The 55,138-nt window shown below is 71.9% G+C and carries 54 protein-coding genes and 4 pseudogenes (1 of these 58 cut by a window edge); 21 read left to right on the forward strand and 37 right to left on the reverse strand.

Annotated elements, in window-relative coordinates; genetic code table 11:
• Nucleotides 1–11: 11 nt before the first annotated feature.
• The gene (locus tag M8C17_RS24750; protein ID WP_252418957.1) at nt 12–881 is read right to left on the reverse strand and encodes an MBL fold metallo-hydrolase; all 870 of its coding nucleotides are present in this window, start codon (nt 879–881) and stop codon (nt 12–14) included.
• Nucleotides 882–1,023: 142 nt separating this feature from the next.
• Here M8C17_RS24750 and M8C17_RS24755 point away from each other — a divergent pair, with 142 nt between their 5' ends.
• A complete protein-coding gene (locus tag M8C17_RS24755) occupies nt 1,024–2,241 on the forward strand; it encodes an NADP-dependent isocitrate dehydrogenase (RefSeq protein WP_252418958.1) in 1,218 nt (405 codons plus the stop codon).
• A gap of 271 nt (nt 2,242–2,512) precedes the next feature.
• Here the strand turns inward: M8C17_RS24755 and galT are convergent, their stop codons facing one another.
• The 4 genes from galT to M8C17_RS24775 form a co-directional block, all read right to left on the reverse strand.
• Nucleotides 2,513–3,589, reverse strand: a complete 1,077-nt coding sequence (gene galT, locus M8C17_RS24760; protein WP_252418959.1) for a galactose-1-phosphate uridylyltransferase — start codon at nt 3,587–3,589, stop codon at nt 2,513–2,515.
• A 12-nt stretch (nt 3,590–3,601) separates the two neighbouring features.
• Complete coding sequence (locus M8C17_RS24765; RefSeq protein WP_252418960.1) at nt 3,602–4,411, reverse strand: DeoR/GlpR family DNA-binding transcription regulator; 810 nt, start codon at nt 4,409–4,411, stop codon at nt 3,602–3,604.
• A 113-nt stretch (nt 4,412–4,524) separates the two neighbouring features.
• Complete coding sequence (cysC, locus tag M8C17_RS24770; RefSeq protein WP_252418961.1) at nt 4,525–6,054, reverse strand: adenylyl-sulfate kinase; 1,530 nt, start codon at nt 6,052–6,054, stop codon at nt 4,525–4,527.
• 88 nt (nt 6,055–6,142) lie between these two features.
• Entirely contained in the window at nt 6,143–7,657 is a 1,515-nt protein-coding gene (locus M8C17_RS24775; protein WP_252419086.1) for a glycosyltransferase family 2 protein, read from the reverse strand.
• A gap of 228 nt (nt 7,658–7,885) precedes the next feature.
• Here M8C17_RS24775 and M8C17_RS24780 point away from each other — a divergent pair, with 228 nt between their 5' ends.
• The 5 genes from M8C17_RS24780 to M8C17_RS24800 all read left to right on the forward strand — a co-directional run bounded on the left by M8C17_RS24780 (nt 7,886) and on the right by M8C17_RS24800 (nt 12,059).
• Nucleotides 7,886–8,800: an ABC transporter ATP-binding protein gene (locus M8C17_RS24780; RefSeq protein WP_252418962.1), complete on the forward strand. Its 915-nt coding sequence runs from the start codon at nt 7,886–7,888 to the stop codon at nt 8,798–8,800.
• Nucleotides 8,793–9,698 carry an ABC transporter permease gene (locus M8C17_RS24785; RefSeq protein WP_252418963.1) on the forward strand — a complete coding sequence of 302 codons (906 nt, stop codon included), beginning with the start codon at nt 8,793–8,795 and terminating at the stop codon, nt 9,696–9,698. Before M8C17_RS24780 ends, M8C17_RS24785 begins: the two co-directional genes overlap by 8 nt.
• Nucleotides 9,698–10,609, forward strand: coding sequence for an ABC transporter ATP-binding protein (locus M8C17_RS24790; RefSeq protein WP_252418964.1), 912 nt, complete (start codon nt 9,698–9,700; stop codon nt 10,607–10,609). Before M8C17_RS24785 ends, M8C17_RS24790 begins: the two co-directional genes overlap by 1 nt.
• Before the next feature lies 1 nt (nt 10,610).
• Nucleotides 10,611–11,321, forward strand: a complete 711-nt coding sequence (locus M8C17_RS24795) for an ABC transporter permease subunit (RefSeq protein ID WP_252418965.1) — start codon at nt 10,611–10,613, stop codon at nt 11,319–11,321.
• 93 nt (nt 11,322–11,414) lie between these two features.
• On the forward strand, nt 11,415–12,059 hold the full coding sequence (locus M8C17_RS24800; RefSeq protein WP_252418966.1) for a hypothetical protein: 645 nt from the start codon (nt 11,415–11,417) through the stop codon (nt 12,057–12,059).
• Between the two features lie 48 nt (nt 12,060–12,107).
• Here M8C17_RS24800 and valS read toward each other — a convergent pair whose 3' ends face one another.
• Entirely contained in the window at nt 12,108–14,672 is a 2,565-nt protein-coding gene (valS, locus tag M8C17_RS24805) for a valine--tRNA ligase (RefSeq protein WP_252418967.1), read from the reverse strand.
• 82 nt (nt 14,673–14,754) lie between these two features.
• The gene (locus M8C17_RS24810) at nt 14,755–15,648 is read right to left on the reverse strand and encodes a LysR substrate-binding domain-containing protein (RefSeq protein WP_308209588.1); all 894 of its coding nucleotides are present in this window, start codon (nt 15,646–15,648) and stop codon (nt 14,755–14,757) included.
• A gap of 105 nt (nt 15,649–15,753) precedes the next feature.
• On the opposite strand from M8C17_RS24810, the gene M8C17_RS24820 reads away from it, so the two are divergent.
• Nucleotides 15,754–16,500, forward strand: coding sequence for an SDR family oxidoreductase (locus M8C17_RS24820; RefSeq protein ID WP_252418968.1), 747 nt, complete (start codon nt 15,754–15,756; stop codon nt 16,498–16,500).
• Here the strand turns inward: M8C17_RS24820 and M8C17_RS24825 are convergent.
• The 9 genes and pseudogenes from M8C17_RS24825 to M8C17_RS24855 form a co-directional block, all read right to left on the reverse strand.
• A complete protein-coding gene (locus M8C17_RS24825) occupies nt 16,497–18,377 on the reverse strand; it encodes an ABC transporter ATP-binding protein (protein ID WP_252418969.1) in 1,881 nt (626 codons plus the stop codon). The two genes, M8C17_RS24820 and M8C17_RS24825, sit on opposite strands and share 4 nt — an antisense overlap.
• The gene (locus M8C17_RS24830; RefSeq protein WP_252418970.1) at nt 18,374–20,230 is read right to left on the reverse strand and encodes an ABC transporter ATP-binding protein; all 1,857 of its coding nucleotides are present in this window, start codon (nt 20,228–20,230) and stop codon (nt 18,374–18,376) included. The genes M8C17_RS24825 and M8C17_RS24830 overlap by 4 nt, the downstream gene beginning before the upstream one ends.
• A gap of 37 nt (nt 20,231–20,267) precedes the next feature.
• On the reverse strand, nt 20,268–20,777 hold the full coding sequence (locus tag M8C17_RS24835; RefSeq protein ID WP_252418971.1) for a methylated-DNA--[protein]-cysteine S-methyltransferase: 510 nt from the start codon (nt 20,775–20,777) through the stop codon (nt 20,268–20,270).
• Nucleotides 20,774–21,154, reverse strand: a pseudogene (locus M8C17_RS32360) (DNA-3-methyladenine glycosylase); the annotation flags it as partial. The pseudogene M8C17_RS32360 and the gene M8C17_RS24835, both read right to left, overlap by 4 nt.
• Nucleotides 21,155–21,237: 83 nt before the next feature.
• Nucleotides 21,238–22,261: pseudogene (locus M8C17_RS24840) on the reverse strand (bifunctional transcriptional activator/DNA repair enzyme AdaA); the annotation flags it as partial.
• A 90-nt stretch (nt 22,262–22,351) separates the two neighbouring features.
• Complete coding sequence (locus tag M8C17_RS24845; protein ID WP_252418973.1) at nt 22,352–23,776, reverse strand: FAD-binding oxidoreductase; 1,425 nt, start codon at nt 23,774–23,776, stop codon at nt 22,352–22,354.
• Nucleotides 23,773–23,898 carry a hypothetical protein gene (locus tag M8C17_RS31970; protein ID WP_256483271.1) on the reverse strand — a complete coding sequence of 42 codons (126 nt, stop codon included), beginning with the start codon at nt 23,896–23,898 and terminating at the stop codon, nt 23,773–23,775. The genes M8C17_RS24845 and M8C17_RS31970 overlap by 4 nt, the downstream gene beginning before the upstream one ends.
• Nucleotides 23,899–24,053: 155 nt before the next feature.
• Entirely contained in the window at nt 24,054–24,581 is a 528-nt protein-coding gene (locus tag M8C17_RS24850; protein ID WP_252418974.1) for a hypothetical protein, read from the reverse strand.
• On the reverse strand, nt 24,578–25,087 hold the full coding sequence (locus tag M8C17_RS24855) for a SigE family RNA polymerase sigma factor (RefSeq protein ID WP_252418975.1): 510 nt from the start codon (nt 25,085–25,087) through the stop codon (nt 24,578–24,580). The genes M8C17_RS24850 and M8C17_RS24855 overlap by 4 nt, the downstream gene beginning before the upstream one ends.
• A 138-nt stretch (nt 25,088–25,225) precedes the next feature.
• Between M8C17_RS24855 and M8C17_RS24860 the strand changes: the two are divergent.
• Together M8C17_RS24860 and M8C17_RS24865 are read left to right on the forward strand one after the other, a co-directional pair.
• Nucleotides 25,226–25,657: pseudogene (locus M8C17_RS24860) on the forward strand (hypothetical protein); the annotation flags it as partial.
• Nucleotides 25,658–25,931: 274 nt separating this feature from the next.
• On the forward strand, nt 25,932–26,666 hold the full coding sequence (locus M8C17_RS24865; RefSeq protein WP_252418976.1) for a peptidase E: 735 nt from the start codon (nt 25,932–25,934) through the stop codon (nt 26,664–26,666).
• A gap of 12 nt (nt 26,667–26,678) precedes the next feature.
• Here the strand turns inward: M8C17_RS24865 and M8C17_RS24870 are convergent, their stop codons facing one another.
• The 6 genes from M8C17_RS24870 to M8C17_RS24895 are packed head-to-tail and all read right to left on the reverse strand — an operon-like array spanning nt 26,679 to nt 29,420.
• Nucleotides 26,679–27,026 (reverse strand): hypothetical protein, encoded by a 348-nt coding sequence (locus tag M8C17_RS24870; protein WP_252418977.1) that lies wholly within the window; start codon nt 27,024–27,026, stop codon nt 26,679–26,681.
• 29 nt (nt 27,027–27,055) lie between these two features.
• Nucleotides 27,056–27,607, reverse strand: coding sequence for a nucleotidyltransferase domain-containing protein (locus tag M8C17_RS24875; protein WP_252418978.1), 552 nt, complete (start codon nt 27,605–27,607; stop codon nt 27,056–27,058).
• On the reverse strand, nt 27,604–28,173 hold the full coding sequence (locus M8C17_RS24880) for an exonuclease (protein WP_252418979.1): 570 nt from the start codon (nt 28,171–28,173) through the stop codon (nt 27,604–27,606). The genes M8C17_RS24875 and M8C17_RS24880 overlap by 4 nt, the downstream gene beginning before the upstream one ends.
• Nucleotides 28,170–28,661, reverse strand: coding sequence for a hypothetical protein (locus M8C17_RS24885; RefSeq protein ID WP_252418980.1), 492 nt, complete (start codon nt 28,659–28,661; stop codon nt 28,170–28,172). The genes M8C17_RS24880 and M8C17_RS24885 overlap by 4 nt, the downstream gene beginning before the upstream one ends.
• A gap of 8 nt (nt 28,662–28,669) precedes the next feature.
• Nucleotides 28,670–28,987 carry a type VII secretion target gene (locus tag M8C17_RS24890; protein WP_252418981.1) on the reverse strand — a complete coding sequence of 106 codons (318 nt, stop codon included), beginning with the start codon at nt 28,985–28,987 and terminating at the stop codon, nt 28,670–28,672.
• 4 nt (nt 28,988–28,991) lie between these two features.
• Nucleotides 28,992–29,420 carry a YbaB/EbfC family nucleoid-associated protein gene (locus tag M8C17_RS24895; protein WP_252418982.1) on the reverse strand — a complete coding sequence of 143 codons (429 nt, stop codon included), beginning with the start codon at nt 29,418–29,420 and terminating at the stop codon, nt 28,992–28,994.
• 139 nt (nt 29,421–29,559) lie between these two features.
• Here M8C17_RS24895 and ychF point away from each other — a divergent pair, with 139 nt between their 5' ends.
• On the forward strand, nt 29,560–30,645 hold the full coding sequence (gene ychF / locus M8C17_RS24900) for a redox-regulated ATPase YchF (RefSeq protein WP_252418983.1): 1,086 nt from the start codon (nt 29,560–29,562) through the stop codon (nt 30,643–30,645).
• Nucleotides 30,646–30,761: 116 nt separating this feature from the next.
• Here ychF and M8C17_RS24905 read toward each other — a convergent pair whose 3' ends face one another.
• Entirely contained in the window at nt 30,762–31,460 is a 699-nt protein-coding gene (locus tag M8C17_RS24905) for a GAF and ANTAR domain-containing protein (protein WP_252418984.1), read from the reverse strand.
• Between the two features lie 346 nt (nt 31,461–31,806).
• Here M8C17_RS24905 and M8C17_RS24910 point away from each other — a divergent pair, with 346 nt between their 5' ends.
• Entirely contained in the window at nt 31,807–32,484 is a 678-nt protein-coding gene (locus M8C17_RS24910; RefSeq protein ID WP_252418985.1) for a DUF1028 domain-containing protein, read from the forward strand.
• 44 nt (nt 32,485–32,528) lie between these two features.
• On the opposite strand, the gene M8C17_RS24915 is transcribed toward M8C17_RS24910, so the two are convergent.
• Nucleotides 32,529–32,903, reverse strand: a complete 375-nt coding sequence (locus M8C17_RS24915; protein ID WP_252418986.1) for a VOC family protein — start codon at nt 32,901–32,903, stop codon at nt 32,529–32,531.
• A 131-nt stretch (nt 32,904–33,034) separates the two neighbouring features.
• Here M8C17_RS24915 and M8C17_RS24920 point away from each other — a divergent pair, with 131 nt between their 5' ends.
• The gene (locus M8C17_RS24920) at nt 33,035–33,478 is read left to right on the forward strand and encodes an SRPBCC domain-containing protein (protein WP_252418987.1); all 444 of its coding nucleotides are present in this window, start codon (nt 33,035–33,037) and stop codon (nt 33,476–33,478) included.
• On the opposite strand, the pseudogene M8C17_RS24925 reads toward M8C17_RS24920, so the two are convergent.
• From M8C17_RS24925 to M8C17_RS24945, 5 genes and pseudogenes are all read right to left on the reverse strand, one after another.
• Nucleotides 33,462–34,741, reverse strand: a pseudogene (locus M8C17_RS24925) (MFS transporter). The gene M8C17_RS24920 and the pseudogene M8C17_RS24925 overlap by 17 nt on opposite strands.
• A gap of 146 nt (nt 34,742–34,887) precedes the next feature.
• Nucleotides 34,888–35,619 carry a class I SAM-dependent methyltransferase gene (locus M8C17_RS24930; RefSeq protein WP_252418989.1) on the reverse strand — a complete coding sequence of 244 codons (732 nt, stop codon included), beginning with the start codon at nt 35,617–35,619 and terminating at the stop codon, nt 34,888–34,890.
• A gap of 231 nt (nt 35,620–35,850) precedes the next feature.
• Nucleotides 35,851–36,213, reverse strand: a complete 363-nt coding sequence (locus M8C17_RS24935; RefSeq protein WP_007464929.1) for a PH domain-containing protein — start codon at nt 36,211–36,213, stop codon at nt 35,851–35,853.
• A 10-nt stretch (nt 36,214–36,223) separates the two neighbouring features.
• Nucleotides 36,224–36,979 carry a class I SAM-dependent methyltransferase gene (locus tag M8C17_RS24940; protein ID WP_252418990.1) on the reverse strand — a complete coding sequence of 252 codons (756 nt, stop codon included), beginning with the start codon at nt 36,977–36,979 and terminating at the stop codon, nt 36,224–36,226.
• Nucleotides 36,976–37,860 carry a LysR family transcriptional regulator gene (locus tag M8C17_RS24945; RefSeq protein ID WP_252418991.1) on the reverse strand — a complete coding sequence of 295 codons (885 nt, stop codon included), beginning with the start codon at nt 37,858–37,860 and terminating at the stop codon, nt 36,976–36,978. Before M8C17_RS24945 ends, M8C17_RS24940 begins: the two co-directional genes overlap by 4 nt.
• Before the next feature lie 120 nt (nt 37,861–37,980).
• Between M8C17_RS24945 and M8C17_RS24950 the strand changes: the two genes are divergently transcribed.
• Complete coding sequence (locus M8C17_RS24950) at nt 37,981–38,334, forward strand: DUF1801 domain-containing protein (RefSeq protein WP_252418992.1); 354 nt, start codon at nt 37,981–37,983, stop codon at nt 38,332–38,334.
• On the forward strand, nt 38,331–38,732 hold the full coding sequence (locus M8C17_RS24955; protein ID WP_252418993.1) for a VOC family protein: 402 nt from the start codon (nt 38,331–38,333) through the stop codon (nt 38,730–38,732). Before M8C17_RS24950 ends, M8C17_RS24955 begins: the two co-directional genes overlap by 4 nt.
• A 75-nt stretch (nt 38,733–38,807) precedes the next feature.
• Here the strand turns inward: M8C17_RS24955 and M8C17_RS24960 are convergent, their stop codons facing one another.
• On the reverse strand, nt 38,808–39,131 hold the full coding sequence (locus tag M8C17_RS24960) for a hypothetical protein (RefSeq protein WP_252418994.1): 324 nt from the start codon (nt 39,129–39,131) through the stop codon (nt 38,808–38,810).
• Nucleotides 39,132–39,259: 128 nt separating this feature from the next.
• The gene (locus M8C17_RS24965) at nt 39,260–39,568 is read right to left on the reverse strand and encodes a 4a-hydroxytetrahydrobiopterin dehydratase (protein WP_252418995.1); all 309 of its coding nucleotides are present in this window, start codon (nt 39,566–39,568) and stop codon (nt 39,260–39,262) included.
• Nucleotides 39,569–39,751: 183 nt separating this feature from the next.
• Here M8C17_RS24965 and M8C17_RS24970 point away from each other — a divergent pair, with 183 nt between their 5' ends.
• Nucleotides 39,752–40,222, forward strand: coding sequence for a (deoxy)nucleoside triphosphate pyrophosphohydrolase (locus tag M8C17_RS24970; protein ID WP_252418996.1), 471 nt, complete (start codon nt 39,752–39,754; stop codon nt 40,220–40,222).
• A 116-nt stretch (nt 40,223–40,338) separates the two neighbouring features.
• Here the strand turns inward: M8C17_RS24970 and M8C17_RS24975 are convergent, their stop codons facing one another.
• The 6 genes from M8C17_RS24975 to M8C17_RS25000 form a co-directional block, all read right to left on the reverse strand.
• Nucleotides 40,339–41,403, reverse strand: a complete 1,065-nt coding sequence (locus M8C17_RS24975; protein ID WP_252418997.1) for a succinate dehydrogenase/fumarate reductase iron-sulfur subunit — start codon at nt 41,401–41,403, stop codon at nt 40,339–40,341.
• Nucleotides 41,400–43,328, reverse strand: a complete 1,929-nt coding sequence (locus M8C17_RS24980; protein ID WP_252418998.1) for a fumarate reductase/succinate dehydrogenase flavoprotein subunit — start codon at nt 43,326–43,328, stop codon at nt 41,400–41,402. Before M8C17_RS24980 ends, M8C17_RS24975 begins: the two co-directional genes overlap by 4 nt.
• A gap of 12 nt (nt 43,329–43,340) precedes the next feature.
• On the reverse strand, nt 43,341–44,147 hold the full coding sequence (locus tag M8C17_RS24985; protein WP_252418999.1) for a hypothetical protein: 807 nt from the start codon (nt 44,145–44,147) through the stop codon (nt 43,341–43,343).
• A 255-nt stretch (nt 44,148–44,402) separates the two neighbouring features.
• Nucleotides 44,403–45,809 (reverse strand): TldD/PmbA family protein, encoded by a 1,407-nt coding sequence (locus tag M8C17_RS24990; RefSeq protein ID WP_252419000.1) that lies wholly within the window; start codon nt 45,807–45,809, stop codon nt 44,403–44,405.
• The gene (locus M8C17_RS24995) at nt 45,806–47,242 is read right to left on the reverse strand and encodes a TldD/PmbA family protein (protein WP_252419001.1); all 1,437 of its coding nucleotides are present in this window, start codon (nt 47,240–47,242) and stop codon (nt 45,806–45,808) included. Before M8C17_RS24995 ends, M8C17_RS24990 begins: the two co-directional genes overlap by 4 nt.
• Nucleotides 47,243–47,275: 33 nt before the next feature.
• Nucleotides 47,276–47,827 carry a Uma2 family endonuclease gene (locus tag M8C17_RS25000; RefSeq protein ID WP_252419002.1) on the reverse strand — a complete coding sequence of 184 codons (552 nt, stop codon included), beginning with the start codon at nt 47,825–47,827 and terminating at the stop codon, nt 47,276–47,278.
• A 506-nt stretch (nt 47,828–48,333) separates the two neighbouring features.
• On the opposite strand from M8C17_RS25000, the gene M8C17_RS25005 reads away from it, so the two are divergent.
• The 6 genes from M8C17_RS25005 to M8C17_RS25030 form a co-directional block, all read left to right on the forward strand.
• Nucleotides 48,334–49,398, forward strand: coding sequence for an ABC transporter ATP-binding protein (locus tag M8C17_RS25005; protein WP_252419088.1), 1,065 nt, complete (start codon nt 48,334–48,336; stop codon nt 49,396–49,398).
• Nucleotides 49,395–50,456, forward strand: coding sequence for an ABC transporter ATP-binding protein (locus M8C17_RS25010; protein WP_252419003.1), 1,062 nt, complete (start codon nt 49,395–49,397; stop codon nt 50,454–50,456). The genes M8C17_RS25005 and M8C17_RS25010 overlap by 4 nt, the downstream gene beginning before the upstream one ends.
• On the forward strand, nt 50,453–51,454 hold the full coding sequence (locus M8C17_RS25015; RefSeq protein ID WP_252419004.1) for an ABC transporter permease: 1,002 nt from the start codon (nt 50,453–50,455) through the stop codon (nt 51,452–51,454). The genes M8C17_RS25010 and M8C17_RS25015 overlap by 4 nt, the downstream gene beginning before the upstream one ends.
• A gap of 73 nt (nt 51,455–51,527) precedes the next feature.
• On the forward strand, nt 51,528–52,514 hold the full coding sequence (locus M8C17_RS25020; RefSeq protein WP_252419005.1) for an ABC transporter permease: 987 nt from the start codon (nt 51,528–51,530) through the stop codon (nt 52,512–52,514).
• A 156-nt stretch (nt 52,515–52,670) separates the two neighbouring features.
• A complete protein-coding gene (locus M8C17_RS25025) occupies nt 52,671–54,413 on the forward strand; it encodes an ABC transporter substrate-binding protein (RefSeq protein WP_252419006.1) in 1,743 nt (580 codons plus the stop codon).
• A gap of 122 nt (nt 54,414–54,535) precedes the next feature.
• Nucleotides 54,536–55,138: the 5' portion of a tetratricopeptide repeat protein gene (locus tag M8C17_RS25030; protein ID WP_252419007.1), read on the forward strand. The gene runs 552 nt beyond the window's last position; 603 of the gene's 1,155 nt are visible here — the first part of the coding sequence; its start codon is at nt 54,536–54,538; its stop codon lies beyond the right edge, outside the window.

Consider the following 55,138-nt stretch of genomic DNA (forward strand, 5'->3'; position numbering starts at 1 on the left):
TGTTGCCGGTTTCATCGGCGGGTCGCGGCAACAACTTCATGATCAGCGGGGCCGGGGCCGGGGCCGGGGCCGGGGCTGGGGCTGGGCCAGGGGATGAAGGGGGTGCTTAGGTGGGGGGTGGCCAGGAGGGTGGGGGAGTGGGTCTGGAGGGCTTCTGTCCGCGAGAGGCGGGCGAGATTCGGGTCCACCTCGTGGGCGTAGGCCAGGTTGGGATCTATCAGTTGCACGATGTGCACCAGCAGGTCGCCGGTGAGCAGCATGCGTTCGTCTGCCGACGTCAGGAGGACCGACTGGTGGCCGGGGGTGTGCCCCGGGGTGGGCAGTAGGCGTACCGACGGGGTGAGGGTGGTCTCGCCGTCGACCAGCCGGAGCTGGCCGGTGGCGCGCAACGGCGCGACCAGGCCGGCCGGCAGCCCCGGGTTGATCGTCTCCGCCGCGTCCAGCTCGGCGCGCTGCACCAGGTAGCTCGCGTTCGGGAAGTACGGCTGCGCCGGCGTGCCGGTGACCGCCCAGCCGATGTGGTCGCTGTGCAGGTGGGTCAGGACGACCGTGTCGACGTCGTCCGGGTCGATCCCGGCGGCCGCGAGTTCGGCGGGCAGCCTGCCGGGGACGGGTGCCCAGCTCGCGGCGGGCGCGTCGGCCGGACCGATCCCGGCGTCGACCAGGGTGACCGGCCCGTCACCGGCGCGGATCGCGAAGCTGCGGAACGGCAGCCACCACTGCCCGTCGGCGGTCACCGAGGAGGGGTCGCGCCGGTCGGCCTCCCGCCAGTGCGCCGCCGTGGCGTGCGGGAACGCCTCCGTCCGGGGCTGGAAGAAGGCCCCCTCCCCGTCGGTGAGCGCGGTGACCGTGATAGACCCGAGGGTGCGGCTCAGTGGCATCGGGCGATGATGTCAGGGAACTTCTGCGCCGTGCAGCCCGGTTCCGCCGGCCGGTCGAGGCCGGCTGGGAGCTGCCGGCCCGTTTCCAGTACGCTCGTACTGCTTGGCTTGAGCACGTGTCCCCCGAGAGGAGCGCCGGCCGATGGCGAAGATCAAGGTAAACAACCCGGTCGTGGAGCTCGACGGCGACGAGATGACCCGGATCATCTGGAAGCAGATCCGGGAGCAGCTGATCCTGCCCTACCTCGACGTCGACCTGCACTACTACGACCTGTCGATCCAGCACCGCGACGAGACCGACGACCAGGTCACCGTCGACGCCGCCAACGCCATCAAGGAGCACGGCGTCGGCGTCAAGTGCGCGACCATCACCCCGGACGAGGCCCGGGTCGAGGAGTTCGGCCTGAAGAAGATGTGGCGGTCGCCCAACGGCACCATCCGCAACATCCTCGGCGGCGTCGTCTTCCGCGAGCCGATCATCATGTCCAACGTGCCGCGGCTGGTCCCCGGCTGGACCAAGCCGATCATCATCGGCCGGCACGCCCACGGTGACCAGTACAAGGCCACCGACTTCGTCGTCCCCGGCCCGGGCACGGTGACTATCACCTACACCCCCGCCGACGGCGGCGCGCCGATGGAGATGGAGGTCGCCAACTTCCCGGGCGGCGGCATCGCCATGGGCATGTACAACTACGACGAGTCGATCCGGGACTTCGCCCGGGCCTCGTTCCGGTACGGCCTGGACCGCAACTACCCGGTCTACCTGTCCACCAAGAACACCATCCTCAAGGCGTACGACGGCCGGTTCAAGGACATCTTCGCCGAGGTGTTCGAGAACGAGTTCAAGGCCGAGTTCGACGCCGCCGGCATCACCTACGAGCACCGGCTGATCGACGACATGGTCGCCGCCGCGCTCAAGTGGGAGGGCGGCTACGTCTGGGCCTGCAAGAACTACGACGGCGACGTGCAGTCCGACACCGTCGCGCAGGGCTTCGGCTCGCTGGGTCTGATGACCTCGGTCCTGCTCTCCCCGGACGGCCGTACCGTCGAGGCGGAGGCCGCGCACGGCACCGTCACCCGGCACTACCGGCAGTACCAGAAGGGCGAGAAGACCTCGACCAACCCGATCGCGTCGATCTACGCCTGGACCCGGGGCCTCGCCCACCGGGGCAAGCTGGACGGCACGCCGGCGGTGACCGAGTTCGCCAACACCCTGGAGCAGGTCATCGTCGACACCGTCGAGGGCGGCCAGATGACCAAGGACCTCGCGCTGCTCATCTCGCGCGACGCCCCGTGGCTGACCACCGACGAGTTCATGAACGCGCTCGACGAGAACCTCGCTCGCAAGATCGCCGCCTGATCCAGGCGTACCGCAGTACCGGAGCCCGTCGGCACCCGCCGGCGGGCTCCGGTGTGTCCCGGGTCGACACGCCGCCCGCGTCACCGCGACCGGCGCGCCTCGTTGACCAGGATGGACGAGATGCCAGTCGCGTCCAGGAAGGTTGACCGCGGTCGACCGCGGCATGCGTGCCGATCAGCCAGCCTTCCCGGCTGTGTCGTGCACAGCCAGCCGTCCCTTCCCTGCGGGGGGCCCTGTCCCGGGCCCCCCGCGCCCTGTCTCCCGCCCCGGCTCAGGCGGCGCGCAGGAGGTCGGCGGCCCGCTCGGGCGAGATGTCGTTGATGAAGACACCCATCCCGGACTCGGAGCCCGCCAGGTACTTCAGCTTGTCCTTGGCCCGCCGGATGCTGAACAGCTGAAGGTGCAGGTGGCCCAGCTCGCGGTCGATCCGCACCGGCGCCTGGTGCCACGCCGAGATGTACGGCATCGGCATGTCGAACAGGCCGTCGAAGCGGCGCAGCAGATCCAGGTACAGCGGCCCGAAGGCGTCCCGCTCGCTGTCGCTGAGCGCCGGAATGTCCGGCACCACGCGGTGCGGCGCCACGTGCACCTCGAACGGCCAGCGGGCCGCCGCCGGGACGAACGCCGTCCAGTGCTCGTTCTCGACGACCACCCGGTCGCCGGCGGACCGCTCGGCGGCCAGCACGTCCGCGTACAGGTTGCCGCCGCCGGTCCGCTTGGCGTGCCGGCGTGCCGCGGCCAGCAGCGCCCGGGTGCGCGGCGTCACGAAGGGGTACGCGTAGATCTGCCCGTGCGGGTGGTGCAGCGTGACGCCGATCTCGACGCCCCGGTTCTCGAAGCAGAACACCTGCTCCACGCCGGGCAGCTCACCGAGCACCTCGGTCCGGTCGGCGAGCGCGTCCAGCACGGTGCGGACCCGGCGCGGGGGGAGGCTGGCGAAGGAGGCGTTGTGGTCGGAGGTGAAGCAGACCACCTCGCAGCGGCCGAGGCCCGGCCGGACCGGCGTGAACGGCGTGATCTGCCCGGGCTCGTCGGCCACCCGGCCGCTCAGCGACGGGAACCGGTTCTCGAAGACCACCACGTCGTAGTCGGGGGCCGGTATCTCGGTCAGCCGGTCACCCACCGACGGGTCGAGGGGGCACTCGTTGGCCGGCGGGAGGAAGGTGCGGGTCTGCCGGTGCACGGCGACCGCGACCCACTCGTCGGTCAGCGGGTCGTAGCGCAGCTGGGAGGCGGGAGGCGGCGGAGGCAGGTCCCGCCGGTCGGGCTGGTCGCGGACGGCGTCGTCGCGCTCGTCGAAGTAGATCAGCTCCCGGCCGTCGGCCAGGTCGATGGCGGTGCGCTTCACGGCGCCGTCCCCTCACTCGTTCGGCGTGCCGGTCACGCGGCCCGCCCCTGTCGCCTTCACCATGATCAATTCGCCCACCTGTTCACCGAGTACCCGTCGTGCGGGCGGAGGCAACCGGTCGTCGCTGACCAGTAGGTGCGCCGCGGCCAGCTCGACGATCGACGAGATGCCGACCGTGCCCCACTTGGTGTGGTCGGCGAGCACCACCAGCCGGTCCGCCGCCGCGACCAGCGCGCGGTCGATTTCCGCCTCCATCAGGTTCGGGGTGGTGAAGCCGGCCCGCTCCGTGATGCCGTGCACGCCGAGGAAGAGCAGGTCCAGGTGCAGTGCCCGGACGGCGGCGACCGCGAGGGGGCCGACCAGCGCGTCCGACGGTGTGCGTACGCCGCCGGTGAGCACCACGGTCTGGTCCGGCCGGCCGCCGGCGTGCAGGATCTCGGCCACCGGCAGCGAGTTGGTCACCACGGTCAGGCCGGGCACGTCCACCAGCCTGCGGGCGAGTTCCGCGGTGGTGGTGCCGGCGGAGAGCGCGACCGCCGCGCCCGGCCGGACGAGCTGGGCCGCCCGGTCGGCGATGGCGGCCTTCTCCGGCAGCTGGCGGACCGACTTGGCGTGGAAGCCCGGTTCGTCGGTCGAGCTCGGGCCGGCCGCCGTGGCGCCACCGTGCACCTTGGCCAGCAGGCCGCGTTCGTGCAACGCCTCCAGGTCGCGCCGGATGGTCATGTCGGAGACGCCGAACTCGGCGGCCAGCTCGGTCACCCGGACGCCGCCGGTCGACCGGACCCGCTCCAGGATGGCCGCCTGCCGCTGCTGAGCGAGCATCGCCGTGCCTCCCCGGGGGTCCACGTACTCTCACGCGGTCAAACGTGTTCCAACAAGAATGAACACTAGCGCGTAGCCCGCAGCGGTGGAAGGAACGGGGGTACGGCGACGCCTCAGGCCGACGGGACCTTCAGCTCCACCCAGCCGGTCTCGGTCAGGTGGTGCAGCACGGCCTGCACCGCCTCCGGCACGCTCAGGTCGGTGGTGTCCACGACCAGGTCGGCGTCGGTCGGCACCTCGTACGGGTCGTCGATGCCGGTCATGCCGGTGAGCAGCCCGGCCCGGGCACGCGCGTACAGGCCCTTGCGGTCCCGCTGCTCGCACACGTCCAGCGGGGTGGCGACGTGCACCAGCACGAAACCCGCCCCGGCGGCCAGGGCCATCTCCCGCGCCGTGGCGCGGGCCGCCGCGTACGGGGCGATCGGGCAGCAGATGCCCACCCCGCGGTGCCGGGCGATCTCGGCCGCCACCCAGCCGATCCGTCGGACGTTGAGATCCCGGTCGGCCTTGCTGAAGCCCAGCCCGGCGGAGAGTTCCCGGCGCACCACGTCCCCGTCGAGCAGGGTCACCGTCCGGTCGCCGCTCTCCCGCAACGCGTCCGCCAGCCCTCGGGCGATGGTCGACTTGCCGGAGCCGGAGAGGCCGGTCAGGAAGACCACCAGACCCCGGTGCCGACGGGGCGGCCGGGCCCGCGCCAGCTCCTTCGCCACCGCCGGCGGCGTGTGCCACTCCGGCAGCGGGAAGCCCCGGTCCAGCAGGTCGTCGATCTCCTCCTGCGTCAGCGCGAGACGGCGGTTGCGCGGCGGGATGTCCTCCCGCCAGCGCCACTGCCCGTCCCGGTTGTCGTACGCCAGCTCACGCGGCACGAGCACGCGCAGCCCGGCACCGGAGAGCATCTCGCCGGTGGAGAGCAGGTGGGTCACCCCGTACGCGGCGGAGACCCGGGCGCGCAGCAGCGCGTCGCTGATCTCGTCCCGCCGGTGCGACAGCGGCACCGCCACCAGGGTGGCCGGGGGCATCCGGTCCCGGGCGGCGAAGATGCTGCGCACCAGCGCCTCCGGCGGGAGGCCGCCGGCGCCACCCTCACCCACCGGGATCATCACCAGCAGGTGCGCGGCCAGGGTGCGGGCGGCGTGGGCGATCTGGGCGAGCTGGGGCCGGTGCAGGGGCCGGTCGGCGATCACCCCGAGCACCCGGCCCGGGGGCAGCAGCGCGCGGACCTCCTCCGGGCTGCGGCGCAGCCGCTGGAACGGGCCGTGGCCGCCGTCGCCCAACCGCCGGACCTGGCCGCCCACCCCGGCCACGCCGTCGCGGACCGGCCAGACGTCGGCCACGTCGAGGGCGGCCGCCGGCGCGCCCTCGCCGTCGGTCAGCACCAGCGCCCGGCGGGCCGGGTCACGCGGATCGAAGCTCTGCGCCAGCGCGGCCGGCACCTGGAGGGTCACGGCGACCTGCCACGACGTGCCGTCGGCCAGCCGACTGCGCCGGCTGACCGACACCAGGTCGGCGCGGGTCATGAAGCCGGTCAGGGGGGCGTACGCGCCGGTCAGCAGCAGCTCCAGATCCGCGAGCTCACCGGGACGCGGCGTGTACGCCGGCGCGTCCCGGAGCACCTCGTCGGGCAGCACCCAGCCGTTGCTCATCCACACCCCCCACTCGCTGACCGGCACACAGTTTCGCAGCCGACCGCCGATCGGTCGAGGGTGCCACTCCACGACCGGGGCGGGCGGATCAGCGGCGGATCCGGCGACCCACCGCCGACCGCAGCCAGTTCCAGGGCATCCGCTCGTCACGGATCCGGGGCGGCGCACCGTCGGCCCGGCAGACGAACAGCATCGGTAGCTGGGCGTCCTCGGTCCAGCCGGCGTTGGTGACCCGTGCCTTGAGGAGCCAGCTGCCCCGGGTGCGGCCGCCGTTGAGGGCGCCGAAGTCGATCGTGGTGGTGGCCCGGTGCACCAGGTGCACGGTGTCCGCCTCGGTCGGGTCGGCGACACGTTCGGTGCTGAACTGCACAGGCAGGAAGATCTCGTCCCCGGTCTCCCGGCGGCGGGCGACCACGTCCAGCCGGGCCTTGCGCACCTGGGCGGTGGAGTCGAGCACCTCGGGGGCGATCTCGTCCACCGGCAGCACCAGCACGTCCCGGCCGTCGTCGGTACGGAACGAGATCGGCCGGTCCGCCGAGCGCAGTTCCGCGGCGACGGTCACCGTGACGGAACGGTCGGCCAGTTGGTGGTCCTCGATCCTGCCGTGCGCGGCGATGCCGGCCTCCCAACGGGCCAGCCGGCGCAGGTCCGCGACCCGGCCCCGCTCCGTCAGGTACGCCACGGCCCGTTGCATCGGCGGCAGACCCGCGGCGACGCCGGGGGCGAACCGGTCCTGGATGACCTTCTGGCTCTCCAGCGCGACCTGCTCCAGCCAGTCCTCGGGGGCGGCCAGCAGTCGCTTGCCGCGCAACCGGTTGAGCATCTCGTTACGCAGCCACCGCCGGTGCAGCCGGTCCCGCAGCGGACCGGGTTCGGTGTTGGCGTCAACGATGTCCAGCGCGTCGCGGACGCTGGCGAAGTAGCTCGAAGGGTCCAGCCGGGCCGCGGTGACGTTGCGCGCGTCGCCCCGCTGCGCGTGGTGGTAGCAGGTGTAGTCGGACAGCACGGAGGTGCGCCGGGACAGGAAGTAGGCCCGCACCACCAGGGAATGGTCCTCCAGGCGCCGCTTGCCGCCCTCCGGGAACCGCAGCCCGTGCTCGTTGAGGAACGACCGGCGGAACAGCTTGTGGCAGGTCAGGCTGTCGATCAGCGGGGCGTTCTCCAGGGTGGCGTTGAAGCGGTTCTTGCGGAACAGCTCACGGGGCACACCGCGCCCGTGCCCGGCCATCTTCCCGATCACGATGTCCGCGTCGTACGTCTTCGCGCACTCGTAGAGCCGTTCCAGTGCCTGGTCGGCGAACCAGTCGTCGTCGTCGGCGAAGAAGACGTACTCGCCGCGGGCCCGTTCGATGCCCAGGTTGCGCGGGCGCGACGGCCAGCCCGAGTTCTCGGTGTGCAGCACCGTGATGTGCGGGTGCGCGGCAGCCAGCCGGTCCAACCGTTCGCCCGTGTCGTCGGTCGAGCCGTCGTCGACGAAGATCGCCTCGAACTCGCTGGCGGGCAACGACTGGCGCAGCAGCGAGGCGACGAGCTTCTCGATGTGCCGGCCGCAGTTGTACGCCGGCACCACCACACTCACCTTGGGGACGCCCACCTCGACCATCACGATCCCTCCCGCGTCGGCGGCCGGATATCCCCGGAACACTGCCCGGTGAACGGAGAGTGAATGGTGCCATCTTCGATGGACGATTCCGGCGGCGGGGTACGGCGAAACCACCGACCGGCGCAAACGTCGTCGACGGACCCTAGGGGTTCGTCGTACACAGGATCAGGGGAGTGCCGGGGGCGCGCCGGTGTCCGCGGTGGCCATCGACTCCCTACGCTGGGCACCGTGACACTGATCGCGACCCAGTCGCTCACCAAGACGTACGGAGGTCGGGTCACCGCGCTGGCCGACCTCACCGTCGCCGTCGAGCCCGGGATCATCGGCCTGGTGGGCGCGAACGGCGCCGGCAAATCCACGTTGATCAAGATTCTGCTCGGCCTGATCGCACCAACCAGCGGTCAGGTCTCGGTGCTCGGCATCGACCCGACCGCAGACCCGGCGGCCGTCCGCAACCGGGTCGGCTACATGCCGGAGCACGACTGCCTCCCACCGGACCTGTCCGCCGCCGAGCTGGTCACCCACCTCGGCCGGATGAGCGGTCTGCCCCGCACCGCGGCCCGGGAGCGGGCCTCGGAGGCGTTGCGGCACGTCGGGCTCTACGAGGAGCGCTACCGCCCGGTCGGCGGCTACTCCACCGGCATGAAGCAACGGGTCAAGCTGGCCCAGGCGCTCGTGCACGACCCGGACCTGCTGCTGCTCGACGAGCCCACCAACGGCCTGGACCCGGCCGGCCGGGACGCCATGCTGGCGCTGGTGCACCGGATCGGCACCGAGTTCGGCATCTCCGTGCTGGTCTGCTCGCACCTGCTGGGCGAGGTCGAGCGGATCTGCGACACGCTGATCGCCATCGACGGCGGCAAGTTACTGCGCGCCGACCACATCTCCGCGATGACCTCGGCCACCGACGTGCTCGCCGTGGAGGTCAGCGAAGGCACCGAGGAACTCGCCGCCCGGCTCGCCGAACTGAAACTGCCGGTCGCCCGGGACGGGAGACTGCTCCTCGTGCCGCTCGCCGACGACGGCACCTACGACCTGATCCTCGGTGCGGTCGCCGAACTGGACCTGCCACTGCACCGACTGGACCAGCGCCGGCACCGGGTGGCCGAACTCTTCGCCACGAGGGAGCTCACTCATGCCTGAGTCGACCGCAGCCGCCGTGCGCCCCGCGCCGACCGGCGTCATCCACGACATCGGCTACCAGCGCTACCAGGGCCTGCGGCTGGGCCGCCGACAGGTCTTCGGCGCGCTGTACCTGCACGGTCTGCGCACCGCGTTCGGGTTCGGGCGCAGCGCCAAGGCCAAGATCTTCCCGTGGCTGGTGGTCGGCATCGTCTCCCTGGTCGCGGTGGCCCTGGCCGCCGTACGCAGCCAGATCGGCGAGCCGGTCGCCACGTACGCCCAGTTCGCCGACGCGATGAGCTGGCTTGTCATCTTCTTCGTCGCGGTCGTCGCTCCGGAGCTGGTCTCCCGGGACCTGCGCAGCGGTGTGCTGCCGCTGTACTTCTCCCGGCCGCTGCCGCGTGCCGACTACGCGCTGGCCAAGCTGCTGGCGCTGGTCACCGCCCTCTGGCTACTGCTCGGCGGACCGCAGTTGCTGATGTTCCTGGGTGCCGCATTCACCACCAAGCAGGGCATGCGCGGGGTGTGGAACGAGCTGCTCGACCTGCTGCCCGGGCTGCTCTACGCCGGGCTGTGGGCGGTGGTCTTCGCCTCGGTCGGGCTGCTGGTCGCCTCGCTGACCGGCAAGCGCGCCTTCGCCGCCGGTGGGGTGGTGGCGGTCTTCCTGATGACCACCCCGATCGTCGGGGTGCTGAGCATCCTGCCGTCGCGCGCCGCCAACGAGCTGGCCGGGCTCGCCTCGCCCTCCACGCTGGTGCAGGGGGTGGGCATCTGGTCGCTGGGTGACCTGCTGGTCGAGGGCGATCCGGGCGAGATGATGATCGGCGGGTTCGGCCCGGTCTACGCCCTGGCCGCGGTGCTGTTGGTCGCCGGCGCCACCGCCCTCCTGCTGGCTCGCTACCGGAAGGTCGCCTCCTGATGAGCACGCTGAGCCTGACCGGGGTGTCCCGGTGGTACGGCAACGTGGTCGCGGTCAACGACATCAGCATGGCCCTGGGGCCGGGCGTGACGGGGCTGCTCGGCCCGAACGGCGCCGGCAAGACCACGCTGCTGCACATGATGGCCGGGTTCCTCGCCCCGTCGCGCGGCACGGTCACCCTCGACGACGAGCCGACCTGGCGTAACCCCGACGTCTACCGGCGGCTGGGGCTGGTCAGTGAACGGGAGGCGGTGCAGGGTTTCCTCACCGCGTACGAGTTCGTGCTGGCCAGCGCGAAGCTGCACCGGCTGGCCGACCCGGCGGCGGCGGCCCGGCGGGCGATCGATCTGGTGGAGCTGGAGTCGGCGCAGGACCGCCGGATCGGCACGTACTCCAAGGGCATGCGGCAGCGGGCCCGGGTTGCCGCCGCGTTGGTGCACGACCCGCAGGTGCTGTTGCTCGACGAGCCGTTCAACGGGATGGACCCGCGCCAGCGGCTGCACATGATGCAGCTGCTGCACACCCTGGGTGACGCCGGTCGGACGATCCTGTTCAGCTCGCACATCCTGGAGGAGGTCGAGCAGGTCTCCGGGACGGTGCAGGTGATGGTGGCCGGGCGGTTGGCGGCCTCCGGCGACTTCCGGACCATCCGCCGGCTGATGACCAATCGCCCGCACGTGTTCGCCGTACGTTCCACCGACGACCGGGCGCTGGCCGTCGCGCTGATCGCCGAGCCGTCGGTCAGTGGGGTCGAGTTGGACCCGACCGGCCTGACCGTGCGGGCCGGTGACTACGGCGCCTTCACCCGGGCGCTACCCCGGATCGCGCTCAAGCAAGGCATCCGGGTGCGCCAGCTGGTGCCGTCCGACGAGTCCCTGGAGAGCGTCTTCTCCTACCTGGTGGAGGCCTGACATGTCGACCGTTACCTGGATCACCGCACGCGGGCTGTTCGGCCGGCGCCGGTTCCTGCTGCTGCTCCCGCTGCCGTTGGTGCTGCTCGGGCTGGCCGTGCTCTGCCGGTCGCTGGGGGTGGACCCGGGCGAGTGGGGGCCGCCGGTGCTGGTCGGCCTCGGGCTGGCCGTGGTGCTGCCGGTGGTCGCGCTGATCATCGGCACGGGCGTGCTGGGCGCCGAGATCGACGACGGCACGGTGGTGCACATCCTGACCAAGCCGCTGCCGCGCTGGCAGATCGTGCTGCCGAAGCTCGCGGTCGCCGCCGGGGTCACCGCGGTCACCGTCGCGGTGCCGCTCTACGTCGCGGGCGTGCTCGCCGATTCGGTACGCCTCGGACTGGCGCTGGCGGTCGCGGCGGCGCTCGGCGCGCTGGCGTACTCGGCGCTGTTCCTCGCGCTCAGCCTGGTCACCCGGCGGCCGGTGCTGCTCGGCCTGGTCTACGTGCTGATCTGGGAGGGGCTGCTGGGCAACTTCGTCAGCGGCACCAAGGTGCTCTCCATCCAGCAGTACGTGATCGCCCTCGCCGACCGGATCGCACCCACCGGGTTGCTGGAGACCACCGTCTCGGTGCCGGTGGCGTCGGTGATGACCGCGCTGGTCAGCATCGGCTTCACGGTGCTGGCCGTCGATCGTCTGCGCTCGTTCAGCGTGGCCGGCGAGACGAGCTGAGCCCGGTGCCAGCCGCTGATCCGGCCAGCCGCAGCCAGCCGGTAGGGCTGGCCGGATGTACCGGCGGGGGTGCCACGGGCCACGCTGGTGGGCGTGAGCGTCGAAGCGGAGCGGACGTCGTTGGCTGAGCCGTACTCCCGAAGCAGCCGGCCCTGGTTGACCAGCCTGGCGGTCGCCGGGCTGGCCTGCGCCACGGTCGCGACGGCCGCCCAGGGCAGCGGACGGTTCCACTGGTGGGCGGGGTTCGTCCTGATCCCGGGCGCGCTGATCGCGGCCAGCGGTGGGCCGCTGCTGGCCCGGCGCGGCGGTCGGGCCTTCGCCGGGTTCGTCATCGCCTCCGTCGGCACGCTCGTGTTCGCGGTGGGCGCGCTGCTGATGTTCGGCGTGATGAGCCGGGGCTGGCCGGTGCTGGTGGTGCTGCCCTGCCTGGCCGTCGCCGGCACCTACCTGTGGCGCGCGGCCCACCCGCTGGCCCGCGGCCTGCACCGGGCGGTGGCCCTGCTCGCGCTCACCGGCGCGCTGGTCGGGGTGACCCTGCAACTGATCCGGGCGGATCTGATCCACCTGAAGACCGGCTGGTGGGGCGGGTTCATGATGCTGGCCGGGGCGATCGTGCTCGGCAACGCGGTCGAGCTGACCCGGCACCGGATGCAGTACCGGCTCCAGGCGATCACCCTGCTGGTCGGGCCGGCGGTGGTCGCGATCCTGGTCGGCCTGCGCTTCCTGCGCGGTTGGTGACCGAACCGCCCGCCGCCACCCCTGCGGTGCGGATGGCGGCGGCGGGGGTCAGAAGGCGCAGGCGATGACCAGTTCCGGGGTGCGGTCGGGGAGCAGGTCGAGCTTGCCGATCCGGCCGGCCGCGCGCAGGTCGTCGGCGACCAGGGTGAGCTGCTCCAGCAGTGCCGCCGGCCCGAGTGCCTCGGCCAGCGGCACCTCCGCCTTCATCGACAGCTTCCGCTCCGACTTGGCCCGACGCACCTGGCTCAGCGCGTCGCCGGCCAGCCGCAGCAGCGTCGGGTCGCCCGTCCCCTCGATCGTCCGGGCCACCTCGTAGGTGGTGGGCCACGGCGCCTGGTGCACCGAGCCGTAGCGCCACCAGGACCAGATCTCCTCGGTGACGTACGGCAGCACCGGGGCGAACAGGCGCAACTGCACCGACAGGGCGGAGGCCAGCGCGGCCCGTGCCGAGTCGGCGGCCGCTCCGGTGCCGTACGCGCGCTCCTTGACCAACTCGATGTAGTCGTCGCAGAACCGCCAGAAGAACGCCTCGGTCACCTGCAATGCCGCCGTGTGGTCGTACGAGTCGAAGGCGGAGCCCGCCGCGGTGACGACGGTGGACAGTTCGGCGAGCATGGCCCGGTCCAGCGGGGCTGTCGCGGGGGTGCGCAGCGCGTCCGCCGCGCCCAGCCCGAGCGCGAACTTCGACGCGTTGAGCAGCTTGGTGGCCAGCCGACGACCGACCTTGATCTGCGCCGGGTCGAACGCCAGGTCCATGCCGGGCTTGCCGCTGGCCGCCCAGTAGCGCACCGCGTCCGAGCCGTGCTGCTCCAGCAACGCCAGGGGGGTCACCACGTTGCCCTTGGACTTGGCCATCTTCTTGTGGTCCGGGTCGAGGATCCAGCCGGAGAGCACGGTGTCCCGCCAGGGCAGCACGTCGTGCTCGAAGTGCGAACGGACCACGCTGTCGAAGAGCCAGGTTCGGATGATCTCCTGCCCCTGCGGGCGGAGGTCCATCGGGAAGACCCGGGCGAACAGGTCCGGGTCGGTCTCCCAGCCGCCGACGATCTGCGGGGTCAGCGACGAGGTGGCCCAGGTGTCCAGCACGTCCGGGTCGCCGACGAAGCCGCCCGGCTGGCCACGCTGCGACTCGTCGTAGCCGGGCGCCGGGTCGCTGGACGGATCGACCGGCAGCGCGGACTCGTCCGGCGTGAGAGGGTGGGACCAGTCCGGCTCGCCAGCGTTGTCGAGCCGGTACCACACCGGCACCGGCACCCCGAAGAAGCGTTGCCGGCTGACCAGCCAGTCACCGGTCAGGCCGGCCACCCAGTGGTCGTAGCGGTGCTTCATGTGTGCCGGCACCCAGTTCAGCTCCTCGCCCCGGGCCAGCAGCGTCGCCCGCAGCGCGTCGTCCCGACCGCCGTTGCGCACGTACCACTGCCGGGTCGAGACGATCTCCAGCGGCCGGTCGCCGCGCTCGTAGAACTTGACCGGGTGCGTGATCGGGCGCGGCTCGCCGATCAGGTCACCCGCGTCGGCCAGCATCCCGACGATCGTCCGGCGTGCGGCGTTGACGGTCTGCCCGGCCAGTGCCGCGTACGGCTGCGCCGGCACACCGGCCGGCGGCTCGGGGAGCAGCCGACCATCCCGGCCGATCACGACCCGGGTGTCCAGCCGCAGCTCGCGCCACCAGGTCACGTCGGCCAGGTCGCCGAACGTGCAGACCATCGCGATCCCGGTGCCCTTGCCCGGGTCGGCGAGCGGATGGGCGTGCACCGGCACCTCGACGTCGAACAGCGGGCTGCGCGCCGTGCCACCCACCAGGTCGGCGTACCGCTCGTCGTCGGGGTGGCAGACCAGTGCCACGCAGGCCGGCAGCAGCTCCGGCCGGGTGGTGTCGATGAGCACCTCGCGCCCGTTCGGCCCGGTGAACCGCAGCCGGTGGTAGGCACCGGGGCGCTCCCGGTCCTCCAGCTCCGCCTGGGCGACCGCGGTGCCGAACCCGACGTCCCACAGCGTCGGCGCCTCCGACTGGTACGCCTCACCCCGGAGCAGGTTGCGCACGAACGCCCGCTGGCTGGTCGCGCGGGCGACCCGGCCGATCGTGGTGTACGTCAGCGACCAGTCCACCGACAGCCCGAGTCGCCGCCAGAGCGCCTCGAAGACCTGCTCGTCGGCGACGGTCAGCCGCTCGCACAACTCGATGAAGTTGCGCCGCGAGATCGGGGTGGGGTTGCGCCGTGCCGCCTCGTCGACCGGCGCCGCCGGTGGCCGCCACACCGGGTCGTACGGCAGCGCCGGGTCGCAGAGCACCCCGTACACGTTCTGCACCCGGCGCTCGGTGGGCAGGCCGTTGTCGTCCCACCCCATCGGGTAGAAGACGGCCTTGCCGCGCATCCGCTGGTACCGGGCCGTGGTGTCGGTGTGCGTGTACGAGAAGACGTGTCCCATGTGCAGCTCGCCCGATACGGTCGGCGGCGGGGTGTCGATCGCGTACACGTCCGCCCGCTGCTTCGAGCGGTCGAACGCGTACGTGCCCTCCTCCTGCCAGCGGCGCGCCCAGGTCTCCTCGAGCCCGTCCAGGGTCGGACGCTCGGGGACGCCGGCGCGGGCCGTCCTCGCCGTATCGGTCATCCTGCGATCGTAGGCACCGCAGGGGTGCCGGGCCACGCAGTTGCGGCCGGGACACGACGGCCAGTCCGGGACCGACTGCCTGCTAGCGGTCGTCGGCCGGCGGCTCCGGATGAAGCCGGTGGGCGATCGCGGTCAACTGGCGGATCAGGTCGCTGCGACTGTCCGCCGCCCAGGCCACGCAGACCCGGTTGGGGCCGATGTCGGCGATCAGGGTGTGCCGCACGTCGGGACGGCTGTAGAAGAGCGCGGTGGACAGCGGCAGGACGACCACGCCGCGCCCGGCGGCGACGTACTCCAGCTTCTCCTCGACGGTCCGCACGGACCGTTCCGGCAGGCGCTCGCCGGCCCGCAGTTCGGTGGCGACGTCCCGCCACTCCGGCACCGCCCCGGGGTCCTGGAGCAGGTGCTCGTCGGCCAGGTCGTGGATGCTCACCCGCTGCTTGCCGGCCAGCCGGTGGTCGGCCGGAACGACGACGACCCGTGGCTCGTCGAAGAGCGGCTCCAGGGCGAGGTCGCGCGGGTCCAGCGGCAGCCGGACGTACCCGGCGTCGACCCGTCCGTCCCGGATCACCTCGGTCTGGTCGTCCCATCCGGTGCGGACCACCTCGACCTCCAGGCCCGGGTTGGCCTCGCGCAGCGCGCGTACCTCGGCGGTGACGATGAGGCCGGGCATGAACCCGATCCGGAAGGTGCGGGCGCCACCCCGGGCGGTGCTGAGCACCCGGCGGCGTAGCGCACCGGCCCGGGCCAGCAGCACCGACCCGTCCGCGCGTAGCTGCTCGCCGGCCGCCGTCAGCTCGGTGCGGCGCTGGTCCCGGTGCAGGAGCTGCGCGCCCAGCTCACGCTCCAACGCCCGGATCTGCCGGGACAGCACCGGTTGGGCGATGCGCAGCTCCGCGGCGGCCCGGCCGAAGTGCAGGTGCTCGGCGACCGCCAGGAAGTAGCGCAGTTTCCGCAGGTCGACATCGGCGCTCACGGCAATACCCTACGGGTATCACAGCCGACCAGGCGGGTCTTGGACGGTGCGGTGGGGGCGGACGCAGGGTTGGCGCAGGCAATCCGCGAGAGAGGCATCCACCCCATGAACACCAGTTCCCTGCGCTCCCGGCACGTCGTCGTCCTTGGGGGCACCTCCGGCATCGGCCTGGCGACGGCGCGCGCGGCCGCCGAGGCCGGTGCGGTCGTCACCGTCGTGTCCAGCAACCCGGCCAGCGTCGAGAAGGCGCTCGCCGAGCTGCCGGAGGGCGCGCACGGCCACGCCGTCGACCTGACCGACGCCGCCGCCGTGGACCGGATGTTCGCCCGGCTGGTGGCGGAGGTCGGCCCGGTCGACCACCTCGCCTACACCGCTGGCGAGCCACTGGCCCTGATGTCCCTGGACGAGCTGGACGTGGACCGGGCGCGGCAGTTCTTCGAGCTGCGTTACTTCGGCGCGCTCGGCGCTGTCCGGGCCGCCGCCCCGCACCTGAGCGACGGGGGCTCCGTCACGCTGACCACCGGCACCGCCTCCGCCCGGCCCGGTCCGGGCTGGTCGGTGGCGGCCAGCATCTGCGGCGCGACCGAGGCGCTGACCCGCGCCCTCGCCGTCGAGCTCGCACCCCGCCGGATCCGGGTCAACGCGATCGCGCCGGGCGTGGTCCGCAGCCCGCTCTGGGCCTCGATGCCCGAGGCGGACCGGGAGCAGCTCTACCGCCAGTCCGCGGCGTCCGTGCCGCTGGGCAGGGTCGGGGAGGTCGACGACGTCGCCTCGGCGTACCTGTTCACCATGGTCAACCCGTTCACCACCGGGACGGTCCTCACCGTCGACGGCGGGTCGGTGCTCGCCTAGACCAGTGAGTCGCGCCACTGCCGGTGCAGCGCCGCGTACCGGCCGTCGGCCTCGGCCAGCACGGCGGGCGGGCCGTCCTCGACGACCCGCCCACCGTCGAGGACGAGCACCCGGTCGGCGGTCTCCACGGTGGAGAGTCGGTGCGCGATCACCAGGGCGGTCCGGTCCCGCAGGATGGTGCCGAGCGCCCGCTGCACCAGCCGCTCGGTCGGCACGTCCAGCGACGACGTCGCCTCGTCCAGGATCAGCACGGTCGGGTCGGCCAGGAACGCGCGGGCGAACGCGACCAACTGCCGCTGCCCGGCGGAGAGCCGGCCGCCGCGCCGGTGCACCTGCGTGGCGTACCCGTCGGGCAGCGCGGTGATGAACTCGTGCGCGCCGATGGCCCGGGCGGCGGCCTGCACGGCGGCGTCGTCGGCGCCCGGCCGACCGAACCGGATGTTCTCCGCCACGGTGCCGCTGAACAGGTGGTTCTCCTGGGTGACCAGCACCACCGCGCGCCGCAGGTCGGCGTCGCCCACCGCACGCAGGTCGATGCCGTCCAGCCGCACGGTGCCGGTGTCGGGGTCGTGGAACCGGGCGACGAGCTTGGCGACGGTCGACTTGCCGGCGCCGGTCGGCCCGATCAACGCGACGGTCTGCCCGGCGGGCACGGTCAGCTCCAGCCCGGAGAGGATCGGGGTGTCGGCGCGGTAGCCGAAGGTGACCGCCCCGAAGGCGATCTCACCGCGGCCGACGCCGGTCGGCAGCGGCACCGGCCGGGCCGGTTCGGCGACCGCCGGCCGCTCGTCCAGCACGCCGGCCAGCTTCTCCAGAGCGGCGGTGGCCGACTGGAGGGAGTTGTAGAACTGGCTCAGCTCCTGCATCGGCTCGAAGAAGCGGCGCAGGTAGAGCAGGAACGCGGCGAGGACACCGACCTCCGTCCGCCCGCCGAGGACGCGCCAACCGCCGTAGCAGAGCACCACCGCCACCGTGACATTGCCGATCAGCTTGATCGCCGGGGAGTACGTGGCGATCAGGCGGAACGCGTGCAGGCTGGCCTGTCGGTAGTCGTCGCCGAGCGCCACGAAGATCCGCTGGTTGCGAGGCTCCCGGCGGAACGCCTGCACCGCGCGGATGCCCCGCATCGACTCGACGAAGTGGACGATGACCAGGGCGACCGCCTCGCGGGTCCGCCGGTACGCGCCGGCCGACGCCCGGGCGAACCAGCGGGAGAGCCAGAACAGGAACGGGAACGCGAACAGCGTCACCGCGGCCAGCGGCAGGTCCAGCCAGAGCAGGATGGCCGCCACCGAGAGGATCGACAGCGCGGCCAGCACCAGGCTGTCGATACCGCCGTCGACCAGCTCGGCGATCGAGTCCAGGTCACTGGTGAGCCGGGAGACCATCCGGCCGGAGGTGTACCGCTCGTGGAAGCCCACCGACAGTCGCAGGAAGTGCCCGAACACGCGCTGCCGCAGATCCAGCAGGACGGCCTGGCCGATCCGGGCGGACAGGGCGAGGAACCCGCGGCGGGCCACGTACTCGGTGGCCGAGGCGACGGCGAACGCCCCCGCCACGGCGGCCAGCGGCCCGGCGTCACCGGCCCGCAACGGCGCGATGGCCCGGTCGATGCCGACCATGACCAGGTACGGGCCGGCCATCGCGGCCGCGTTCTGGGCCAGCAGCAGGCCGACCGCGGCGGCGAGTCGACCCCGGTGCGGGCGGAGCAGGTCGGCCAGCAGCGTCCGGCTGAGCCGGCGCAGCCGGGTCACGGCCTCGGGGGTGGTGTCCTCGGCCCGGCTCCGGTCGGCCTCCGGGTCGGTGGCCGTCCCGCGCCAGCGGGAGAGTTCCGGTTCTTCCCCCGGCGGTGGGTCGGCCTCCTCCCGAACGGTCACGACCGCACCAGCCCCCACCCGTCCGACGTGGACGGGGCGGACGTGGTCGGCCCGGTCGGCGGCGGCTGCCCGGCCGGCGGCTCGGCGGCGAGCAGTGCCCGGTACGCCGGCACGGTGGCCAGCAACTCGGAGTGCCGGCCGATCGCGGCGATCCGCCCGCCGTCGAGCAGGGCGACCCGGTCGGCCAGTGCGATCGTCGACGGACGGTGCACCACCAGCAGCGCCGTGCAGTTCCGCAGCACCCGCCGCAGTGCCGCCTCGACCAGCGCCTCGGTGTGCACGTCGAGGGCGGACAGCGGGTCGTCCAGCACCAGCAGTGCCGGACGGCCGAGCACCGCCCGCGCCAGCGCCAACCGCTGCCGCTGCCCACCGGAGAGCGACAGCCCCTGCTCACCCACGCGGGTGGCCAGACCCCACGGCAGGTCGTACGCGAAGTCGGCCTGGGCGAGCGCGAGAGCGGCCCGGACCTCGTCGTCGCCGGCCTCCGGGTGCCCCAGCGTCAGGTTCTCGCGCACCGACATGGAGAAGAGCGTGGGCTCCTCGAAGGCCACCCCGACCAGCCGGCGCAGCGAGTCCAGCCGCAGGTCGCGCAGGTCGTGCCCGTCCAGGGTGATCCGACCGCCGGTCACCTCGTGCAGTCGGGGCACCAGGGAGAGCAGCGTGCTCTTGCCGCAGCCGGTCGCGCCCACCAGGGCCAGCGTCTCGCCCGGCTCGATGGTCAGGTCGATCTCGCGCAGCACCGTCTCCGTGGTGCCCGGGTACTGGAACGCCACCCGTTCGAACCGGAGCCGGCCGTGGACCGCGTCGCGCGCCATCGCGAGCGCCCCCGGCCTGTCCACGATCTGCGGTGGGGTGTCCAGCACCTCCTGGACCCGGTCGGCGGCGGTGGCCGCCTCCTGACCGTTGGCGATGATCCAGCCGAGGGTCTGCACCGGCCAGATGAGCATCAACTGGAGGCTGACGAACGCGACCACCTCACCGATGGTCAGCGCGCCCTCGGCGGCGGCGGCCGCCCCGGCGACCAGCACCACGCCCAGGGTCAGGTTGGGCACCAGGTCCAGCAGCGCCGCGGTGTTGGCCAGCAGGCGGCCCTTGCGTACGCCGGTGTCGTGCAGCCGCCGGGCGCCACCGGCGAAACGGGCGGCCAGCTCGGGCCCCCGGCCGTACGCCTTCATGGTGCGCAGGCCCTGCGCGGTCTCCTCGACCAGGGTGGCCACGTCGCCCTGCTGGTCCTGCATCCGGCGGGACGCGCTGTGGTAGTGCCGCGCGAAGCGCCGGGTGATCAGCAGCAGTGGCACCGTGCTGGCCGCCACCAGCAGCCCGAGCCTCGGGTGCAGGCGGATCAGCAGCACGACCACCACGACGTAGGTGGTCAGGTTGAGCACCAGGAAGAACACGCCGAAGGAGAGGAACCGGCGGATCACCGACAGGTCGCTGGTGATCCTCGACAGGAGCTGACCGGACTGCCAGCGGTCGTGGAAGCTGGTCGGCAGCCGCTGCAGATGGGCGTAGACGTCGGCGCGCAACGCCGCCTCCATGCCCACCGCGGAGGACGACTGCACCCACCGTCGGATGAAGATCAGCACCGCCTCGACCACGCCGAGCAGCAGCGCGAGGCCACCGAGCTGGAGCAGCCCGGCGGGCTCGTGCCGCGCCACCGGCCCGTCGACCACCCGCTGCACCACCAGCGGTACGGCGATCCCGGCCGCCGTGCCGGCGAGCCCCGCGAGCATCAACCAGGCGAACTCGGCGGCGTACGGGCGCAGGTAGCGGCGCAGCCGCCAGAGGTTGTGCACGGGGTTTGGGCCCGCGGCGACCCGGGCGGCCGGGTTGCCGACGCTGTCCGCAGGCACTACCCGACGGTAGCGTCTATGTCTGTCGATGCTTGTGTCAGCTTGTTGTCAACCGTCGCTCATGACCGAGAAGCCACTTCTTCACGTCCAGCCCCCAGCGGTAGCCACCGAGGCTGCCGTCGGTGCGCAGCACCCGGTGGCAGGGCACGAACAGCGCCGCCGCGTTGCGGGCGCAGGCGGCCGCGGCGGCCCGCACCGCCGGTGGCCGGCCGGCCAGCGCCGCGTACCCGGTGTAGGTGACCGGGGTGCCCGGTGGGACGTCGCGCAGCACCTGCCAGGCGTGCGCCATGAACTCGCCGCCGGTGCGCTGCCGCACCGGCACCGCGTCGATGGCGGTGAGGTCACCGTCCAGGTAGGAGCGGACGGCCGCGCTGACCGGGCCGAGGTCGGTCCGCCGCCGAAGCGGCGCCCGCAGGGTCGGGTGGATCAGGGGCAGCAGCGCCGCCGGGTCCGGGGTGAAGCCGGCCGCCAGGACCTCGCCGTCGGCGTCGGCGAGGACGCTCAGCGGGCCGGCGGGGGTGGTCAGTGTGGTGCTGTCGATGGTCATGCCGCTCTCCAGAGTCTGATCGTGGCGTAGGACCGCCAGGGGCGCCAGCGGTCGGCGTACGCGTCGAGGGTCTTGGGGTCGTCGGGCAGGCCGAGCGCGGCCGCGCCGCGCCGGACCGCCAGGTCGGTGGGGAGCAGGACGTCCGGGTCGCCGAAGGCGCGCATGGCCAGGTAGCCGGCCGTCCAGGGGCCGATGCCGGGCAGCGCCAGCAACCGCCGAACGCTCTCCTCCCGGTCGCCACCGGGCGCGAGGTCCAGCTCCCCGTCGGCCACCGCCCGCGCCAGCGTCCGTACGGTCTCCCGCCGCCCGACAGGCATTCCGAACCCCTCATCCGGCACCCCCAGCACCTCCTCCGCGCTGGGAAAACCCCGGAGCCCCTCGCCCCGGTGATCATGAGGTTGGTCGGGCTCCAGGTCCCCGTCCGGCCCGCCAACCTCATGATCGACGCGGTCGCGGGCGGCCAGCAGGCGGGTGAGGGTGGTGCGGGCGGAGGTGACCGAGACCTGCTGGCCGATGATGGCGCGGACCGCCAGCTCGAAGCCGTCCACCGCGCGGGGGACCCGGATACCCGGTTCGGCCGCGACGGCCGGGGCGAGCGCCGGGTCGGCGGCGAGCGTGGCGTCGACGGCGGCCGGGTCCGCGTCCAGGTCGAGCAGCCGGCGGCAGCGGGCCACCGCCGGCGCCAGGTCACGCAGGTCCGCCAGCCGCAGCGTCGCCGCCACGTGCCCGTCCGCCGGGGTCAGCGCCACCTGACCGGCGCCGTGCGGCAACCGCAACCCCCGGTGGTACGTCCCGTCACGGACCTCCTCCACGCCGGGCAGCGCCCGCACGGCGAGGAAGTCCAGCAACGCCCGGGCGTGCAGCGGCGGGCGGTACGCCAGCCGGAGCGTGATGGTCCCCGCCCCGGGCGGCGTCTGGTGCCGGCCACGTGCCGCCCGCAGCTCGGACGGGGCGGTGGCGTACACCTCGCGGACCGTGTCGTTGAACTGCCGCACGCTGCCGAACCCGGCGGCGAACGCGATCTCGGCCATCCCGAGGCCGGTCGTCTCGATCAGGATCCGGGCGGTCTGCGCCCGCTGTGCCCGGGCCAGGGCGAGCGGCCCGGCCCCCATCTCGGCGCGCAGCATCCGGTGCAGGTGCCGCTCGGTGTAGCCGAGCTTCGCGGCCAGCCCGGGAACGCCGTCCCGGTCGACCACTCCGTCGGCGATCAGCCGCATCGCCCGGCCGACCACGTCCGCGCGGACGTCCCATTGGGGGGAGCCCGGCGCGGCGTCCGGCCGGCAGCGACGGCAGGCCCGCAGCCCGGCACCCTGGGCCGCGGCGGCGGACGGGAAGAACCGGACGTTCTGTCGCTTGGGCGTGGTCGCCGGGCAGGACGGCCGGCAGTAGATCCCGGTGGACGTCACACCCGTGTAGAACCAGCCGTCGAACCGCTGGTCACGGCTGTCCACAGCCCGGTAGCACCGCTCGAAGTCCATCTCCACGCCACCGATGATGCCCCGCTCGCCGGGCTTCCGGCTGGCGGGAATCGGACCTGGGCGTGCGCCCCCTTGGTAACCGCGCCCGGGTGGCCGTCAGCGGCGACGCCGATGCGGTTGGCCGGACCGCGCGGACTGCCCGGACCGTGCGGGCTCCCCGGCCCGTGCGGGCTGGCTCGACCGTGCGGGCTGGCCGGACCGGGCGGGTCGGGCGGTCAGCAGCGCGGGCCGGAACACGCCGTCCGGGTCGTACCGTCGCCAGAGCCGCCGCACCCGGACGCCGGTCTCACCCGGGTAGATCCGGGCGAACGCGGTCGGGTCCGGCCGGCTCTCGAAGTTGACGTACGCGCCGTCCGCCCGGCCGGCGACGCCCCGCCACGCGGAGTCCAACGCCGCGCCACCCTGCGGAGGGAACACCGAGGCGACGACCAGGGTGCTCTGGTGCCGGTGTGCGTAGGCGGTCGCGTCCGGTGCCACGTCGTTGATCGCCCCGCCCACCGAGCGGAGCTGGACCACGGCCCGGCCGGGCCCGGTCACCGCCCGCATCAGCGCCCGTGCGCCGGCGTCATCCAGCCCCGTGAACAGGCCGTTGGTGGTCGTGCCCCGCTGCTGACCGACGTTCGGGCGCAGGTGCGCGGTCGGCACCAGGGCCGGGTAGGGCAGCAGGTCGGTGCGGTGTTCGAGGAGCTTCCCGAGGGCCAGCAGCGGCTCCACGGCGGGCCGGGCGCGGCGCAGGCTCTCGGCGGCGACCACGGCGGTGATGGACATGAGGGCCGACCGTCCCTCCGCGTACAGCACGGCACCGGCGGACAGCTCTCGTGGAGCCTGCGCCAGGTAGTCCGCCCACTCCCGGACGGTGCGGCCGTCCGGGTGCGCCTCGACGACCAGCTGCGCCACCCCGACGTTGCGCTGCTCGGTGGCTTCGATCTCGAACGCCACCACGATCCCCGCCCCCGCACCGGCGCCCCGGACCAGCCAGAACAGCTCCGGCTCGTGCTCGGCGTCCGCGCGCACCTGCGTGCCGTCCGCGAGCACCACCTCCACCGCCCGGACGCGGTCGATGGTGAGGCCGGACGAGCGGACCAGCCAGCCGACACCGCCGCCGGTGGCCAGGCCGCCGACGCCGACGTTGCCGTAATCGCCCGAGCTGATGACCAGGCCGTACGGTGCCAGCGCGGCTGCCACGTTCGCCCAGCGGGCGCCGGCCTCGACCCGGACGAGCCCGGACCGCTCGTCGAGCACCTGCACCCGGTTGAGCATCGACAGGTCGATGACCAGGCCGCCATTGTTGGAGCCGGCGCCGGAGAGGCCGTGCCCGCCGCTGCGGACGGCGATCGGCAGCCGCTGCTCGCGTGCGTAGCGGATCGCGGCGACGACCTGCGCGGCGTTCTTCGGCAGCAGGATGCCGGCCGGCGACGCGGTCGTGGTGTACGTCGAGCGCAGTTGCGCGTACCGGCGGTCGCCCGGTGTGACGAGCTGCCCGGTGAGCGACCCGGGGACCCGGGCCAGCGCGGCGCTCATCGCCGCCCCCGCAGCTCGCGGACCGCTGCTGCCGGCCGGGACTGGTGTCGCGTCGCGTCCCGTTCGTCCACGGACGGATCGGGGCACAGGCCGACGGCGATCGGGTGTCCGTGAACGGTCATGGCCCAAGAGTGGGCGGACCCCGCCGGTCTTTGCCAACCCGAGGTGACCAGGATCTCCGGTCGTCGCGCCCCGGCGGCTCGGTGCCGGCTTGGTGGCTCCGACAGCGCCCGCCGGTCGGGCCGGGCGGGGGAGCGCCCGGCTCGACCGGCCCTGGTCATGCCGCCGGGCTGGGCACCGCGACCGGCTCGGACGGGCTCGGCTTGACCGTCGGCCCGGGCCGGCCGGGTACGCCCGGCGCCGGTGCGCCGCCCGGCACCCCGGGCACGCCCGGCACAGCGATCGGCCCGGACGGGCTCGGCTCGACCGTCGGTCCGGGTCGGCCCGGCACACCGGGCGGGCCCGGCTCGACCCTCGGTCCGGGTCGGCCCGGCACACCCGGCGGGCTCGGCGCGACCGGTCCGGGCTCGACGGCCGGTCCGGACGGGGTGGGCGCGGGCAGGTTGGGTTCGACCGCCGGGTTGGGCGCGGCCGGTCGGGGCTGGTCCGAGCCGGTCCCCGCGAGGGCGAGCGGGGTGGCGATCAGGATCGCCGCGAGGGTGCCCAACGCCCCCATCGTCACCGTGGCGCGGCGACGGTTGCGCACCCGCCGTTCCGCTCGGCTCAACTGGTCATGCACGATCGGTGCCTCCTCGGCCAGGTCGGTGAGGGTGGAGCGGATGAGGTGCTCGAAGGAATCGGTCATCGCCGTACCTCCAGCAGTTCGATCTCCGGCAGAAGTTCCCGCAGTCGGGTGACCGCCCGGTGGGTACGGCTGCGCACGGTGCCCACCGAGCAGCCCAGCAGCTCGGCGACCCGTGCCTCGGGCAGGTCCTCGTAGTAGCGCAGGACCACCACCGTGCGCTGCGCCGGCGGCAGGTGGCGCAGCGCGGCCCGCATCGCCAGCCGCACGTCGGACCCGCCACTCGGATCGGCGCCGACCGGTTCGTCCGCCGGGTTGAGCGGCGTCTCCCGCCAGCGGCGCAGTCGCCGCCACCAGCTGACCTGTTCGCGGTACATCACCACGCGCAGATATCCCTCCGGGTCGGCGTGCCGGATGCTTCCCCACTTCGGGATGGTCCGCGCCAACGCCGACTGGAACAGGTCCTCGGCGGCGTTGCGATTCCCGGTCAGCAGGTACGCGACCCGCATCAACGCCGGAGTCCGGCTGGCGACGAACTCGGCCAACCGGGCTCGCTCGTCCTCGTCCACCCACCACCCCGTTTCGTTGTCACCGATACAGACGCCCCAGGTCATCCTTGCTATCCACGTTCGAGGGCGGATTTTCCGCCCGAAAGTGTCGGTCGTGGGGGGTAACGTCCGGCCACCAACTCAAGAAGGGGTGCGGCGATGGCGAGCGTGGCGGGTCGGGCGGCGGCGTCGACACAGGGCGCGTTCCCGCCGCTGCCCCGTGCGGTGGCGCAGTCCTTCTACCGGCGGATGCGGGCCGTGGCGCCGGCCGCCGTCGGGGCCATCGAGCGCGACCGGGCGGTCGACGCCGAGGTGACCTTCGCCGACACCGCGTGCGGTCGGCTGGCCCGCTCGCTGGACGACGCGGGCCTGCGGGCGCTCGGCATGTGGACACACCACTGGTGCATGCGCTTCTACGACGACGACACCCGCGTCGGCCGGCGTCTGGTTCGCCAGATCGCCGCCCGGCCGGGGTTGGGCTGGACGGCCGACGAGGTGCGCTGGATGCTGCGCGAGTCCGTCCTGGCCGGCCCGGCTGCCGCCGAACGGTTCACGCTGCCCCGCGCCGCCGCCGCGCAACTGCCGCCGGGGGAGCTGTCTCCGGTCACCTGGCCCGACGGCGAGGTGGCCGTCTGCGACCGAGCGGCCAGCACGACGCCAGCCGACGAGCAGACCGAGGAGCGGGCCGCCTCCGAGCCCGCCGAGGGCCAGCCCCGCGCGCTGGCTCTGGTGCCCCGCCAGCGTCGCGCCGGCTGAGCCGAGGCCCCACCGACCCGGCCGAGGGTCGGGCAGCGCGGCGGCGGGTGATCGGCCGGCGGCCGGCTGCGGCAGGATGAACGCGTCCCGCACCGACGGAAGGACGCACATGCCCGCCAGCGAACCGACCATCCTCGCCACCAGCATGGGTTTCTTCCGCGGCGACCGAGGCCCTCTCGACCTGCGTCCCAGCCCGGTCTTCGAGCTGGCGGCCGAGCTGGCCGAGGCCGGTCCGCAGCCGCGCGTCTGCTACCTCGGGCAGGCCGTCGGGGACCAGCCCACGTCGCTGACGGCCATCTACGGCGCGTTCGCCGACACCCGGTTCCGGCTGTCGCACCTCGCCCTGTTTCCGATGCCGAACGTCGAGGACGTTCGCGCCCACCTGCTCGCCCAGGACGTGATCTGGGTGGGCGGCGGCAGCGTCGCCAACCTGGTCGCGGTCTGGCGGGTGCACGGGCTCGACGAGATCCTGCACGAGTGCTGGCAGGCCGGCGTGGTGTTGGGCGGCGTCTCCGCCGGATCGATCTGCTGGCACGTGGGCGGCGCCACCGACAGCTTCGGCCCCCGACTGCGCGGCTTCACCGAGAGTCTGGGCTGGCTGCCGTACGGCAACGGGGTGCACTACGACAGCGAAGGCCAGCGTCGACCGCTCATGCACGAGCTGGTCGGCGACGGGACGCTGCCCACCAGCCACTGCACCGACGACGGCGTGGGTCTGGTCTACCGGGGCACCCGCCTGGTCGAGGCGGTCGCCGACCGCGAGGGCGTCTCGGCGTACGAGGTCAGCCGTGGAGCGGACGGCAGCGTCCGGGAGGCGATCATCGCCCCCCGCCTGCTCGGCTGAGGGCGCGGCCGGTCAGACCCGGTCCTCGAAGGCGGCGCAGACGGTCGCCCGCACCTGCGGGCCCTCGATCGCCCGCAGCAGCTCCCGGGCCAGGGCGATCTGGTGCCCCTCGTCGACCGTGCCGGCCATCGGGGTCAGCTCCACCCGCCACCGGAAGTAGAGGTAGTCGTCCTCGTCGGTGGCGGCCAGCTGCGGGTCGGCGCCCTCGTTGGGGTTGATCTCCAACAGGTTGCCGCGAACGTCGACCGAGTCCCGCCGGTAGGGCACCGCGTCGGGCAGCCCGGTGCGGATCCGGTCCAGCAGCTCCGCCTCCGTCAGCGGGCCGTCGACCATGATGAGGAACTGCAACGTCGTCTGCACGTCTGCCACCTTGCCAGATGCCCAACCGCTCAATCGAGCGGGAGGAACGGGCCGTTGTCGAACTTGCCGCCCCGGCGCAGCACCGAGAACTGCACCTTGTGCGGCACGTGGCTGTCCATCAGCTCACGGCGCAGGTGGGTGAACTCGGTGCCCAGGTCGAAGCTGGCGAGCTGCCCGTTCTCGTTGATCCGGCGCAGCATGGTCTTGCGCAGCCGAGTCCCGGCCGGTGCCCGGGACAGCGAGCGTTCCGCGAGGCCGAAGAAGGTGGCGTCGTCGACGATGAGCGCCACGTCGATGTCCGAGTCCGGACGGGCGGTGCCGCGTACCCGGCTGCCGTGCGCGACCAGGTCGCCGTCGGGGAGGCCGGCCTGCCGCTGGGTCTGCCGGGCGCCCCGGGCGAACCGGGTCCACTGCCGCTCGGTGAAGCCCTGGGGGATCCGTCGCGCGGCCCGGGTGCCCGCCTGTTCGGCTGCCTCGCCGGCCACGTCATCGGCTCTGCGCATCGCGCTCCGGGCGGCCTGCGCGACGATGCCACGGGCGGCCGTCGCGGCCCCGTCCGGCAGGTCCCGTCGCCCGGTCACGCCGGCCCGCCCGAATGTCGGCGGCGGAGCACCGCGTCGAAGACCTGCGCCAGCTCGGCGGCGTCCTCACCGGCGTGGTGCGTGTGCGGCACGTCGTGCAGGCCCAGTTCGTGCTTGATCTTGCCCTTTCTGGTCTGGACCCATTCGCTGCCGGTCAACCCCATCCAGTAGCTGCGCAGATCCACGCCGGAACCGGTGGCCCCGAACGGGCTGTGGCCGACGAAGCGGACGAAGTACCAGTGCACGAACATGCCGTCCCAGACGGCGGGTGCGGCGAGGAAGACCGGACGGCCGAGTCGGCGAAGACCGTTGACCCAGGTCGCCGCGGCGGTCATCGCCTCCTGCGCGCTGGGCGCCTCCCGCAGAAGGCGGTCCCGGTCCAGGCCGGAGACGGCCAGCGCCGCCGGTACGAACTCGTCGGAGATCGGGCACAACTCGGTATAGAAGGCAAGCTCCGGATGGCCGGCCACGGCCATGCCCAGCGAGATCATGCTGTACGGCCCGGGGATCGGGCCGTCGGCTTCCACGTCCACGGCGATGTACAGCTCGGGCAGGGTCGAGGTCATCCCAGGACCACTCCGATCGCCTGGTCGACCAGCATGCCGAGGACCATGTCGGTGAGCTTCTTGAAGACCGGGATCTCCAACAGCGAGGCACCGAACGTCGGTGCGGCCGTCGCGATCGCCTGGATGATCTGCACCAGCAGGATGACCAGTTGAACGATGACATTGATCTTCAGCGCGAGGACGATGATCGCGCACACGAAGAGCGTCGCGGCGACCATCCGCGCCCCGGCGCCCCCGTCACGGAGCACCGAGATCGCCGAGCCGCCGCTCTCCCAGCGCTGCTGGAACGCGGCGAGCGCGTCGCCCTGGTTGCCGTCCAGCACCCGTTGCGCGGCCGCCGCACCGTCGGCCGCCGCCTGCTGGAGCGAGTCGGCCAGTTCCATCCACATCTGACCGAGCTCGAACAGCTTCGTCTCGTCCGACTTGGGCCAGGTGTAGCCCAGCTCGTTCAGCAGGCCGGCGAGTTCGCCGGGCAGCATGATGCCCATCGACGCCCCTACCAGCTCATCGTGGTGAACTGGGCGTCGTTGTCCTGCTCGACCAGGTCGTACTGGTCGGCCATCAGGCCCAGCCCGTCGCCGAAGCCGCGCAGGCCTTCGACGACCGAGCCGAGGCACTCCGCCGCGATCTCCTCGGCCGCCTGGTACGACATGCCGATCAGGCCGCCCACGTCGTCGTCACCGAAGATGTCGCCCATCGCGGCCGTCCGCGCCCGCAGCGCCTCCCACTGAGCGGCGAGCTGCTCGGCCACCTCGGTCAGGTGGCTGCCGCCCTGGCGTAGCGCTGGTGGATGCACCTGCAGGTTCTCGGGCACGTCGTCACCTCGCTGCCTGCTGGATGCGCCGCACCGCGTCGGTGAGCGCCTCGGTCATCGCGGCCATGCTCCGCACGGACTCGTTCTGCAACTCGTCGAGCGTCTGGTCGAGGGCCACCGTGTCCACCGGGGGCGCGTCCACGGATGCCTCGCCGGCCTGGAGCCGCAGGTCGTCCAGGGCGGCGTTGACCGCCAGGGTGATCTGCTCGCCGAGCAACTCGGCGCCCATCCGCAGGGCGCGTGGGTCCACCGTCACCGACTCGACCCGCTGGCCGACCATCACCACCTCGACCTGGCCGCCCGCTGCGGATCCGGTGCCCCGCGCCGGTTGACCGGCCGAGCCGTCGTCGGGAACCTGGCCGGTCGTACGCATCGACGCCAGTGCCTGTCGGGTCTGCTGGAACAACCGGTCGAATTCGGCCACCTGGTCCACAACGCCTCCTACCGCTCGCCGCATCGAGAGGGTAGCAACGGGTCACCACCGCGGGGACCCGCCGAAGACCGACGATCGAGCGGGCCAAATCGGAGCCGCGTGGACCGGCCCCGACAGCAGCGGCGTAAGCTGGCCCGTCGTGAGTCTCACCATCGGCATCGTCGGCCTGCCCAACGTCGGCAAGAGCACGCTTTTCAACGCGTTGACCAAGAACGACGTGCTGGCGGCGAACTACCCGTTCGCCACCATCGAGCCCAACGTCGGCGTGGTCGGGCTGCCCGACGAGCGGCTGGGCAAGCTGGCCGAGATCTTCTCCTCGCAGAAGGTGCTGCCGGCGCCGGTGTCGTTCGTCGACATCGCCGGCCTGGTCCGCGGCGCGTCGAAGGGGCAGGGCCGGGGCAACGCCTTCCTGGCCAACATCCGGGACGCCTCGGCGATCTGCCAGGTGGTCCGGGCCTTCTCCGACCCGAACGTGGTGCACGTCGACGGCAAGGTCTCCCCGGCCGACGACATCGAGACGATCAACACCGAGCTGATCCTCGCCGACCTGCAGACCCTGGACAAGGCGCTGCCCCGGTTGGAGAAGGAAGCCAAGCTCCGCAAGGACCGGGCCGCCGCGGTCGCCGCCGCGAAGCAGGCCATCGAGGTGCTCGACGGCGGCACCACCCTGTACTCCGGGGCCGCCGCCGCCAAGATCGAGCTGGAGCACCTGCGCGAGCTGCACCTGCTGACCACCAAGCCCTTCCTGTACGTCTTCAACGTCGACGAGGCCGAACTGGCCAACGAGACGTTCCTCGACGAGCTGCGCGCCCTGGTCGCCCCCGCCGAGGCCGTCTTCATGGACGCCAAGATCGAGTCTGAGCTGGTGGACCTGCCCGAAGAGGAGGCCCGCGAGCTGCTGGAGTCGATCGGGCAGAACGAGCCCGGCCTCAACCAGCTCGTCCGGGTCGGCTTCCGCACCCTCGGCCTCCAGACGTACCTGACCGCCGGGCCGAAGGAGGCGCGCGCCTGGACCGTCCCGGTCGGCGCCACGGCGCCGGAGGCCGCGGGCGTCATCCACTCCGACTTCCAGCGCGGCTTCATCAAGGCCGAGGTGGTCTCGTACCACGACCTGGTCGAGCACGGTTCGATGGCGGCGGCCAAGGCGGCGGGCAAGGTCCGCATCGAAGGCAAGGAGTACGTCATGCAGGACGGCGACGTGGTCGAGTTCCGCTTCAACGTCTAGTCGCCATTCTCGACGCTCGTCCGACTCGACGTCTCCGATCGAGCTGTGGATCGAAGCGGAGACGGACAGCACCACCGGTGACGGATCGGCGACGCTTGGTGCTCGTCGGCACCGCTCTATGGTGCGGGGGTGCCCGAGGCGTTGGCGACGAGGGTCGAGGCGACATCGCGGAGCTTGCGGTTGGTGTCCTGCGAGAGCTTGGCGAGGATGGCGAAGGCTTCTTCAGGGGTGCAGCGTCGCTCGCCCATGATGATGCCCTTGGCCTGTTCGATGACGGCCCGGTTCGCCATCGCGGCCTGCATGTGCCTGGCCAAGGTCGCCTGGGTGTCGTAGAGGTGGACGTTGGCCAGGGCCACGGCGGCGTAGCCGGCGAACGTCTGGGCCAGGATCATCGCCTCCTCGTCGAAGGCGTCAGGCTCGGTGCCGTAGATGTTCAGCGCGCCGGCGACTTTCTCCTGCACCGGCAGGCCGATCGACAGGGAGCTGCTGGCACCCGCTTCCCGCGCCCGCTTTGCCCAGTCCGGCCATCGACTCTCGGTGGACATGTCCGGGACCGACAGGGTCTCGGTGGCGGCCGACGCGTCCAGGCAGGGTCCGTGGCCCTGCTCGTACTGCCACTCGTCGAGAGCGACTGCCAGCTCGCCGGTGAACGCGGCGGTGTGCGCGTCGTCCCCTCGGATCAAGGTGACAGAAACTTCACTGGCGCCCGGGATGGTGCGCTTGGCCAGCTCGGCGATCTTCGCCAGCACCGCGTCCAAGTCGACTTCGGCGAGCTTGATGCTGCCCAGCTCGGCGAATGCGTTGTTTGGATCCATTGGTTGGGCGTCAGTCATGACGGTGTGTCCTTACGGAGAAGGCACATCACCGGGAGTGGTCGCCGGGCGGCGTGCGATGGTCACTGCAGGACCCTCGGGAAGGCTCCAGGACCCGCGCCGCTGTTTGACGCCGGTTCGTCGACGTCGTCAGGCGCCGACCACAGGCGTTCAGCCTACGCGGGTCACGCTCAAATCGACATCGTCGCCGTGGGCGTCCGGCCGTTGATCGCCGGTCACGAGCGCAGAGGGAAGTACGTGCACGCGCGGGGTGCAGGGGGAGCCGGCTCGACCTGCGTAGGTGGGCTGGCTCGGGCATGCCGGGCGTCAGTCCGGGTACCTGCCGACCGTGACCTTCTCGATTGCCGCGCGGTGTCCGCGTACCGGCCAGCTCGGGGTGGGAGCCCTGACGGCCAGACCTGCGGTCGGCAAACTTGTCGCGCACGTGCACCACGGCGGTGGTGCGGTGGCGACCCAGGCCACTCCCAACCCGTTCCTGGCCTACGACGGCCTGCCGCTGCTCGGCGAGGGCCGCTCGCCGGAGGACGTCCTGACCGAGCTGCTGGCCCGGGACCCGGGTCGGGAGGTGCGGCAGGTCGGCATGGTGGACCGCCAGGGCCGCTCGCACGCCTTCACCGGCTCCGCTACAAGGGACTGGGCAGGGCACTGCGCCAGGCCGGGGTACGCGGTGCAGGGCAACCGCCTGGTCGGCCCGGAAACCCTCGCGGAGATCGTCCGGGTGTTCGAGGACAGCAGGGAACTCGACCTGGCGGAGCGGCTCGTGCTGGCCATCGAGGCCGGCGAGGAGACCGGCGGTGACCGGCACGGCGCACGGTCGGCGACCGTGACGGTGGTCAGTGATCAGCCGTACCCGCTCTGGGACGTGCGGGTCGACGACGCCGAGCATCCGGCACGGGAGTTGCGCCGGCTGCATGGCGTGTTCCAGGAGGAAGTGCTGCCGACCATCCAGCAGTTGCCCACCCGCGACGACCCCATGGGCGAGGCCGCCCGGCAGTCGCTGGGGTAGCCCCTTACCGGCCCTGGCCGAGCGGCCCGGCCTCTCGGCGGCCGCTACCGCTCGGCCCAGACGCCCAGCTCGTTGCCGCTGGGGTCGGTGAAGTGGAACCGCCGGCCACCGGGGAACTCGTAGGGCCCGTTCACCACCTGCCCGCCGGCGTCCGTCACCGCCTGCACCGACCGGTCGAGGTCGGCCGAGTAGAGCAGCACCAACGGGCCGCCCGGCCGGACCTCCTGGTCGAGGCGCAGGCCGCCCACCTCCGCCGCGGAGTCACCGTGCGGGCTGCGGATGCCCGCGTACCCCGGCCCGTAGTCGTTGAACTGCCAGCCGAACGCTTCGGCGTAGAAGCGTTTGGCCTGGTCGAGGTCGGTGACAGTGAGCTCCACGTAGTCGAGGGCGTGGTGCCGGTGCGGAGTTGGCTCAGACATGCCCGCATTCTGCGTTCCGGGTACGACAGAGTCGCCATATGCAACTAAAGGTTGCGCCAGGAGCGTCGACTGTCGTAGGTTGATGCAACCAAAGGTTGCTAATAGGCCGCCCAACGACGAAGGAGAATGACATGGTCGACATCCTGCACCAGGTCGGTGTCGTCGCCCCGCTCGACGACGTCTACCGAGCGGTGGCAACTCCAGAGGGCATCGCCGGCTGGTGGTCGACAGACACGACGGGCAAGAGCGAGGTCGGCGGGCAGCTGGCCGTCCGGTTCGGCGACGCCGGTGGGTTCGACATGGAGGTCCTTGAGCTGGACCCCGCCGACCGGGTGCGGTGGCGGGTGGTCGGCGGCCCCCAGGAGTGGATCGGCACCGAGATCAGCTGGCGTTTCGACCAGCGCGGCGAGTACACGATCGTCAATTTCACGCACGAGGGCTGGCGCGAGCCGGTCGAGTTCATGTACGAGTGCAGCACCAAGTGGGCGACGTTCCTGATGAGTCTCAAGGGGCTCGTGGAGACGGGGCGCGGCAGGCCGGCGCCGGACGACGTCCGGATCAGCGACGGGCACTGACCTCGGCGACCGCTGAACCGCCGGGGGATCGCGCGATCCGTCCCGAGATCGCGAACCCCCCGGCGATCAGGCCGAGGGCCACGATCGCCGCGGCGCAGAACAGCAGCGTCGGGCGGGCGCCGATGGCACCCACCAGAGGGCCGCCCAGCATGGTGCCCAGTGGCACCGCCAGCACCAGGATGGCACCGTTCGTAGCCAGCACCGCCGGGAGCTGTGCGGCGGACGTGCTGCGCTGGAACAGCGCCATCGACGTGGACATGTACGGCGCCCAGATGAGGCCCGCGAGGGCGAAGGCCGGCAGAGACAGGCCGACAGGCGCGCCCAGACCGAGCGGCAGCATGGTGACGCCGAACCCGACGACGATGCCGATGGTGGTGGCCCGCAGCGGCCAGCGGCGCAGGTGGCGGCGACCACACCTCCGACGAGACCGCCGACGCCGAAGGCGGTGTAGTAGCTGCCGAGCAGCGTCGCGGAGGCGTGCAGGTCGTCGGTGATGTGGATCGGCATGGCGACGTACACCGGTCCGAAGAGGAAGAAGAACCCGAGGCTCAGCACCAGCAGGCCCAGCAGAGCGCGGTTGTGGCGGATGACGGAGAAGCCGGCGGTGCGGGAGGCGCCACGCGCGGGCCGGCGAACCCGGCCGGCGGGTGCGAGGACGAGGCGGTAGGTGAGCGCCAGTACGGCGAAGGTCGCCGCGTCGATGGCGATGACCCACACCGGCCCCGCCCAGCCGATCAGGATGCCCGCCAACGGCGGGCCGACGATGGTGGCGAACCCGGAGATGGTGGTGAGCGCCGCGTTGGCCGGCAGGTGGTGTGCCGGTGGCAGCAGTTCGGCGATCAGGGTGAACCGTCCGGCGGAGCCCCACGAGTGCAGCAACGCGGACGCCGCCAGCAGGACCACGTACAGCCCGACGGTGAGGACGCCAGCGAGGTGGGCGAGCGGGATCGCCGCGAGTGCCGCGGCCCGCAGGATGGCGTCCCAGCCCGCGAGCTGCGCACCGCTGCGACCGCGCAGGAGTCGGCCGAAGATGACGGTTCCGGCCGCGCTGGGCAGGGTGTACGCCGCCATCGCGAGGGCGATCCACGTGCCGCGCTGGCCGTGCGGTGCGAGCTGGATGGCGAGCCAGGTCACCGCGACCACCGCCATCCCGTCGCCCAGGGCGGACACCGCCAACCCGGGCAGCACCCGCCGGAGCAGGGGATGACTGACCACTGGCCAGTAGGGCGAGGAACGCGGGAAGCGGGCGGTCTCCAGTGGCATGGTGCCAGCTGACCCGGCCGAGGCGGTGCGCATCAACAAACGTCGCTACCAGCAGAATCAGCTCAGGGCGGAAGCCAGCCCTTTTGCCGTACGGAGGTCGACTCCGGCGCCACGGTGAACCCGGAACCGGAGTCGACCAACCGCCGCTATCCGGCGCGGTAGACGGAGATGTGTGCCGTGCTGTCCGCGTCGAACGGGCGCCGGTGCCAGTCGGCGTACCGCTCGGTGAGCCGGAGCCCGGCCTGCTGCGCCATCGCGTCGATCTGATGCGGCCAGGCGTACCGCATGGCGAAGGGCTTCAGGTGCACGCCCTCGCCGTCGAAGGTGATGGTCTGCCGGACGAAGCGCTGCGCCGGTCGGTCGTACCGGTGCAGCCGGATCGTCGCGGAGTCCTCCGTCACGGCACGGACCTGCACCTGCTCGTCACGGTCGAAGCTGCGCTGGTCGGGCACGAACGCCTCGACGACGAACGCGCCGCCGGGCGACAACACCCGGGCGACATTGCGGAAGCAGTCCGCCTGCCGCTCGGCCTCCACGAGGTTGAACAGCGTGTTGTAGACCAGGTACGCCAGGCGGAACGGGCCTGCGACGGGCACGTCCGCCATGTCGGCCACCACCACCGGGATCTGCTCGCCGCCGGGCTTCGCCCGCATCTCCGCCAGCATCTCCTCGGACGCCTCGACGCCGTGCACGGTGAGGCCGCGCTCGGCCAGCGGCAGGGCGACCCGGCCGGTGCCGATCGCCAGTTCCAGAACCGGCCCGCCGTCGGCCAGGTCGGCCAGGAAGTCGACGGCCGGAGTCGGGTCGGGGTTGGGTCCGTCGTCGTAGCCGGCGGCCCACAGCCGGCCGAACAGGCCGGGATCGTCGAAGACCGACATCAGCGGCCTCCGGGGTTGGTGTCAGTGGCGCGCAGCCGCGCCGTGGTCAGGGGAGCAGATCTGTTCACGAAGTCTCGATTCCTCAGGTCGGATGACGTTCGGTCGGAGGAACTTCGTCGAGTCAGGCATGGCGGCTGCTCCCTTCGCGCGGCTGTCGGGTGAGGACACCAGAGGACGCCGGGGCCCGGCAAGGCATTTACCTCGGCCGGACCCCACGCCTGGTCGATGCGCTCAGGAGATGTGGTGCAGGATCACGTTGTGCACGTGGTGGCTCTTCTGCGCGCCTCGGAACTCCACCTCGTAGGTGTGCGTGCCGACGTGGATGGCGATCGCGCCGGTGGAAAAGAACGTGCCACCCCAGGACTTGTTGCTGACCACGCTCACGCTGGTGATCTTCGAGTACGGGATGCTGGTGATCGCATGCCGCTTTCCGACGAAGGAGCGGTCCTGGATGATCACGCGCCGGTCGGTCAGCCCGATGAACCCGGTGCCGGTGCCGACGGCGTCGTAGACGGCGATGATCTGCTCACCGTCGAGGAGTCCACTCTCGATCTGCTGGACCTGCTCCTTGCGGTCGTACGCGATGTTCGCCATGCGGACCAGGCTAGGCAACCGGCGCCAGCCGGCCGGCGTGGGCGATGACCAGCAACTCGCCGTCGCCCTGGCCGACCGGCTCGCGGTGCCAGCCGCCGTGGACGCGGTCGACGGTGAAACCCGCCGTGCCCAGGGAGTCGCGCAGCTCCGCCTCGGTGCGGAACCGCAGTGTGGCCGAGCTGAGCAGTTCCTCCCCGTCGGCGAAGTGGTAGTGGTGGGTGAAGCTGACCGCGCCGCCGCGTACCCCGGTGACCTCGGTCCACGCGCGGACCTCGCCGCCGTCGGGCAGCGTGATCCGCCGCCGCGAGTCGACCGGGTTCCACCGCTCCCAGCGGCGGTCCGCCGGGTCGCGGGCGTCGAAGACCAGCCGGCCGTCGGGCACCAGCGCCCGTCGCAGGTCGGCGAGGGTACGCGCCCACTCCGCGTCGTCGACGAGGAACTGCGCCACGTGGCTGGTCAGCACCGCCACGTCGAAGGCACCGTCCGGCAGCAGCGCCGAGGTGCCCTCGATCCAGGTCACCCGTTCTCCGCCCGGTTTCGCGCGGGCGGCGGCCAGGGACGCGCCGGCGGGGTCGACACCGGTGACGGTGTGGCCGGCGCCGGCGAGGGCGACGGTCAACCGGCCGGTGCCGCATCCCAGGTCGAGGACCCGCGCGACGGGGGTCTCGTCGACCACCGACCGGAAGAAGTCATCGTCCGGCCCCCACGTGCATTCGGCGTCGTAGACCTGGACGAGCCGGCGGTGGCGGAACTCGCCGTGCCTCATCGGGCGTTCGACTCGGTCGCGGCGCGGACGAACTCCCGCACCCGGGCGGTGTCGTTGCTGGCGAGCCAGACCGGCCCGCGCTCGATCGGGGGCGCGTCGTGGATCGGCACGTACGCCACGTCGGGGCGCGGGTAGTAGCGCCGGGTGTGCTCGCCCACCGGCAGCACGCCGCGGCCCAGCGCCACCAGGGACAGCATCTCGGAGAAGGTGTTCCCGGTGGGGCCCTTCGGCACGCGCCGGCCGGACGGGGTGTGCTCCGGTGTGCGGTCCCGCTTGAACTCGGCCGAGGTCACCGCCGGGTACTGCACCACCGGATGGTCGGCGAGCACCTCCAGCGACACCGACGGCTCCCGGGTGAGCGGGTGGCCGGCGGCCACGGCCAGCACCCGGTCCTCGGAGAGCAGCGCCGGGCCGGTGGCCATCCCGTCGAAGGGGTACGAGGCGATCAGCACGTCGGTGGAGCCGTCGAGCAGGCCGGAGCGGGTGGTGGCCAGCTGAGCCTCGTGCACCTCGACCCGGCAGTCGGGATGCCGCTCGGTGAACAGGGCGACCGCCCGGAGCAGCACCGGCGCCGTCCACTCGCCCAGGAACGCCACCCGCAGCGTCCCGGTGACGCCTCGTCCGGCGTCGACCGCGCGTCGGACCGCCTCGTCCATGCCGGCCACCAGCGGGGCCAGCTCGTCGGCGAGCTGCCGCCCGATCGGGGTGAGCGCGACGACCCGGCTCGTTCGAGCGAAGAGCGGTGCGCCGATGCGGCGCTCCAGCTTCTTGACCACGTGGCTGACCCGGCCGGTGCTGATCCGCAGCCGTTCGGCGGTCCGGCCGAAGTGCAGTTCCTCGGCGAGGGTCAGGAACGTCTCGACCTCGTACCGCTCCAGCACGCCGCTCCCACCGTTGACCTGTGGGCAACGATCGTAGCGGCATCGGCTCTTGGTCGGCGACGCCCGTCAGCGGATCGTGAACCCCGGCAAAGAGAACCTCTCGACCGAAGGGCACTCGCGATGAGTATCGACGACTACCTGGCCGGCCTGCCCGGTCCGCTGCGGGACATCGGGGAGAAGCTGACGCCCATCATCACGGCCGCCCTGCCCGGTGCGACCGGGGCGATGTGGCACGGCCACCCGGTCTGGAGCCTGGGCGACCGGCCCGGCCGGAACCCGGTCTGCCTGCTCAAGGCGTACCGGTCGGATGTCACGTTCGGTCTGTGGCGCGGGCAGGAGATCACCGACCCGTCCGGGCGGCTGGTGCCCGGCGCGCGGGCGATGGCCGTGGTGAAGCTGCGTGGGCTCGCCGACATCGACCCGGGGCTGTTCACCGGCTGGCTGCGTGCGGCGGCCGCACTGGAGGAGGCGTGAGTGCGGTGCGGGTGACCGGGTTCGACCATCTGGTGCTGACCGTCGCCGACGTGGAGCGGTCTTTGGACTTCTACTGCGGCCTGCTCGGGCTGGCGCCGGTACGGGTCGACGAGTGGCGAGCTGGCGGCGTCCCGTTCCCGTCGGTGCGGATCGGTCCGGAGAGCATCATCGACCTGGTCCGTGGCGACCGGCGGGGCGCCAACGTCGATCACTTCTGCCTGGTGGTGGCACCCCTGGACTGGTCCGAGGTGATCGACTCGGGCGCCTTCACGGTGTTGACGGGGCCGGTCGGCCGGTTCGGTGCCCGGGGCTCGGCGACCTCGATCTACGTCCGCGACCCGGACGGCAACTCGGTGGAGCTGCGCTGGTACCCGCAGGACTCGGCCGCCGATCGGTGAGCCGCCGATCGGCGACGCGGAGCCCCGCGCCACCCGCGGGAAGCGGGTGGCGCGGGGCCACGGGGGGACGGTGCGTCAGTGGTCGCTGCGCGGGTCGTGGTCGGTGCTGCGGCTGCCGGACTTGGCGAGGCCCCGGCTCACCAGGTAGCCGATGGTCAGCAGGGTGATGTACCACCAGGCCTTGTCGGCGGCGAAGTAGTCGCCGCCGTTGTTCGCGGCACCGTCGCCGACGGCGTTCGAGGCGATCAGCACACCGATCACGGCCAGCAGGTAGACGGCCAGCTCGGTGGTCTTCCAGGACGGCTTGGTCTCGTCGCCGTGCCGGTGGACGCGGCGGACGTCGTGCTGGCCGGCGTGCTCGACGTGGTCGTTGGCGCGGTTCTGGATGGGCGCGGTCATGTCAGCTCCTGAAAAGCGCAATATGAGAGGTTCACTCCGTTACGGGGCGGTTGTCTGCTCCCGCGCCGGATTGATACCCCTGCGTCTTTCAGGAAAACCTGAGATTTCAGTGATCTCTCAGCGGAGCCTCAGGACTCGGTGACGGTCCGGTAGACGTCCTCGATCCGGGCCGCCAGCAGGACGTCGCCCTCGGTCAGCGGCTCCCCGTTGCCGTGCCCCACCCGGATCTGGGTGCTGTCTGCGTGGCGGCTGATCTCGGGCCGCAGGTGCAGCGCGTCGGCGACCACCTTCACGCGTTCCGTCAGCGCCGCGTGTTGGGTATCGTCGATCACGAGAGTCCGCCGGATCTGCTCGCCTTCCCGCGTCCAACCAGATAGCAAGGTCAACGCGTCGGAAAGGTAGTCGTGCTTGGCTCGGCTGTTGAACAGCACGCGCATCACCGCACCCCCCAAGCGCCGTTGCCGGCTTGTGGCCAAATCGTCGCCATCCCGTGTCTTGTCGGTGCCCTCTAGTCTGTCGTCGCGTGGAAGGGGTGTCCACGCCCACACTTCCGGGTTCTCCTGGCCTAGCGGCCGGCTTCGGTACCCAAACCGCCGATTGATCTGGCACCCTGGACGCCCGTGCGGACCGAACGGGCGAATGGTGGCGGGCAGGCCGAACGACGGGACCTGAAGGTGGTCGTCGGCGCGGCGATCATCCGGGACGGGCGGGTGCTCGCCTGTGCGCGTTCCGGCCCACCCGAGGTGGCCGGGATGTGGGAGTTCCCCGGCGGGAAGGTCGAGCCGGGCGAGGCCGAGACCGACGCGTTGGTCCGGGAGTGCGCCGAGGAGCTGGCCGTAGGTGTGGAGATCGGCGACCGCGTCGGCCGCAACGTGCGGATGGCGCACGGCCGCTCGGTGCTCAAGGTGTACGCCGCCCGCCTGCTGGACGGCGAGGAGCCGCAGGCACTGGAACACTCCGCGCTCCGCTGGCTGGCGGCGGACGAGCTGGACTCGGTCACCTGGCTCCCGGCCGACGCCCCGATCGTCGCCGCGCTCCGCCCCGTCCTGAGCGGGCCCAGGCGTCGGCCAGCCCGGCCACCCGCCGGTTGATCGAGAGGTTGGCGGGCTCGTTGAGCCGCGAAACCCTCGCCAGCCCCATGATCAACGTCGGAGTGCGGAACGGGGGCCGACGGCATCAGCCGCGGCCCCCGGTCCGGTGATCGTGCTCAGTGCTTGTCCTGCTCCGGGTGGGCGAAGTTGAGGTGCTCCGGAGGCAGCGGGAAGGCCACGTCGTCACCGAACGGCGACGGCGCGGCGGCCCGGTCGAAGGTGAGCTCCGTCAGCGGAAGGCGGCCCCGGTCGTCGACCGCGGGCGCGGTCGGGTGGGGCACCTCCCGGTGCCAGTTGACGCCGCTCTGTGCCTGCGCCTCGGCCTGCGGGTCGTGGGAGCCACCCGCGTGCGAGTGGACTCCGCCCCGGCTCGTACTCGGCGGCGTCGCCGAGCCCTGGCGGGCGGTGGTCACGCTGGTCTGGGGCGTCTCGCCCCGACGGAAGATCTTGCTACCAAGCCACACAAGGGGATCGTACCTGCGGTCGACGACCCGCTCCTTCATGGGGATGATCCCGTTGTCAGTGATCTTGATGTGCTCCGGGCAGACCTCCGTGCAGCACTTGGTGATGTTGCAGAAGCCGAGGCCCTGTTCGGCCTGCGCGTACTCCTTGCGGTCCGTCCGGGCGTCCAGCGGGTGCATGTCCAGCTCGGCCGCCCGGATGAAGTACCGCGGCCCGGAGAACGCCTGCTTGTTCTCGTCGTGGTCGCGGATCACGTGGCAGACGGTCTGGCACAGGAAGCACTCGATGCACTTGCGGAACTCCTGCGAGCGCTCGACGTCGACCTGCTGCATGCGGTAGTCGCCCGGGGCCACGTCCGCCGGCGGGGCGAACGCCGGCGTCTCCCGGGCCTTCTCGTAGTTGAACGAGACGTCCGTGACCAGGTCCCGGATCACCGGGAACGTGCGCAGCGGGGTGACCGTGACGGTCTCCTCGTCGCCGAAGGTCGACATCCGGGTCATGCAGCCCAGCCGCGGCTTGCCGTTGATCTCCATGGAGCAGGAGCCGCACTTGCCGGCCTTGCAGTTCCACCGGCACGCGAGGTCGGGTGCGTCGGTGGCCTGCAGGCGGTGGATGACGTCGAGGACGACCTCGCCCTCGTTCACCTCGACCATGTAGTCCTGCAGGTCGCCGCCGGTCTCGTCGCCCCGCCAGATCCGGAACTGACGCTTCGCGCTCATCGGTTGTCCGCCTCTCCAGCGTCGGGGACGAGGGCGTCGAAGTCGGCGAGCTCCTCGTCGGTGAGGTACTTGGCGAGCTCCGCCCGGTCGAAGAGGCCGATCAGCTCCGGCCGCATCTTCGGCAGCGGCTTGCGGGTCAGCCGCACGGTGTCGCCGTCCAGCGCGCAGACCAGGTTGACCTGCCGCCACTTCGGCTCCATCGCCGGATAGTCCTCCCGCGTGTGCCCGCCGCGCGACTCCTGCCGCTCCAGCGCCGCCTTCGCGGTGCACTCCGAGACCACCAGCATGTTGCGCAGGTCGAGTGCCAGGTGCCAGCCCGGGTTGTAGCGCCGGCCACCGGCCGCGCTCACCTTGGCCACCCGCTCGCGCAGCTCGGCCAGCCGGCCCAGCGCGTCGGTCAGCTCGCCCTCGCGCCGGATGATGCCGACCAGGTCTCCCATGACCGCCTGGAGGTCCTGCTGCAGGGTGTACGGGCTCTCGCCGGTGTCCCGCTGCAGCGGGGCCAGCGCCGTCTCCACCGCGGCCTCGACGGCGTCCACGGCCACCTTCGGCCGGGCCGGCAGCCCGTCGGCGTAGCTCGCCGCGTGGCCGCCCGCCCGCTTGCCGAAGACCAGCAGGTCGGACAGCGAGTTGCCGCCCAGCCGGTTGGAGCCGTGCATGCCGCCGGAGACCTCACCGGCGGCGAAGAGCCCCCGCACGTGGCCGAAGGCGGCACCGGAGTCCGGGTCCACCTCGACGCCGCCCATCACGTAGTGACAGGTCGGCCCGACCTCCATCGGCTCGGCGGTGATGTCGACGTCGGCCAGCTCCTTGAACTGGTGGTACATCGAGGGGAGCCGCCGGCGGATCTCGTCGGCCGAGCGCCGGCTGGCGATGTCCAGGAAGACGCCACCGGCGGGGGATCCCCGGCCGGCCTTGACCTCGCTGTTGATCGCGCGGGCCACCTCGTCCCGGGGCAGCAGCTCCGGAGGGCGGCGGTTGTTGTCCGGGTCGGTGTACCAGCGGTCCGCCTCCTCCTCGGTCTCCGCGTACTGCTTGCGGAAGACGTCGGGGACGTAGTCGAACATGAACCGCTTGCCCTCGGAGTTCTTGAGCACGCCGCCGTCACCGCGAACCGACTCGGTGACCAGGATGCCCTTCACCGACGGCGGCCAGACCATGCCGGTCGGGTGGAACTGGAGGAACTCCATGTTGATCAGAGTGGCCCCGGCGCGCAGCGCCAGCGCGTGACCGTCCCCCGTGTACTCCCAGGAGTTCGAGGTCACCTTGTAGGAGCGCCCGACACCGCCGGTGGCCAGCACCACGGCCGGCGCCTCGAAGAGGACGAACTCCCCGGACTCCCGGTAGTAGCCGAACGCGCCGGCGACCCGGTCGCCGTCGAGCAGCAGCTCGGTGATCGTCGTCTCGGAGAAGACCTTGATCCGGGCGTCGTACGAGCCGAACTCGCGCTTGTCCTCCTGCTGGAGGGAGACGATCTTCTGCTGGAGGGTGCGGATCAGCTCCAGGCCGGTCCGGTCACCCACGTGCGCCAGCCGGGGGTACTCGTGACCGCCGAAGTTGCGCTGCGAGATCTTGCCGTCCTTGGTGCGGTCGAAGAGCGCGCCGTACGTCTCCAACTCCCAGATCCGCTGCGGCGACTCCTTCGCGTGCAGCTCGGCCATCCGGAAGTTGTTGAGGAACTTGCCGCCCCGCATGGTGTCCCGGAAGTGCACCTGCCAGTTGTCCCGGCTGTTCACGTTCCCCATCGCGGCGGCGGCGCCGCCCTCGGCCATCACCGTGTGCGCCTTGCCGAACAGCGACTTGGAGATGATCGCGGTCTTCTTGCCGGCGAGCCGGGCCTCGATCGCCGCGCGCAGACCGGCGCCGCCGGCCCCGATGACGACGACGTCGTAGTGGTGTCGTTCGATTCGCGTGGTAGTGGTCATGTCAGGGGCCCTTTAGTTGATGAACCGCAGGTCGTTGAACCAGCCGGCCGCGATCGCCATGATGTAGAAGTCGGCCAGCGCCAGGGTGCCGAGGGTGATCCAGGCGAGCTGCATGTGCCGGACGTTCAGCGCCGAGACGAACGTCCAGGCCTTGTACCGCACCGGGTGCTTGGAGAAGTGCTTGAGCCGGCCGCCGATGATGTGCCGGCAGGAGTGGCAGGAGATGGTGTACGCCCAGAGCATCACCACGTTGACCAGCAGGACGATGTTGCCCAGCCCGAAGCCGAAGCCCTTCGGCGAATGGAAGGCGAGGATCGCGTCCCAGGTGTTGATCAGCGAGATGATCGCGGCGGCGTAGAAGAAGTAGCGGTGCAGGTTCTGGCCGAGCAGCGGGAACCGGGTCTCGCCGCCGTACGAGGCGTGACCGTCCGGCACGGCGCAGGCCGGCGGGGACAGCCAGAACGACCGGTAGTACGCCTTGCGGTAGTAGTAGCAGGTGAGCCGGAACAGCAGCAGGAACGGCAGGGTCAGCGCGGCGTCCGGGATGATCCACCAGCCGGGCAGGAACCGGCCGAAGTGCGAGGCGCCCTCGACACACCGCTCGGTCACGCAGGGCGAGTAGAACGGGGTCAGGTAGTGGAACTCGTCCACCCAGTACCACTTGTGCATGAAGACCCGGACCGTCGCGTACGCCACCCAGGCGCTGAGCCCGATCACCGTGATCAGCGGGGCGAGCCACCAGCGGTCGGTACGCAACGTTTTCGCCGCGATGGCGGCGCGGGCCCGCGCTCCCCGCGGCCTCGTTGCCGTTGAAGTCATTCGAGTCGTCTCCTCGACGGGCCCGTACGGGCGGGCTGATCTTTCTCCGGTCGGCACGCGGACCGGCGAACCCGCACCCGCTGCCACGTCATGCGCACACCAACGACCACGCCGGATCGACCGACGCAGCTAAGTGACACACGTTACGCCGATCTCTGCGGGCCGTCCGCGCAAGGGAGTGTCCCGTGTGTCTGGCCTGCGGAAAAGCCCTGGCACGCTGATCGATGGCGGGTTGTTAAGAACGTCACTGCCCGATCAGCCGGAAGCGCCTCCGGTGAAGTGCCAGGACGCCAGCCGCACCGACGGCGCCTCCCACCAGACACCGTCCACCCGGTCCGGTTGGCGCACCGGCCGCGCGCCCAGCCCGAGCACCGCGCCCGGCCCGAGCGCCCGTGGGTACGACTCGGTGAACCGCAGGTCGCGCACCGCCCGCACGACCGTGCCGTCCTCGACCAGCCAGACGCCGTTGCGGGTCAGCCCGGTGACGACCAGGCTCTTCGGGTCGAGCACCCGCGTGTACCAGAGGTCGGTGACCAGCAGCCCCCGGCGTACCCCGGCTGTCAACGCGGCGGTGTCCGCGTCGACCACGGCACCGGCCGCCGTGCCGGTGGTGCTCCGGCCCACCGCGCTGGCCGGCCCGGCCGCCGCGCCGGACAGGCGCAGGTTGCGGGCCATCGGACCCCACGTGGCGCCACCCGCGACCGCGTGCCCGGTGGACTCCGCGCCCGCCTCGGCGGCGGTACGCCGGTCGTGCGCCACCGTCCGCGTCGTGCCCGCCTCGACCAGGGTCAGCGCCCGCCGGCCGGTGCCCTCGGCGTCGAACGGTAGGCCCGACGCGCCCAGCGGATCGTCCACCAGGGTCACCGCCGGGTCGAACTGGGCGGCCCCGGGCTCGGCGAACGACTGCCGCTCGGCGTACCGCTTGCCGTTGAAGCCGTACCAGGAGAGGTTCTGCAACAGGTCCGCCACGGCGGCAGGCTCGAAGACCACCTCGTAGCGCCCCGGGGGCAGCTCGACCGGGTCGGCCGCCGCCTGCGCCTTCGCCGCCGCCTGCGCGCCGAGCTCGGCGCCGTCGAGGTCGGACAGCCGGTCGGCGCAGCGCCGGGCCACCCCGTCCGCGCCGTCGCGGCGGGCGATGCCGTCCATGGCCGCCTCGACGGAGCGGCCGTACGCGCTGTGCCCGGCGGTGTTGGCGAACGCCGACGAGCGGTGCGCGGTGCGGCAGTAGCCCGCTGTGTTGAGGTGACCGGCGGCGGCCACGAAGGCACGGACGAGGTCGGCCCGCTGATCCGGCTCGGCGTGCGCGGTGGCCTCGTCGACGGGCGGGGCGGCCGGTGCGGGCGTGGGCGGTGCGAGCCCCGGCCAGCCCGGATCCGGTGGGCAGAGCCGCGCCGCGGCCAGGGTGCGCTCGACCAGAGCGCCCAACCCGTCGGCGGTGACCACGCTGCCACTGCCGGCGGCGGTCCGCCCGTCGACGTGCAGCCGCAGCCGGACCCCGACAGTCGACTCGGCGACGTTCTGGTGGATGGCCGAGTTGGCGAACCGGGTCAGCGCCAGATCGGCCCGGGTCACCACCGCCTCGGCCTGCGTGGCCGGGCCGCCGAGGCGCCGCACCAGCTCGACGACCTGCGCGGCCAGCTCCAGCTCCGTCGGCCCACTCACGCGGACACCCCCACCCGGACGTTGCGGAAGCGGGCCGGAGCGGCCGGGTGGCCGGTGTGCCCGGTCTGGCCCGGCTGGCCCTTGCCGCAGTTGGGCGTGCCCCAGGGCACCGTCTCGCCGGAGAGCATGTCCATGGAGCGCCAGAAGAGCGGGCCGATCCCGGTGTAGGTGGGGTTGCGCAGCATCCGCCCCCGTCGACCCTTCTTGATCTCCCAGCCGACCTCGCAGCCGAACTGGAAGTTGAGGCGCTTGTCGTCGATCGACCAGGACCGGTTGAGGTCCATCAGCACCCCGTCGTCGGTGGCCGCGATGATCTCCTCCAGCGTGTGCGGGCCGGGCTCCAGGCCGACGTTGGTCATCCGCACCATCGGCAGCCGGGCCCACCCGTCGGCCCGCACGCTGCCGCCGTAGTCGAGGCTGGCCATGGCGGCCGAGTCCCGACCGGCGAGCACGCCCACCCACCGCCCGTCGCGGACCGCGTCCCGCTTGACCGCGGGCGAGCCCTCGTCGTCGAAGCCGAAGCTGCCCAGCGCGCCCGGGATGGTGGGGTCGATGGTGATGTTCATCAGCTCCGAGCCGTAGCGCAGGGACCCGAGCTGGGCGAGGTCCAGCCAGGACGTACCGGCGAACGCGGCCTCCCAGCCGAGGATCCGGTCCAGCTCGATGGCGTGCCCGACCGACTCGTGGATCTGCAGGGCCAACTGCTCACCACCGAGGATCAGATCCGTCTCGCCGGCCGGGCAGGGTGGCGCGGTGAGCAGCGCCCGGGACTCCTCGGCGATCTGCGCGGCGTGGGCGGCCAGGTCGAGCGACTCGACCAGCTCCCAGCCGGTGGTGCCGTACTGCCCGCGGTAACTGGGCCAGGAACGCCGCTGAGTCTCGCCGGCACCGATCGAGGTGGCCGAGATGCCGCCGCCGCACTCGCGGATCCGCTGGTCGATCCGGTGGCCCTCACTGGACACGAACCACTTGGCGGTGTCCCAGATCTGGTAGAGCCCTTCGGCCAGGTCGGCGCCGTGCTCGGCCATCGTGCGGGTCGCGCCGACCAGCAGGTCGCCCTTGTCCGACAGCGGCACCCCGAGCGGGTCGATCTGGCAGCCCGACGCCCAGCTCGCGGTGACCGCCTCGACCGGCACCAGGTCGACGGGTGGGCCGGGCACCCGCGCGCTCGCCTGGGCGGTCCGCGTCGCGCGCCGGCCGGCGTCGCGGGCGGCGGCGTCAGAGAGATCGGGTACGGCGTGGAAGCCCCAACTCGACCCGACCAGCGCGCGCACGCCGAGGCCGATGCTCTCGTCCTGGGTCAGCTCCTCGATGTCGCCGTTGCGGGCGGTCATCGACTCGTAGCGACGGTGCATCACCCGGGCGTCGGCGTACCGGGCGCCGGCGTCGAGGGCGGCCTGGACGGCGGCGGTTGCCGCGTCGAACTCGGTCATGCGACCGACCCTAGGCCAGCCGACCGACACCCGTCAGGGGAGCAGATCCTCCGGCCGGATCGTGGCCTTCACCGGCTCGGTCAGCTCCAACACCTCGCCGACCCTGGTCGTCGACCGCTCGACGTAGTGGGAGCCATGTCGTTGGTACAGGTGCAGGGTCAGGGGCTCCTGCTCGACGAGCAGATACCACTCGATGCTGGCCCCGGCGTACAGGTACGGCTTCAACACCCGATCGATGACGGCGGTGTGTGGTGCGGTGACCTCACCGACCAGCAGGACCGCGTCCGCCGGCACGCAGTCCGCCGTGAGATCCAGCTCCGCCGTCACCACCAGGTCGGGGTTGAGGATCCGCGTGCTGTGCAGCCGCAGGTTGATCACCGGGAGCAGGGTGCGGTCCGCTGCTGCGCAGCCGGGTTCCAACGCGGCTGCCAGGCCACCGACGATCACCTGGTGCCGGACCGACGGCGGTGGCCCGATGAGCAGGCTGCCGTCGAGGAGTTCTATCCGCTGGGCGGTCTCACCGAGGGCGAGGTACTCCGACTCGGTCCATGGCAGCGCGCGGCCAAGAATGCCGATGGGAATCACCCGCCCAGTGCAGCTCACTCCGCATGGCTGAGGTCGCACCCGACGTGCGAGCACGAGATGAAGGTTGAGTCAACCAAGATCGCGCTCGATCGTAGGTGTAGGGGTTTCCCCGACGCTTCCTGACCACTACATCCTGGTTCGAGCGTGACCTTGGCGGCGGTGGGCGCCTCAACCCCGCTCCTGCTCTCGGGGGCGGTGTTCGTCGTCAAGATTCGCGCCGTATCGGGGATGTTGCTGCTTCTCGCGTGTCGGAGGCAGCAACATCCGGCAAGTTGCGTAGCGCTGGGCGCGGGACACGGTGCACGAGATGAATGGGTGTGGATGGCGAGGTGAGGGGGTGTTCAGGCCGATGCCGACTCGTTACGCTCGGGCCCGCTGACAGGTGCCGACTTTGTAGCTTATTTTCACCCTCGGGACTTTGCTGTAAGTTCTCTTCGTCACTGAGGGAGGCGGCCGTGGACAGCTCGGATCCGGCGCCGTCCGGGGAACCGGACGACCGTCCCACCGTGCCGGAGCAGCGCACCGGCCAGGATGCCTACCTGCGGGTGAGCGACCTGCGAGTCCGCTTCGACACCGAGGACGGCGTGGTGCGCGCCGTCGACGGCGTGTCGTTCGCCGTCGAGCGGGGCCGCACCCTCGGCATCGTGGGTGAGTCCGGCTCGGGCAAGAGCGTCACATCGCTGGCCATCCTCGGCCTGCACGACCCCAGGCGGACCACCATCACGGGGGAGATCTCCGTCGGCGGCCGGCAGGTGGTGGGCCTCGGAGACGAGGAGGTACGCCGGCTGCGCGGCCGGGACATGGCGATGATCTTCCAGGACCCGCTGTCGGCGCTGCACCCCTACTACACGGTGGGCCGGCAGATCGCCGAGGCGTACCGGGTGCACCACCCGAAGGCCGGCCGTCGGGAGGCCCGCAAGCGGGCCGTGGACATGCTGGACCGGGTGGGCATCCCGCAGCCGGCACGCCGCTTCGACCAGTACCCGCACGAGTTCTCCGGTGGTATGCGCCAGCGGGCGATGATCGCCATGTCGCTGGTCAACGACCCGGCACTGCTGATCGCCGACGAGCCGACTACCGCGCTGGACGTGACCGTGCAGGCGCAGATCCTGGACCTGCTCGCCGACCTGCAGGCCGAGTTCCACTCCGCCATCATCCTGATCACCCACGACCTCGGCGTGGTCGGTCAGGCCGCCGACGAGGTGCTGGTCATGTACGGCGGACGAGCCGTCGAGCAGGGCAGCGTCGAGCAGGTGCTCCGCTCGCCGCAGCACCCGTACACCTGGGGGTTGCTCTCCAGCGTGCCGTCCCTGCACGGCGACGCGGACGCGGACCTGCTGCCGATCCGCGGCAACCCGCCCAGCCTGATCAACCTGCCGCCCGGCTGCGCCTTCCACCCGCGTTGCCGGTACGCGGACCGCCCCGGTGACCGGTCCCGCACCGAGGTGCCCGAGCTGCGCCCGGCCGGCTCAGCCGGTGCGGACGGCCACCTGGTCGCCTGCCACCTGACCGCCGAGGAGCGCGCCGCGCTCTACGCCGAGGACGTCGCATCCGTGGGGGTGGCCCGATGACCGACGAGCCGCTGCTGCGGGTCCGCGGCCTGACCAAGCACTTCCCGGTACGCCAGGGGCTGCGCGCCACCGGCCTGGTGCGCGCGGTGGACGGGCTGGACTTCGACGTGCGCCCGGGCGAGACGCTCGGCCTGGTGGGGGAGTCGGGCTGCGGCAAGACCACCACCGGCCGGATGCTGGTGCGGCTGCTGGAGCCGACCGCCGGCACCATCGAGTTCGCCGGGCGGGACATCACCCACGCCGGTCGCCGTGAGCTGCGCCCGCTGCGCCAGGACCTGCAGATCATCTTCCAGGACCCGTACGCCTCGCTGAACCCCCGGCACACCGTGGGTCGGATCGTGGCGATGCCGTTGCAGGTCAATGGGATCAAGCCGCCGGGTGGGATCAAGGCCCGGGTGCAGGAGCTGCTGGAGCTGGTCGGGTTGAATCCGGAGCACTACAACCGGTATCCGCACGAGTTCTCCGGGGGCCAGCGGCAGCGCATCGGCATCGCCCGCGCCCTGGCCCTGCGGCCCAAGCTGATCGTCGCCGACGAGCCGGTCTCCGCGCTGGACGTCTCGATCCAGGCGCAGGTGGTCAACCTGCTGCGCGACCTGCAACGGGATCTCGGTCTGGCGTTCGTGTTCATCGCACACGACCTGGCCGTGGTGCGGCACTTCTGCCAGCGGGTCGCGGTGATGTACCTGGGCCGGATCGTGGAGATCGGTGACCGGGCCGACATCTACGAGCGTCCGCAGCACCCGTACACCCGGGCGTTGCTCTCGGCGATCCCGGACGTCACGCGGCTCGGCCCGGCCGGCCGGATCCGGTTGACCGGCGACGTGCCGACCCCGCTCGACCCACCTTCGGGCTGCCGGTTCCGTACCCGGTGCTGGAAGGCGCGGGACATCTGCGCGACCGAGGAGCCGGCGCTGGTGCCGCGCGACGGCGGCGACCAGGCCACCGCGTGTCACTTCCCGGAACCAGCCGGCGCCGGCCTGCAGGCGGAGGCCGCTGTGGCCGTTGCCGAGCCAGCGGGTCGCGGGGCCGGAGCCAACGTCGAGGAGGTGTCGCCGTGAGCCTGTCCCCCGTGGAGGGTGTGGCGCTGGCCGAGATCGAGTCGGGCACGGGCGAGCCCGCGACGAAGGGCGTGGTCGGCCGCTCACCCGGTCAGCTCGCCTGGCTGCGGCTGCGCCGTGACCGGACGGCCATGCTCAGCGGCAGCCTGCTGGTGTTCTTCATGCTGCTGGGGCTCGCCGCACCGTTGATCGAGATGGTCTACGGGATCGGCCCGCGCGAGCAGTTCCAGAACCTGCTGGACGGCTTCGGCATGCCGCTGGGCTACGCCGGTGGCGTCACCGGGGAGCACTGGTTCGGCCTCGAACCGGGGCTGGGCCGGGACATCTTCATCCGGCTGATCTACGGGCTGCGGACCTCGCTCTTCATCGCGTTCGCCGCCGCCCTGATCACCGCGACGATCGGTGTCGTGCTCGGTGCCCTCGCCGGTTACCTCGGTGGCTGGCTCGACGCGGTGATCAACTGGATCACCGACCTGACCCTGGCCATGCCGTTCCTGATCATCGCGTTGGCGCTCACTCCCACGCTGACGCTGCGCTTCTACGGCGAGCGGGGGCAGGTGTCCTCGGCCTTCGGGGTGGGCGTGCTGATCGCCGTCTTCGCCGTCTTCGGCTGGACCAGCACGGCCCGACTGGTACGCGGGCAGGTGATCGCACTCCGCGAGCGGGAGTTCGTGGAGGCGGCCAGGGCCAGCGGCGCCGGGCTGGGGCACATGCTCTTCCGGCAACTGCTGCCGAACATCTGGGCGCCGATCCTGGTGTCGTTCTCCCTGGCGGTGCCGCAGTTCATCACGAGCGAGGCCGCGCTGTCGTTCATCGGCGTCGGCCTCAGCGACGAGACGCCCAGCTTCGGCCGGATGATCTATCGCAGCCTGGACTTCCTCCAGACCGACCCGGCGTACGTGTTCTTCCCGGGCATCATGATCTTCGCGCTGGTGTTCGCCTTCAACCTCTTCGGTGACGCGTTGCGCGACGCGCTCGACCCGAAGTCGTCCCGGTAGGGGTGGTCCCCATGGTGAGCGCGAGGAGCGCAGCGAAGCGGAGCCCCGCGGTCGCGAACGAAAGGTGGCACTGGTGGCGCGATTCCTGATCAAGCGGCTCTTCTCCGCCACGCTGACCCTGTTCGCGGTGAGCGTGCTGACCTTCCTGATGTTCTTCGCCCTGCCGCGCGACCCGGTGACCGGCATGTGCCCCAAGAACTGCAACCCGGAGCGGTTGGAGCGGGTGCGCGACGACCTGGGCCTGAACGACCCGCTGGTCAGCCAGTACGCCGGCTACATGAAGGGCATCGTGACCGGGCGCGACCTGGGCAGCGCCCAGGGCGGCCGGTGCGACGCGCCCTGCCTGGGCTGGTCCTACGTCAGCAACGAGGCGGTCTCGGACACCATCGCCCGGGTGCTGCCGGTGACGTTGAGCATCGTGATCCCGGCGGCCATCCTCTGGCTGCTGCTCGGGGTGGGGCTGGGCATGGTCTCGGCGCTGCGCCGGGGCACCTGGCTGGACCGGGCCGCCATCGGTTTCTCGTTGACCGGCGCCTCGTTGCAGCTCTACTTCGTGGGCGCGGTTCTGCTGCTGGTGTTCGTCTACAACCTGCGCCTGCTACCCGTGCCGAGCTACACCTCCCTCTTCGACAATCCGGCGAAGTGGGCCAGTGGCCTGGTGCTGGCCTGGGTGGCGTTGGCCTTCCTCTTCTCGGCCATCTACGCCCGGCTCTCCCGGGCGCAGATGCTGGAGACGTTGTCGGAGGACTTCGTCCGCACCGCGCGGGCCAAGGGTCTGGCCAAACCCACGGTGTACGGGCGGCACGCGCTGCGCGCGGCGATCACCCCGGTGGTGACCATCGCCGGTCTGGACGTCGGTGGTGCGCTCGGCGGGACGGTGATCACCGAGACGACCTTCGGCATCCAGGGGCTGGGCCGCACGGCGGTGGACGCGGTGCGCTCGGGTGACCTGCCCACCATCATGGCCACCGTGCTGATCGCGGCTGTCTTCGTGGTGCTGGCGAACGTGCTGGTCGACCTGCTCTACGCGGCCATCGACCCGCGGGTCCGGCTGCGCTGAGCCGGGCGTTCGGCCCGGGATGTCCACCACCCGGCCGGCGGCGAAATTTATCGACAACTGTTACACAATCCGTAGGTTTTCTTCTTTACGATCCTCGAGACGTCGGCGGTTCTCGCCCCGACGGACCGCACGGCACATGGGTGAAGGAGGTACTTCATGCGACCACGCGTGGCGGCCGCCGCTGGCGGCGCGATCGCTCTGGTTGTGGCATTGGGTGCGTGCTCGGAGAACACGGGCGAGGGCACCACGGTGGACACCAACCGGCAGCAGACCGGGGTCATCGCGACCGACCCCAAGGACTCGCAGGGCCCGGCGGCCGAGGTGAGCGGCGCCGCGAAGGGCGGCACCTTCACCATCATCCGGGAGACGCCGATCTCCCACCTGGACCCGCAGCGGACGTACTCGTTCGCGGGCCTGATGACGAACCCGCTCTTCGCCCGCTATCTGACCACCTGGAAGGACGACGGCAAGGGCGGCCTGGTCCTCGTCGGCGACCTGGCGGAGACGCCGGGCAAGAACGTCAACAACGACTGCAAGGTCTGGGAATTCACCGTCAAGGACGGGGTGAAGTTCGAGGACGGCCGCCCGATCACCTCCAAGGAGATCGCGTACGGCATCGCCCGCTCCTTCGACCCGGACCTCTCCGGCGGCCCGACCTACATCCAGGAGTGGCTGGCCGACAGCCCGAACTTCGACACCAAGTGGGACTTCAAGAAGAACAAGACGTCACTGCCGCCCGGCCTGAGCACCCCGGACGCCAAGACGCTGCGCTTCGAGTTCGCCAAGCCCCGCTGTGACCTGCCGTTCGCGGTCTCGCTGCCGACCACGGCGCCGCTCCCGCCGGACAAGGACACCGGCGTCGACCTGGACAAGCAGCCGTTCTCGTCCGGCCCGTACAAGGTCGCCAAGAACCAGGTGGGCGTGCAGATCACCCTGGACCGCAACCCCAACTGGGACCCGAACACCGACCCGGTCCGGCACCAGTACCCGGACCAGTTCGTGTGGAGCTTCGGCCCGACCGCGGACGCCGCCAACAACCGGGTGATCGCGGACAACGGCGCCGACCAGAGCGCGCTCGCCTTCAACGCCGTGCCCGCGTCGCTGGTCGCCCGGGTGGCCGGGGACGCCGCGCTGAAGTCGCGCAGCATCCTCTCGCCGACCCCGAGCGCCAACCAGCTGGTGATCAACAACCAGCGTGTCAAGGACCTGAAGGTCCGCCAGGCGCTCAACTACGCCATCGACCGGGAGGGGATGGTCAAGGCGCTCGGCGGCCAGACCGTCGCCTCGCCGCTGACCACGCTCATGCCGCCGGCCACCATCGGCTACAAGGCGTACGAGGCGTACCCGGCGGGTGCCAACGGCAACGTCGAGAAGGCCAAGGAGCTGCTCGGCGGCCAGACGCCGGAGCTGGTCCTCGGTGTCGCCGACAACTCGACCGAGCAGCAGCAGGGCGCACAGCTCAAGGCCAACCTGGAGCGCGCCGGCTTCAAGATCACGCTGCGGAACATCTCGGACGACGCGAAGCTCGACGAGATCAAGAAGAAGGACAACCCCTGGGACCTGTACCTCGGTAACTGGGCGGCGGACTGGCCGAGCGGGGCCTCGATCCTGCCGGTGCTCTACGACGGCCGCACCATCAAGGCCGAGGGCAACAGCAACCAGTCCTACTTCAACGACCCGACGATCAACGCCGAGATGGACCGCATCCTGGCGCTGCCCCCGGCCGACCAGGGCCCGGAGTGGGCCAAGCTCGACGAGCGGATCATGAAGGAGCACGCCCCGGTGGTGCCGCTCTTCGTCGACGTGGCCTACAACGTGCACGGGTCCAAGGCCGGTGGGGTCTTCATCTCCAGCGTCTTCGGCTACCCGTCGTTCGTCAACGCGTACGTCAAGCCGTAAGTCACACCGCAGGCAGGCAAGGGTCCCCTCCCGACAGCGTCGTCGGGAGGGGACCCTTCTGTTATTGCTGATCGGCTCACCCTGGGTCGGCTTCCCAGGTCACTCCTAGCACGCCGGAAGCGATGTCGCTGCGGGCATCGCTTCTGGTGCAGGCCGGTCTGAACGCGGCCAGGGCGGGCGACGACCGGGTGGCCGGTGACCTGCTCGACGAGGCCGCCAAGCTTGCCGTCCAGGTGGGCGACGGGCACGACCATCACCGGACGGCGTTCGGGCCGACTGCTGTCGAGCTGGCGCGGGTCGCTGCCGCCCTGGAACTGGGCGATGGGCCGCAGGCGGTCGCCCGGCACGAGGAGGCGATCGGGCGGGACGGGCGCAGCAGGCTCAGCGACGACACGACCGCGCCGAAGTCATCAAGCGGGCACACTTGTGAGGGCACGACGGCGTCAGAGGGGGCATGGATGCGCTGCGGCAAGTGGAAGGGCGCCGTTCTGGGCACGGTGGCGGTCCTGGCCGCGATGCTGTTCACCGGCTGCGAAGCGGACGGCCAGACCGCGCCGAAGCCGGTGGACGGGTCGATGAAGGAGGTGCTCAAGGAGTACCAGCCCCGCTTCGAGCAGCGGCGCGCGGCACTCACCGCGGCGGCAGCGAAGGTGCCCGAGAAGGGCGTTGGCAAGGCATCGTGTGCCCGGACGCTGGACCCGCGGCCGGAGTTCATCTGGTTCGAT

Source organism: Micromonospora sp. RHAY321, assembly GCF_023896955.1.
Classification (GTDB): Bacteria; Actinomycetota; Actinomycetes; order Mycobacteriales; family Micromonosporaceae; genus Micromonospora.

What these genes read in the sequence shown, in the direction of transcription:
- M8C17_RS24965 (WP_252418995.1), bottom strand. Translation starts at nt 39,568, where the DNA reads ATGCGCGTGCTGTTCAACAGCCGAGCCAAGCACGACTACCTTTCCGAC.
- M8C17_RS24940 (WP_252418990.1), bottom strand. Translation starts at nt 36,979, where the DNA reads ATGAGGCACGGCGAGTTCCGCCACCGCCGGCTCGTCCAGGTCTACGAC.
- M8C17_RS24905 (WP_252418984.1), bottom strand. Translation starts at nt 31,460, where the DNA reads ATGGATCCAAACAACGCATTCGCCGAGCTGGGCAGCATCAAGCTCGCC.
- M8C17_RS24845 (WP_252418973.1), bottom strand. Translation starts at nt 23,776, where the DNA reads ATGAGCGCCGCGCTGGCCCGGGTCCCCGGGTCGCTCACCGGGCAGCTC.
- M8C17_RS24865 (WP_252418976.1), top strand. Translation starts at nt 25,932, where the DNA reads ATGCCCGCCAGCGAACCGACCATCCTCGCCACCAGCATGGGTTTCTTC.
- M8C17_RS24750 (WP_252418957.1), bottom strand. Translation starts at nt 881, where the DNA reads ATGCCACTGAGCCGCACCCTCGGGTCTATCACGGTCACCGCGCTCACC.
- M8C17_RS24755 (WP_252418958.1), top strand. Translation starts at nt 1,024, where the DNA reads ATGGCGAAGATCAAGGTAAACAACCCGGTCGTGGAGCTCGACGGCGAC.
- M8C17_RS24950 (WP_252418992.1), top strand. Translation starts at nt 37,981, where the DNA reads ATGAGTATCGACGACTACCTGGCCGGCCTGCCCGGTCCGCTGCGGGAC.
- M8C17_RS24795 (WP_252418965.1), top strand. Translation starts at nt 10,611, where the DNA reads ATGTCGACCGTTACCTGGATCACCGCACGCGGGCTGTTCGGCCGGCGC.
- M8C17_RS24985 (WP_252418999.1), bottom strand. Translation starts at nt 44,147, where the DNA reads ATGACTTCAACGGCAACGAGGCCGCGGGGAGCGCGGGCCCGCGCCGCC.
- M8C17_RS24960 (WP_252418994.1), bottom strand. Translation starts at nt 39,131, where the DNA reads ATGACCGCGCCCATCCAGAACCGCGCCAACGACCACGTCGAGCACGCC.
- M8C17_RS24975 (WP_252418997.1), bottom strand. Translation starts at nt 41,403, where the DNA reads ATGAGCGCGAAGCGTCAGTTCCGGATCTGGCGGGGCGACGAGACCGGC.
- M8C17_RS25010 (WP_252419003.1), top strand. Translation starts at nt 49,395, where the DNA reads ATGACCGACGAGCCGCTGCTGCGGGTCCGCGGCCTGACCAAGCACTTC.
- M8C17_RS25025 (WP_252419006.1), top strand. Translation starts at nt 52,671, where the DNA reads ATGCGACCACGCGTGGCGGCCGCCGCTGGCGGCGCGATCGCTCTGGTT.
- M8C17_RS24935 (WP_007464929.1), bottom strand. Translation starts at nt 36,213, where the DNA reads ATGGCGAACATCGCGTACGACCGCAAGGAGCAGGTCCAGCAGATCGAG.
- valS (WP_252418967.1), bottom strand. Translation starts at nt 14,672, where the DNA reads ATGACCGATACGGCGAGGACGGCCCGCGCCGGCGTCCCCGAGCGTCCG.
- M8C17_RS24980 (WP_252418998.1), bottom strand. Translation starts at nt 43,328, where the DNA reads ATGACCACTACCACGCGAATCGAACGACACCACTACGACGTCGTCGTC.
- M8C17_RS24835 (WP_252418971.1), bottom strand. Translation starts at nt 20,777, where the DNA reads ATGACCATCGACAGCACCACACTGACCACCCCCGCCGGCCCGCTGAGC.
- M8C17_RS24885 (WP_252418980.1), bottom strand. Translation starts at nt 28,661, where the DNA reads ATGGGCATCATGCTGCCCGGCGAACTCGCCGGCCTGCTGAACGAGCTG.
- cysC (WP_252418961.1), bottom strand. Translation starts at nt 6,054, where the DNA reads ATGAGCAACGGCTGGGTGCTGCCCGACGAGGTGCTCCGGGACGCGCCG.
- M8C17_RS24920 (WP_252418987.1), top strand. Translation starts at nt 33,035, where the DNA reads ATGGTCGACATCCTGCACCAGGTCGGTGTCGTCGCCCCGCTCGACGAC.
- M8C17_RS24880 (WP_252418979.1), bottom strand. Translation starts at nt 28,173, where the DNA reads ATGACCTCGACCCTGCCCGAGCTGTACATCGCCGTGGACGTGGAAGCC.
- M8C17_RS24775 (WP_252419086.1), bottom strand. Translation starts at nt 7,657, where the DNA reads ATGGTCGAGGTGGGCGTCCCCAAGGTGAGTGTGGTGGTGCCGGCGTAC.
- M8C17_RS24785 (WP_252418963.1), top strand. Translation starts at nt 8,793, where the DNA reads ATGCCTGAGTCGACCGCAGCCGCCGTGCGCCCCGCGCCGACCGGCGTC.
- M8C17_RS24820 (WP_252418968.1), top strand. Translation starts at nt 15,754, where the DNA reads ATGAACACCAGTTCCCTGCGCTCCCGGCACGTCGTCGTCCTTGGGGGC.
- M8C17_RS31970 (WP_256483271.1), bottom strand. Translation starts at nt 23,898, where the DNA reads ATGACCGTTCACGGACACCCGATCGCCGTCGGCCTGTGCCCCGATCCG.
- M8C17_RS24930 (WP_252418989.1), bottom strand. Translation starts at nt 35,619, where the DNA reads ATGTCGGTCTTCGACGATCCCGGCCTGTTCGGCCGGCTGTGGGCCGCC.
- M8C17_RS24995 (WP_252419001.1), bottom strand. Translation starts at nt 47,242, where the DNA reads ATGACCGAGTTCGACGCGGCAACCGCCGCCGTCCAGGCCGCCCTCGAC.
- M8C17_RS24915 (WP_252418986.1), bottom strand. Translation starts at nt 32,903, where the DNA reads ATGTCTGAGCCAACTCCGCACCGGCACCACGCCCTCGACTACGTGGAG.
- M8C17_RS24850 (WP_252418974.1), bottom strand. Translation starts at nt 24,581, where the DNA reads ATGACCGATTCCTTCGAGCACCTCATCCGCTCCACCCTCACCGACCTG.
- M8C17_RS24765 (WP_252418960.1), bottom strand. Translation starts at nt 4,411, where the DNA reads ATGCTCGCTCAGCAGCGGCAGGCGGCCATCCTGGAGCGGGTCCGGTCG.
- M8C17_RS24790 (WP_252418964.1), top strand. Translation starts at nt 9,698, where the DNA reads ATGAGCACGCTGAGCCTGACCGGGGTGTCCCGGTGGTACGGCAACGTG.